49 protein-coding genes, 4 tRNA genes and 1 other RNA gene (1 of these 54 running past the window's edge) are annotated in these 57,671 nt (G+C 61.5%); 11 read left to right on the plus strand and 43 right to left on the minus strand.

The window, feature by feature from the left end:
- Positions 1-219 precede the first annotated feature (219 nt).
- Both thrS and ACTQ0H_RS05020 read right to left on the minus strand, forming a co-directional pair.
- Positions 220-1,983, minus strand: coding sequence for a threonine--tRNA ligase (gene thrS, locus ACTQ0H_RS05015; RefSeq protein WP_441547877.1), 1,764 nt, complete (start codon positions 1,981-1,983; stop codon positions 220-222).
- Positions 1,984-2,238: 255 nt separating this feature from the next.
- Complete coding sequence (locus tag ACTQ0H_RS05020) at positions 2,239-2,670, minus strand: double zinc ribbon domain-containing protein (protein WP_006234085.1); 432 nt, start codon at positions 2,668-2,670, stop codon at positions 2,239-2,241.
- A 797-nt stretch (positions 2,671-3,467) separates the two neighbouring features.
- Here ACTQ0H_RS05020 and ACTQ0H_RS05025 point away from each other — a divergent pair.
- The 4 genes from ACTQ0H_RS05025 (at position 3,468) to ACTQ0H_RS05040 (ending at position 8,319) form a co-directional block, all read left to right on the plus strand.
- Positions 3,468-4,940, plus strand: a complete 1,473-nt coding sequence (locus ACTQ0H_RS05025; protein ID WP_441547878.1) for an NAD(P)/FAD-dependent oxidoreductase — start codon at positions 3,468-3,470, stop codon at positions 4,938-4,940.
- A 1-nt stretch (position 4,941) separates the two neighbouring features.
- On the plus strand, positions 4,942-6,363 hold the full coding sequence (locus tag ACTQ0H_RS05030; RefSeq protein WP_441547879.1) for an NAD(P)/FAD-dependent oxidoreductase: 1,422 nt from the start codon (positions 4,942-4,944) through the stop codon (positions 6,361-6,363).
- 2 nt (positions 6,364-6,365) lie between these two features.
- Positions 6,366-6,764: a DUF1667 domain-containing protein gene (locus tag ACTQ0H_RS05035; protein WP_441547880.1), complete on the plus strand. Its 399-nt coding sequence runs from the start codon at positions 6,366-6,368 to the stop codon at positions 6,762-6,764.
- A gap of 466 nt (positions 6,765-7,230) precedes the next feature.
- Positions 7,231-8,319, plus strand: a complete 1,089-nt coding sequence (locus ACTQ0H_RS05040; RefSeq protein WP_441538030.1) for a M24 family metallopeptidase — start codon at positions 7,231-7,233, stop codon at positions 8,317-8,319.
- Between the two features lie 239 nt (positions 8,320-8,558).
- Here ACTQ0H_RS05040 and ACTQ0H_RS05045 read toward each other — a convergent pair whose 3' ends face one another.
- The 28 genes from ACTQ0H_RS05045 to ACTQ0H_RS05180 all read right to left on the minus strand — a co-directional run bounded on the left by ACTQ0H_RS05045 (position 8,559) and on the right by ACTQ0H_RS05180 (position 39,386).
- Positions 8,559-9,902, minus strand: coding sequence for a bifunctional folylpolyglutamate synthase/dihydrofolate synthase (locus ACTQ0H_RS05045; RefSeq protein WP_441547881.1), 1,344 nt, complete (start codon positions 9,900-9,902; stop codon positions 8,559-8,561).
- A 277-nt stretch (positions 9,903-10,179) separates the two neighbouring features.
- Positions 10,180-12,876, minus strand: coding sequence for a valine--tRNA ligase (locus ACTQ0H_RS05050; RefSeq protein ID WP_427747297.1), 2,697 nt, complete (start codon positions 12,874-12,876; stop codon positions 10,180-10,182).
- A gap of 309 nt (positions 12,877-13,185) precedes the next feature.
- Positions 13,186-14,601, minus strand: coding sequence for an ATP-dependent Clp protease ATP-binding subunit ClpX (gene clpX / locus ACTQ0H_RS05055; RefSeq protein ID WP_441538025.1), 1,416 nt, complete (start codon positions 14,599-14,601; stop codon positions 13,186-13,188).
- 1 nt (position 14,602) lies between these two features.
- Positions 14,603-15,223, minus strand: coding sequence for an ATP-dependent Clp protease proteolytic subunit (locus ACTQ0H_RS05060; RefSeq protein ID WP_022095182.1), 621 nt, complete (start codon positions 15,221-15,223; stop codon positions 14,603-14,605).
- A gap of 163 nt (positions 15,224-15,386) precedes the next feature.
- Complete coding sequence (gene tig / locus ACTQ0H_RS05065; protein ID WP_441068066.1) at positions 15,387-16,688, minus strand: trigger factor; 1,302 nt, start codon at positions 16,686-16,688, stop codon at positions 15,387-15,389.
- A gap of 88 nt (positions 16,689-16,776) precedes the next feature.
- A tRNA-Leu gene (locus ACTQ0H_RS05070) sits at positions 16,777-16,860 on the minus strand.
- A gap of 270 nt (positions 16,861-17,130) precedes the next feature.
- Positions 17,131-19,962: a molybdopterin-dependent oxidoreductase gene (locus ACTQ0H_RS05075; protein WP_441056156.1), complete on the minus strand. Its 2,832-nt coding sequence runs from the start codon at positions 19,960-19,962 to the stop codon at positions 17,131-17,133.
- Positions 19,962-20,876 (minus strand): FAD binding domain-containing protein, encoded by a 915-nt coding sequence (locus ACTQ0H_RS05080; RefSeq protein WP_441538023.1) that lies wholly within the window; start codon positions 20,874-20,876, stop codon positions 19,962-19,964. Before ACTQ0H_RS05080 ends, ACTQ0H_RS05075 begins: the two co-directional genes overlap by 1 nt.
- Before the next feature lie 121 nt (positions 20,877-20,997).
- Positions 20,998-22,353, minus strand: a complete 1,356-nt coding sequence (gene gdhA / locus ACTQ0H_RS05085) for an NADP-specific glutamate dehydrogenase (RefSeq protein ID WP_154515369.1) — start codon at positions 22,351-22,353, stop codon at positions 20,998-21,000.
- A gap of 349 nt (positions 22,354-22,702) precedes the next feature.
- A tRNA-Sec gene (locus ACTQ0H_RS05090) sits at positions 22,703-22,799 on the minus strand.
- 36 nt (positions 22,800-22,835) lie between these two features.
- Positions 22,836-24,803 (minus strand): selenocysteine-specific translation elongation factor, encoded by a 1,968-nt coding sequence (gene selB / locus ACTQ0H_RS05095; protein WP_441538021.1) that lies wholly within the window; start codon positions 24,801-24,803, stop codon positions 22,836-22,838.
- Positions 24,800-26,257: an L-seryl-tRNA(Sec) selenium transferase gene (gene selA, locus ACTQ0H_RS05100; protein WP_441547882.1), complete on the minus strand. Its 1,458-nt coding sequence runs from the start codon at positions 26,255-26,257 to the stop codon at positions 24,800-24,802. Before selA ends, selB begins: the two co-directional genes overlap by 4 nt.
- 140 nt (positions 26,258-26,397) lie before the next feature.
- On the minus strand, positions 26,398-27,237 hold the full coding sequence (locus ACTQ0H_RS05105) for a formate/nitrite transporter family protein (RefSeq protein ID WP_441068074.1): 840 nt from the start codon (positions 27,235-27,237) through the stop codon (positions 26,398-26,400).
- Between the two features lie 39 nt (positions 27,238-27,276).
- Positions 27,277-27,654 (minus strand): hypothetical protein, encoded by a 378-nt coding sequence (locus ACTQ0H_RS05110; protein ID WP_441538017.1) that lies wholly within the window; start codon positions 27,652-27,654, stop codon positions 27,277-27,279.
- 414 nt (positions 27,655-28,068) lie between these two features.
- Positions 28,069-28,142: transfer RNA gene (locus tag ACTQ0H_RS05115), tRNA-Gly, on the minus strand.
- A 6-nt stretch (positions 28,143-28,148) separates the two neighbouring features.
- A tRNA-Pro gene (locus ACTQ0H_RS05120) sits at positions 28,149-28,225 on the minus strand.
- 91 nt (positions 28,226-28,316) lie between these two features.
- A complete protein-coding gene (gene brnQ / locus ACTQ0H_RS05125; RefSeq protein ID WP_441538016.1) occupies positions 28,317-29,675 on the minus strand; it encodes a branched-chain amino acid transport system II carrier protein in 1,359 nt (452 codons plus the stop codon).
- 66 nt (positions 29,676-29,741) lie between these two features.
- On the minus strand, positions 29,742-30,881 hold the full coding sequence (locus ACTQ0H_RS05130) for an aminotransferase class V-fold PLP-dependent enzyme (RefSeq protein ID WP_441538014.1): 1,140 nt from the start codon (positions 30,879-30,881) through the stop codon (positions 29,742-29,744).
- Positions 30,878-31,129: a DUF3343 domain-containing protein gene (locus tag ACTQ0H_RS05135; RefSeq protein ID WP_441538012.1), complete on the minus strand. Its 252-nt coding sequence runs from the start codon at positions 31,127-31,129 to the stop codon at positions 30,878-30,880. The genes ACTQ0H_RS05130 and ACTQ0H_RS05135 overlap by 4 nt, the downstream gene beginning before the upstream one ends.
- 19 nt (positions 31,130-31,148) lie before the next feature.
- Positions 31,149-31,775: a sulfurtransferase-like selenium metabolism protein YedF gene (gene yedF / locus ACTQ0H_RS05140; protein ID WP_441538010.1), complete on the minus strand. Its 627-nt coding sequence runs from the start codon at positions 31,773-31,775 to the stop codon at positions 31,149-31,151.
- Between the two features lie 60 nt (positions 31,776-31,835).
- On the minus strand, positions 31,836-32,885 hold the full coding sequence (gene selD, locus ACTQ0H_RS05145) for a selenide, water dikinase SelD (RefSeq protein WP_441538008.1): 1,050 nt from the start codon (positions 32,883-32,885) through the stop codon (positions 31,836-31,838).
- An 84-nt stretch (positions 32,886-32,969) separates the two neighbouring features.
- Complete coding sequence (locus ACTQ0H_RS05150) at positions 32,970-33,410, minus strand: BadF/BadG/BcrA/BcrD ATPase family protein (protein WP_427747749.1); 441 nt, start codon at positions 33,408-33,410, stop codon at positions 32,970-32,972.
- Positions 33,411-33,417: 7 nt separating this feature from the next.
- Complete coding sequence (locus tag ACTQ0H_RS05155; protein ID WP_441016223.1) at positions 33,418-33,768, minus strand: 2-hydroxyacyl-CoA dehydratase; 351 nt, start codon at positions 33,766-33,768, stop codon at positions 33,418-33,420.
- Positions 33,769-33,884: 116 nt separating this feature from the next.
- Complete coding sequence (locus ACTQ0H_RS05160) at positions 33,885-34,955, minus strand: sulfate/molybdate ABC transporter ATP-binding protein (protein ID WP_441538005.1); 1,071 nt, start codon at positions 34,953-34,955, stop codon at positions 33,885-33,887.
- 3 nt (positions 34,956-34,958) lie between these two features.
- Positions 34,959-36,440, minus strand: a complete 1,482-nt coding sequence (gene modB, locus ACTQ0H_RS05165; protein WP_441538003.1) for a molybdate ABC transporter permease subunit — start codon at positions 36,438-36,440, stop codon at positions 34,959-34,961.
- A 115-nt stretch (positions 36,441-36,555) separates the two neighbouring features.
- Positions 36,556-37,428 carry a molybdate ABC transporter substrate-binding protein gene (gene modA / locus ACTQ0H_RS05170; RefSeq protein ID WP_441538001.1) on the minus strand — a complete coding sequence of 291 codons (873 nt, stop codon included), beginning with the start codon at positions 37,426-37,428 and terminating at the stop codon, positions 36,556-36,558.
- Positions 37,429-37,633: 205 nt separating this feature from the next.
- A complete protein-coding gene (locus tag ACTQ0H_RS05175) occupies positions 37,634-38,113 on the minus strand; it encodes a MogA/MoaB family molybdenum cofactor biosynthesis protein (protein ID WP_427794485.1) in 480 nt (159 codons plus the stop codon).
- A 10-nt stretch (positions 38,114-38,123) separates the two neighbouring features.
- A complete protein-coding gene (locus ACTQ0H_RS05180) occupies positions 38,124-39,386 on the minus strand; it encodes a molybdopterin molybdotransferase MoeA (RefSeq protein ID WP_441538000.1) in 1,263 nt (420 codons plus the stop codon).
- A gap of 210 nt (positions 39,387-39,596) precedes the next feature.
- Here ACTQ0H_RS05180 and ACTQ0H_RS05185 point away from each other — a divergent pair, with 210 nt between their 5' ends.
- Together ACTQ0H_RS05185 and ACTQ0H_RS05190 are read left to right on the plus strand one after the other, a co-directional pair.
- Complete coding sequence (locus ACTQ0H_RS05185; protein ID WP_441537999.1) at positions 39,597-41,018, plus strand: chloride channel protein; 1,422 nt, start codon at positions 39,597-39,599, stop codon at positions 41,016-41,018.
- Between the two features lie 89 nt (positions 41,019-41,107).
- Positions 41,108-42,070 (plus strand): diacylglycerol/lipid kinase family protein, encoded by a 963-nt coding sequence (locus ACTQ0H_RS05190; protein WP_441537997.1) that lies wholly within the window; start codon positions 41,108-41,110, stop codon positions 42,068-42,070.
- 87 nt (positions 42,071-42,157) lie between these two features.
- On the opposite strand, the gene ACTQ0H_RS05195 is transcribed toward ACTQ0H_RS05190, so the two are convergent.
- The 4 genes from ACTQ0H_RS05195 to ACTQ0H_RS05210 all read right to left on the minus strand — a co-directional run bounded on the left by ACTQ0H_RS05195 (position 42,158) and on the right by ACTQ0H_RS05210 (position 44,972).
- The gene (locus ACTQ0H_RS05195; protein WP_427747757.1) at positions 42,158-42,538 is read right to left on the minus strand and encodes a peptide chain release factor family protein; all 381 of its coding nucleotides are present in this window, start codon (positions 42,536-42,538) and stop codon (positions 42,158-42,160) included.
- 83 nt (positions 42,539-42,621) lie between these two features.
- Positions 42,622-43,200 carry a xanthine phosphoribosyltransferase gene (locus ACTQ0H_RS05200; protein ID WP_441016246.1) on the minus strand — a complete coding sequence of 193 codons (579 nt, stop codon included), beginning with the start codon at positions 43,198-43,200 and terminating at the stop codon, positions 42,622-42,624.
- On the minus strand, positions 43,158-43,547 hold the full coding sequence (locus ACTQ0H_RS05205) for a hypothetical protein (RefSeq protein ID WP_441537994.1): 390 nt from the start codon (positions 43,545-43,547) through the stop codon (positions 43,158-43,160). Before ACTQ0H_RS05205 ends, ACTQ0H_RS05200 begins: the two co-directional genes overlap by 43 nt.
- A 141-nt stretch (positions 43,548-43,688) precedes the next feature.
- Positions 43,689-44,972 carry an O-acetylhomoserine aminocarboxypropyltransferase/cysteine synthase family protein gene (locus tag ACTQ0H_RS05210; protein ID WP_427719685.1) on the minus strand — a complete coding sequence of 428 codons (1,284 nt, stop codon included), beginning with the start codon at positions 44,970-44,972 and terminating at the stop codon, positions 43,689-43,691.
- Positions 44,973-45,142: 170 nt separating this feature from the next.
- Here ACTQ0H_RS05210 and ACTQ0H_RS05215 point away from each other — a divergent pair, with 170 nt between their 5' ends.
- Complete coding sequence (locus ACTQ0H_RS05215) at positions 45,143-45,649, plus strand: C-GCAxxG-C-C family protein (protein WP_427727569.1); 507 nt, start codon at positions 45,143-45,145, stop codon at positions 45,647-45,649.
- A 67-nt stretch (positions 45,650-45,716) separates the two neighbouring features.
- Here ACTQ0H_RS05215 and ACTQ0H_RS05220 read toward each other — a convergent pair whose 3' ends face one another.
- The gene (locus tag ACTQ0H_RS05220; RefSeq protein ID WP_441547889.1) at positions 45,717-46,322 is read right to left on the minus strand and encodes an IMPACT family protein; all 606 of its coding nucleotides are present in this window, start codon (positions 46,320-46,322) and stop codon (positions 45,717-45,719) included.
- Between ACTQ0H_RS05220 and ACTQ0H_RS05225 the strand changes: the two genes are divergently transcribed.
- The gene (locus ACTQ0H_RS05225) at positions 46,209-46,751 is read left to right on the plus strand and encodes a hypothetical protein (protein WP_441547890.1); all 543 of its coding nucleotides are present in this window, start codon (positions 46,209-46,211) and stop codon (positions 46,749-46,751) included. The genes ACTQ0H_RS05220 and ACTQ0H_RS05225 overlap by 114 nt on opposite strands.
- Before the next feature lie 42 nt (positions 46,752-46,793).
- On the opposite strand, the gene rnpB is transcribed toward ACTQ0H_RS05225, so the two are convergent.
- Both rnpB and rpsA read right to left on the minus strand, forming a co-directional pair.
- An RNA gene (gene rnpB, locus ACTQ0H_RS05230) (RNase P RNA component class A) lies at positions 46,794-47,155 on the minus strand.
- A 341-nt stretch (positions 47,156-47,496) separates the two neighbouring features.
- A complete protein-coding gene (gene rpsA, locus ACTQ0H_RS05235) occupies positions 47,497-48,663 on the minus strand; it encodes a 30S ribosomal protein S1 (RefSeq protein WP_154515317.1) in 1,167 nt (388 codons plus the stop codon).
- 313 nt (positions 48,664-48,976) lie between these two features.
- On the opposite strand from rpsA, the gene ACTQ0H_RS05240 reads away from it, so the two are divergent.
- Complete coding sequence (locus tag ACTQ0H_RS05240; RefSeq protein ID WP_427719687.1) at positions 48,977-49,735, plus strand: HAD family hydrolase; 759 nt, start codon at positions 48,977-48,979, stop codon at positions 49,733-49,735.
- Here ACTQ0H_RS05240 and ACTQ0H_RS05245 read toward each other — a convergent pair.
- Positions 49,732-51,051: an L-cysteine desulfidase family protein gene (locus ACTQ0H_RS05245; protein WP_441537989.1), complete on the minus strand. Its 1,320-nt coding sequence runs from the start codon at positions 51,049-51,051 to the stop codon at positions 49,732-49,734. The genes ACTQ0H_RS05240 and ACTQ0H_RS05245 overlap by 4 nt on opposite strands.
- Before the next feature lie 267 nt (positions 51,052-51,318).
- Between ACTQ0H_RS05245 and rpiB the strand changes: the two genes are divergently transcribed.
- Positions 51,319-51,786: a ribose 5-phosphate isomerase B gene (gene rpiB, locus ACTQ0H_RS05250; RefSeq protein WP_006234151.1), complete on the plus strand. Its 468-nt coding sequence runs from the start codon at positions 51,319-51,321 to the stop codon at positions 51,784-51,786.
- 177 nt (positions 51,787-51,963) lie between these two features.
- On the opposite strand, the gene ndk is transcribed toward rpiB, so the two are convergent.
- The 4 genes from ndk to ACTQ0H_RS05270 all read right to left on the minus strand — a co-directional run bounded on the left by ndk (position 51,964) and on the right by ACTQ0H_RS05270 (position 55,934).
- The gene (gene ndk, locus ACTQ0H_RS05255) at positions 51,964-52,368 is read right to left on the minus strand and encodes a nucleoside-diphosphate kinase (protein WP_055251725.1); all 405 of its coding nucleotides are present in this window, start codon (positions 52,366-52,368) and stop codon (positions 51,964-51,966) included.
- 385 nt (positions 52,369-52,753) lie between these two features.
- Positions 52,754-54,184: an argininosuccinate lyase gene (gene argH, locus ACTQ0H_RS05260; protein ID WP_441044739.1), complete on the minus strand. Its 1,431-nt coding sequence runs from the start codon at positions 54,182-54,184 to the stop codon at positions 52,754-52,756.
- A gap of 118 nt (positions 54,185-54,302) precedes the next feature.
- On the minus strand, positions 54,303-54,473 hold the full coding sequence (locus ACTQ0H_RS05265) for a hypothetical protein (protein ID WP_154515301.1): 171 nt from the start codon (positions 54,471-54,473) through the stop codon (positions 54,303-54,305).
- Positions 54,474-54,707: 234 nt separating this feature from the next.
- Positions 54,708-55,934, minus strand: a complete 1,227-nt coding sequence (locus tag ACTQ0H_RS05270) for an argininosuccinate synthase (RefSeq protein ID WP_441048624.1) — start codon at positions 55,932-55,934, stop codon at positions 54,708-54,710.
- A 554-nt stretch (positions 55,935-56,488) separates the two neighbouring features.
- Between ACTQ0H_RS05270 and ACTQ0H_RS05275 the strand changes: the two genes are divergently transcribed.
- A complete protein-coding gene (locus tag ACTQ0H_RS05275) occupies positions 56,489-57,316 on the plus strand; it encodes a Cof-type HAD-IIB family hydrolase (protein WP_441537986.1) in 828 nt (275 codons plus the stop codon).
- A gap of 275 nt (positions 57,317-57,591) precedes the next feature.
- Here the strand turns inward: ACTQ0H_RS05275 and polA are convergent, their stop codons facing one another.
- Positions 57,592-57,671: the final stretch of a DNA polymerase I gene (gene polA / locus ACTQ0H_RS05280; protein ID WP_441537985.1), read on the minus strand. Its footprint extends 2,671 nt past the window's final position; only the last 80 of its 2,751 coding nucleotides appear in the window; its start codon lies beyond the right edge, outside the window — the gene reads right to left on this strand; its stop codon occupies positions 57,592-57,594.

Below are 57,671 nucleotides of genomic sequence, written 5' to 3' on the forward strand. Positions count from 1 at the left end.
TGTAGAGGGGTATGGAGATGTGTCTGCTTGCGCAGCAATTTGCGTAATCTGGGAAAACGGCCTGAATTAACTCGTATAATGACCTGTGTCGAAAGATACGAAAACCTGTACCTTTTTGTGCAAAAAACCGCTCATCCAGCGGCTTTTTTTGTTTGGGCATTAAAAAAGGCGACCGCCCTTTGTGGACGGTCGCCTTTGTTAATTGTTGTGCAGTTTGCCTTAGGCGCGAGTCTTAATCTCCTCGGTCACCTTGGCCACAAACTCGTCGACGCTCATCTGAACGGTCTCGTTGGAACGATCGCGGACGGAGATGTTGCCGGCCTCGACCTCCTTCTCGCCCAGGATGAGCATGTAGGGCACGCGGTCGATGCTGCGGGCCTCGCGGATCTTGTAGCCGATCTTCTCGTCGCGGTCGTCGCAGACCACGCGAATGCCGGCCTCCTCCAGCTTGGCGCACACCTCGTGGGCATAGTCGCGGCTCTTCTCAGAGACGGGAAGCGCCTTGACCTGCACGGGAGCCAGCCAGGTGGGGAACTTGCCCGCAAAGTGCTCGATCAGAATGCCAATAAAGCGCTCGATGGAGCCAAAGCACACGCGGTGCAGCATGATGGGGCGCTTCTTGGTGCCGTCGGCGTCCACGTACTCCAGGTCAAAGTTGAGCGGCATCTGGAAGTCGAGCTGAACGGTACCGCACTGCCAGGTACGGCCGAGCGAGTCCTCCAGGTGGAAGTCGATCTTGGGGCCATAGAAGGCGCCGTCGCCCTCGTTGACCTCGTAGTCCATGTGCAGCTGCTCCAGAGCGGTGCGCAGGCCCTCCTCGGCGCGAGCCCAATCCTCGTCCGAACCCATGGAGTCCTCGGGGCGGGTGGAAAGCTCAACGTGATACTTAAAGCCAAACTTCTGGTACACAGAGTCGATAAGGTTGACCACGCCCACAATCTCGTCGGTCAGCTGATCGGGGCGCACAAACAGGTGGGCGTCGTCCTGGTTAAAGCAGCGCACGCGGAACAGGCCGTGCAGGGCTCCGCGCAGCTCGTGGCGGTGCACCAGGCCAATCTCGCCGGCGCGGATGGGCAGCTCGCGGTAGGAGTGCGGCTTGGAGGCGTACACCAGCACGCCGCCCGGGCAGTTCATGGGCTTAATGCAGTACTCTTCGTCGTCGATGACGGTGGAGTACATGTTGTCCTTGTAGTGGTCCCAATGGCCCGAAGTCTTCCACAGCTGCTTGTTCATGATGAGCGGCGTGGAGATCTCCACGTAGCCGGCCTTCTGGTGGATCTCGCGCCAGTAGTCCAGCAGCGTGTTCTTAAGGATCATGCCGTTGGGCAGGAAGAACGGGAAGCCGGGGGCCTCGTCGCGCATCATAAAGAGGTCCATCTCGCGGCCGATCTTGCGGTGGTCGCGCTTCTTGGCCTCCTCCAGCATGCGCATGTGCTCGTCGAGCTCTTCCTTGGTGGCAAAGGCGACGCCGTTGATGCGGGTGAGCATCTTGTTCTCCTTGTCGCCCTTCCAGTAGGCGCCCGAGACGCCGGTGAGCTTAAAGGCCTTGAGGGCCTTGGTGTAGCAGATGTGGGGGCCGACGCACATGTCGATGTAGTCGCCCTGCTGGTAGAAGGTGATGCGAGCATCGTCGTCCAGATCGCCGATGTGCTCGACCTTGTACTTCTCGCCGCGCTCCTCCATAAGGGCGATGGCCTCGGCGCGGGGCTTCTCGTACACGGAGAACTTGAGGTTCTCCTTGACGATCTTTTTCATCTCGGCCTCGATCGCGGGGAAATCGTCCTCGCTGATCTTGACGCCCTCGGGCAGGTCGACGTCGTAGTAAAAGCCGTTGTCGGTCGCGGGGCCGTAGGCAAAATCGGCCTGGGGGTACAGGCGCTTGATGGCCTGCGCCATGATATGCGCGGCGGAGTGGCGGATGACGTGCGTTACCTCGTCCTGCGGGAGCTCGGCCACCGAACCGTCATTGTAGAGTGCCTTCATGGGTATGTTTTCTCCTCTCGGATGCCTGGTGCAAGTGCTGCTTGGCGCCGTGCGGTGTGCATTGCGCTTGCCGGCGCGTGCGTTTTGACTTGCATCATTATAGGCAGGTTACCTAGGTATACAAGCGCCCGCCGCACCTGAATGGCACGGCGGGCGATTTTCTACGCATGCTTCATCGTGTGGGGGCGGGGCTGCGTGCGGCTTGCGCGCGGCGCGCGGGGCCCGTGGCTTGCGGCCGGCCCGGCGATGGATGCGCTACTGGATGCGAGTTCGGCAGTAGGGGCAGACCTTCCAGTGCGCGTCGAGCGGGCGATGGCAGCTGGGGCACACGTTGCGAACCTGGGTATCGCACACCGGGCAGACCACAAAGTCCTTCTCGATGGGCGCACCGCACTGCGGGCAGGTGCCGTACTGGGCAAGCTGGCGCTCGCGCAAGGCCATGTCCAGCTCCTGCTCCTCGCGGTCGGCCGCATAGGAGTGCGGGCGCAGGACCAGGTAGGCGATGAGGCCTACAAACGGGATGAGGGCAATGATGCCCCATGCCACGTAAGCGCTAGCGCCGCGGCGGCGGGCGTCAATAAACACATAGACGACCGACAGCACGTACAGGGCGATGATAAAGCCAACAAAGGCATAGATGACGCCCATAAGCTGCGGCGACATGAGCTCAGAGATGTACTTGGACATAAGGTGGGCCTTTCGGGATAGTTACAACTCGAGTTAGTGTAACACGGGGGTTAACGATTTGGCAGGTCGCAGGCATGGGCGGATAGAAACATCTCAATCTGTAACAGGTGAGAGCGGAATCCTGGTCCAGATGTTACAGAATTAGACAAACCGTTCTCTCCCAGACTTAAATCTCAATCTGTAACATCTTGGCTCCAGGATCAGTCCCTACTGTTACAGATCAAGATGAACGGTGAGCCCTCCGTTAAATATCTCAATCTGCAACAACTAGGGGCCAGAAACCCTTCTATCTGTTACAGATCAAGACAAAGGAAAATGTCCAATCTCAATATCCCAATCTGTAACAACAACTCGGCAAAAACAGGTCTAACTGTTACAGATTTAGACATTCGAAACCGACTGATGGGTTCATCTAAATCTGTAACATCTAGACCCCAAATCGATCCCAAGATGTTACAGATCGAGACAGATGACCTCTCCCTGACTTTAAATCTCAATCTGTAACACATAGGACCGATTTTCTACTCTTACTGTTACAAATTAAGACAAACAGAGGGCCCGCCTGGCAAACGTCTCGATCTGTAACATCTGGAACCCAACTCTTCTGCTTACCGTTACAGAACGAGACAAACCTTTGACAACAGGGGTGCCAGACGAGGTCACCGATTGACCTGAGTCTCCCCTCGCCTGCCGTTGGCGGATGCAGCGGTGCTGTTCGCCGCATTGCCGCTGCGCGGGGGATGCGCACACCGTAGGATAGCCTTATTGACAGCCTGTCAACTCGTCTTGGAGGCACTGTGACGGAAACGTTTGATATCGCGATTGTGGGCGCGGGCATCACCGGATGCGCCATCGCGCGGCAGCTCGCACGCTATGACCTGTCCATCTGCGTGGTCGAGGCGGCCAACGACATTGCCCTGGGCGCGTCGAAGGCCAACGGTGGCCTGGTGCACGCCGGCTACGATCCGGCGCCGGGCACGGTTAAGGCCCAGGTCAACGCCCGCGGCTGCGAGCTATATGGCACGTGGGCCCAGGAGCTGGGCTTTTTGTTTTGCCGCACCGGGTCCATGGTGCTGGGATTTAGCGACCAAGACCGCGCGCAGCTGGAGCAGCTGCAAAGCAACGGGCTGGCAAACGGTGTACCCGAGTTGGCGATCGTCGGGGCCGAGCGCATCCACGAGCTGGAGCCGCGCGCCAGCGCCCAGGCCACGTGCGCGCTGTGGTGTCCCTCGACCGGCTATGTCGATCCGTTTGAGGTCGCCATCGCCGCGATGGAGAACGCGGTCGCCAACGGCGTGACGTTTGTGCGCTCCGCACCGGTGGAGACGATCAAGGTAGCTCCCGGCGCTGGCGACAGGAGCGGTGACGGGACCGCTCGTTTTACGCTGGTAACACCGGCCGGTGATGTGCGCTGCCGCTATTTGATTAACGCGGCGGGCAACGGCGCCGCAGACATCTCGCATATGGCGGGCGCCGAGGAGTTCCAGATGGTCTGGCGCCAGGGCAACATTGTGGTGCTGGACAAGGAGCCGCGCGCACTCATGCCGCTCTACCCCGTTCCCACGCCGGTTTCCAAGGGCGTCATCGTTACGGGCACCGTCCACGGCAACACGGTGATCACCGCGACGGCCGCTGTGCGCGAGGCGGGCGACACGCAGACCTATGCGAGCGATGTCGACGCGCTGCTGAGCGGCGCGCGCAAGCTGGTGCCCGATCTGGACACGCGCCGCGTGGTGCGAGCGTTTGCCGGCGGGCGTCCGGTCATGAAGGGAACGAACGACTTCTTTATTGGGCAGTCCGCCGTGGTGCCAGGCCTGTTCCAGGCGGCAGGCATTCAGTCGCCGGGCGTAGCGAGCGCTCCGGCCATTGCCGAGCGCATGGAGCAGGTGCTGCGCGAGGCGGGTGTTGCTTTGCGCGAGCGGGCCGATTGGGATCCGATTCGCCGTGCGCCGGACGACTTTGACCGCGCGCCGCTTGCGCGCAAGGAAGAGCTCATTGAATCCGACCCCGCGTGGGGGCAGATTGTCTGCCGCTGCGAGACGGTGCCCGAGGCCGAGATCGTGGCCGCGATTCGACGCCGCCCGGGTGCGGTCTCGGTCGAGGGCGTCAAACGCCGTTGCCGCGCCGGCATGGGTCGGTGCCAGAGCGGCTTTTGCCAGAGCCGCGTGGTGCGGATTCTGGCCCGCGAGCTGGGCTGCGATCCCAGCGAGGTGCTGCTGGAGGACACTGGCTCGTGGCTCGTTGAGGGACCGTTGAAGGGGGTGCGCTAGGATGGCGACGAGTATCGATATGGGTGCGGTATCGGGCGTCGAGTGCACTTGCGCAGATGCCGACAGGGCATCAATTGCTGCCGGCGCCGTGCAGACGCAGGCGTTCGACGTAGTCGTTATCGGCGGCGGACCTGCCGGCATGGCGGCCTCACTTGCCGCACGCAAGGCCGGAGCGCGCGTGGCCATCGTGGAGCGCGAACAGCACCTGGGCGGCATCCTGCGCCAGTGCATCCACCCGGGCTTTGGCCTCTCACACTTTAAGCAGGAACTGACCGGTCCCGAGTACGCACAGCGCTTTATCGACCAGGTGCGCGAAACCGATATCGCACTGTTCCTGGACAGTATGGTGATTGGGATCGACTCAAGCGAGGACAAAGTCGCAGGCACGGGCGCAAGTGGCGCGGCGAGCGAAGCCTCGGCACACACCGTCACGCTCATGAGCCCCGCCGGCATGTTGCAGCTCACCGGGCGCGCCGTCGTCCTTGCCATGGGGTGTCGCGAGCGCACGCGCAGCGAGATCAAGATTCCCGGCAGCCGCCCCGCCGGCGTGTTTACCGCCGGCCTGGCGCAGCGATACATCAACATCGACAACCTCAAGCCCGGCTCGCGCGCCGTCATTTTAGGCTCGGGCGACATTGGGCTCATCATGGCGCGTCGCTGCACGCTCGAGGGGATTTCGGTCGAGGGCGTGTACGAGCTTATGCCATACGCCAACGGCCTGCGCCGCAATGTAAAGAATTGCCTGGACGATTTTGGCATTCCGCTGCACCTGTCCACCACCGTCACACGCGTGATTGGGCACGACCGCGTGGAGGCCGTCGAGGTGAGCCAGGTCGACGAAAATCTGGCGCCCATTCCGGGGACCGAGCGCATCGTTCCGTGCGACACGCTGCTGCTTTCGGTAGGTTTGATTCCCGAGAACGAGCTTTCGGTAGGCGCGGGTGTTGAGCTTGACCCGCGCACGCGCGGCGCCGTGGTGGACCAGAGCCTGCAGACGGGCGTGCCGGGCATCTTTGCCTGCGGCAACGTGCTGCACGTGCACGACCTGGCCGACAACGTGACGACCGAGTCCGAGCGTGCCGGCGCAGCCGCGGCGACGTACGCACTGGGGACCGGCGCGGATGTCGAGACGGGCGCTGGCTGCCAGCTCACGGTCTCCCCTGCCGACATTGCCGGCTACGCGCTGCCGGGACGCATTACGGCCGTGGCACTCACCAGGCTCAACTTCCGCGTGCGCCGGCCGGTCGATGCCGCCCGCGTGCGCATTTTGGCGGGCGACGAGGAACTGCTTACGGGCAAGGTCCGCGCGTTTAAACCGAGTGTTATGGAAAGCTTCCCGCTGCCGGCAAAGGTGATACAGCGAGCGCTCGACCTGGGTGCCAGCGAGATTATCCTTTCCGTCGAGCCCGTCGAGGAGGCATAGCCATGAGCACAAATGCGATCGAGACGCTACAGTTCAACTGCACCACCTGCCCCTCCGAGTGCCTCCTTACGGTGGAAGTGGAGCGCGGGGCCGACGACCGCGTGGCGACGGTGCGCGCCGTGACCGGCAACAGCTGCCCGCGCGGCGATAAGTTCGCACATCAGGAGCTCACCTGCCCCATGCGCGTCCTCACTACCACCGTGGCGGTATCAGGCGGCGACGAGGCACTGCTGCCCGTTCGCACGGCCGAAGCCATCCCGCTGGCACTCCACGCCCAGACCATGGACCTCATCCGCGGCCTAGTGGTCAAAGCCCCCATCCGCATGGGCGATGTAGTCCTCCCCAACCTCCTAGACACCGGTACCGACCTCATCGCCAGCATGGACATCGACCCGGCCTAAGCAGCTCGTTTGGGACGGTGCTCTTTTAGCTACCCCGCATCCGCCTCGCCCCTCCTCAATTGCGGTGAAATAATTCCCGATTTCCGCCAAAACCCCGGCATCAAGGAACTATTCCACCGCAACTTGCCTTGGGATCGGTATTTAGCTTGTGCCTACTTTAGTGCCATTTCAAAACTATGCCGGATTACGGAGCTGATTCGGAGACCCCCACCCATACCGGCAATTTTCGATTTTTGATAAGCCTTCTACCTGCGGTTTTAATTTCGCGATTTTTCCCATGGTCAAGTAATACAGGTCCAGCCCCGTAATCCGCCATAGTTTTGAAACCAGCCCATTTGGGACGGGACCATATTGACTACTTTTACCTATCAGCTCACATGTTTGACGCAGCTAAAATAGCCCCGTCCCAAATTGACTACCCTGGCATTGGGGATACCATGGTGGCAACCTAACGAAAGGACGATGTATGGCACATGTCGATGACCAGCGCGTGGCACGCGTGCTCGATGCGCTCGAGGCTCAGCACCCCGGCGCGCAGCTGCTCGTAAACGACCCGTGGTCGATTTATTACCTGACCGGCTTTTATGCCGATATGTTCGAGCGTTTTTGCGGCGTACTGCTCGCACGCGGTAGCGAGCCCGTGATCTTGGTCAACGCGCTGCATCAGCTGCCCGAGTATGACAATGCCCGCGTCGCGTACCACACCGATACCGACGTCGTGGCCGACGCCATCGCTCGCGAGGTTGATCCGACCAAACCGCTCGGCATCGACACCGTCATGCGCTCCGGCTTCTTGATGCCCCTCATGGAGCGCCATGCCGCGAGCGAATTCCTCCTAGGCGATTTTGCCGTGACCGCCGCGCGAACCTACAAAGACGCCGGCGAGCAGGAGCTTATGCGCGTGTCCTCGGCCGCTAACGACGCCGTGATGGCCGACGCGATCGAGCTCGTCCACGAAGGCGTGACGGAGCGCGAGATCGCCGACCAGATGCTTGGCCTGTATCGCAAGCACGATTGCGAGGGCTTTAGCTTTCCGCCCATCGTGAGCTTTGGCGCCAACGCCGGCGACCCGCACCACGAGCCAGACGATACGGTACTCAAGCGTGGCGACGTGGTGCTGTTCGACATTGGCGGGCGTCGCCGCAACTATTGCTCGGACATGACGCGCACGTTCTTTTGGGGCGAGCCGGACGAGGAGACCGCGCGTATCTACGACATCGTACGCCGTGCCAACGAGGCCGCCGAGGCGCTCATCGCACCGGGCGTGCGCATGTGCGATCTGGACCGTGCCGCGCGCAACGTGATTGAGGACGCGGGTTATGGCAAGTACTTTACGCACCGTCTGGGACACTCGATCGGCCTGCAAGACCACGAGCCGGGCGACGTCTCGCTCGTCAACGAGCAGGTCGTGGAGCCGGGCATGACGTTTTCCATCGAGCCGGGCATCTACCTCCCCGGCCGCACCGGCGTCCGCATCGAGGACCTTGCCCTGGTCACCGAGAGCGGCGTCGAGATCCTCAACGCCTACCCCCACGATCCGGTCCGCCTAGACTAGGCAATGCGGCAAAGGGACAGCCCCTTTGCCGCATCACATGAATGCCGCCACGAAATGGGCCTATCTACTACGTTTAACCCCCATGGGGCGACCATGCGGGTATTTTTTGAAAATTGGCAAGCCTTCTACCTGCGGTTTTGATTTTGCGATTCTCGGCATGGTTGAGGGTAGCCGGTCAAACGTAGTAGATAGGCCCATTTCGTGGCGAGCAGGCAAACTAGCTACCCTGCGGAAGGGATCTAGCGGAGCAGACCGGCAACTTCGCCGGCCAGGGTGATGGTGCCTGCTGCTACGAAGGGCTCGCCTGCGGCCTCAAAGGCTGCGAGGGCCTCGGACACGCTGGGGTACACGCCTGCGAGCTTATCGGAATCCACCAGGGCAGCAAGCTCCTCCGCCGGCAGGGCGCGATCGGAATCGGTCTGTGTGACGACCACGCGCGGGAAGGCCGGGATCAGCACATCGACGATACCCGCCACGTCCTTGTCTGCCAGCGCGGCGCACAGCAACGTGGGGCGGCTCTCTACGCACGGATCGATCTCGTCCAAGGCGCTCACAAAGTTCTCGCAGCTCTGGGGGTTATGGCAGGCGTCAATCAGCTTGAGCGGGTCGGTTCCCAACACATCAAAACGGCCCGGCGTGGCACAGCCCATAAGCGAAGCATCAAGCGCCTCGTGGTCGAGCTCGCGACCCAGATACCCCTCGCAGAGCATAATCGCGCACGCGGCATTCTGCGGCTGATACGCCGGCTTAACCATGCTCGACGTATAAATCGCACGCGGCGTGGTACAGCTAAACTCAACCGTATCGCCCACATGCGCCGGCACCTTGGTCGTGGCGTGGCTCACCACCAGCGGCACCACACCACACTCGCGACAACGGGCATCCATAACGCGCTGAACGCTCGGCTCATGCGTGCCCTCGCCCAGCACAACCAGGCGCCCGGGCTTAATGACGGCGGCCTTCTCCCCCGCAATGGCCTCGAGCGTATCGCCCAGAATGCGCGTGTGGTCGAGTCCGATACCCGTGATGGCAACGGCGACGGGATCGGTCGCGCTCGTGGCGTCCCAGCGACCGCCCATGCCGACCTCGAGCACGGCGACATCCACGCGAGCCTCGGCAAACACCACAAGCGCGGCGGCCGTCAGCAGGTCAAACGGCGTGATGGTATAGGCACGCTCCCCCGCCACCACGCGGCGCGCATTCACTCGATGCCCCGCCTCAACAGCAGCAGAAACGCCACGGGCAAACGCCTCATCGCTCACGACGTGCCCATCGACCTCCATGCGCTCGGAATAGCGAACAAGCTGCGGCGACGTATAAAGCGCAGCCTTGAGCCCCTCGCCGCGAAGGATAGCAGCCGAAAAACGCGTCGTCGAAGTTTTGCCATTGGTACCGGCAACCTGAATGCAATCAAAGTACTCGTCCGGCCGCCCCAGCTCATCGAGCATATCGACAACCGTCTCGAGCAGAGGACCAGCATCCCCAGAAATCCGCCCCGTATCGGCAGCAAGCCCAACAGCCTCATCAAACGAAAGCAAATCAAACGAGAAAGGAACGACATACGACCCAGAACGCTTAGCCATAACCCAAAGTCCCCTCAACATAAAAAGAGGCCCGAATCAACAACGAGCCCTTCCCATTCAAAATATCAGCCAAACACCGCTTTGCAGCAGAATCAAGGCCACAGCCAAGTGGCCTAACCCACCAGTTGCAAGCAACGACGTAAACGACCTGGGAGCGGTTTGGGGCTTTGCTCGATACAAGTTCCGCACGAGCCGAAGGCCACTTAATGTGGCCTTCGTGCGAGCAGGACTGTCCGCAGTAGCGAGCAAAGCCCCAAACCGCGTCCCCCAGTAACGCTTACGAGAAGTCAGCAACCTGAGCAGTCAGCGCCTCCAGGATCTCCTTGAGCTCAGCTGCACGGTCCCTCTTCTTCTGGACCACCGCGGGCGCGGCCTTGGCCACAAAGCCCTCGTTGGCGAGCGTCTTCTCGCAGCCGGCGAGCTCCTTCTGGGCCGCGGCAATCTCCTTCTCCAGACGTGCCTTCTCGGCCGAAAGGTCAACCTTGCCCTCGAGCACCACAAAGACCTCGACGCCGCTGTCGACCACGGCGATGCTCGCAGCCGGCTTCTCAACATCGGTACCCATGACCAGCGAGGCGGTATTGGCCAGCGGCTCGATGGTCGAGCGCAGGCTCTCGAGCTTCTCGATGTCCTCGACACCGGCACGCACGACCACGTCGAGCTCGGCCTTGGGGCTCAAGCGATAACGCGAACGCGTGGCACGGGCGGCAGAAACAACGGTGCGACACAGCTCAAACGCGCGCTCGGCGTCCTCGTCGACATACTTGACGTAGTCGGCAGGCTCGGGCCACTTGGCGATCATGAGCGCCTCGGCGCGGTCCACGTTGCCCTCGGCGTCCAGGTCGAGCACGCTCGCCGGCATGTTGTCCCAGATCTCCTCGGTGACAAACGGCATGAGCGGGTGCATCAGGCGAATAGAGGTATCGAGCACAAAGATCAGGTTTCGCTGCGCCTGCAGACGGCCCTCGCCCTTTAGGCGCGCCTTGGTGACTTCGACGTACCAGTCGCAGACCTCGTTCCAGAAGAACTGCTGAACACCGCGGGCCATGTCGCCAAAGGTGTAGTTCTCGATGCCCTCGGTGACCATCTTGACGGCCTTAGCCAGACGACTGAACATCCAGGCGTCGGCCGGCGTCTCTACGACAGGCTCGCCGGGCGTGTAGCCCTCCATGTTCATAAGCAGGAAGCGGCTGGCGTTCCAGATCTTGGTCACAAACGACTTGGCCTGCTCGGTACGCGGGCTGTCGATAAGCTTCTTGGTCTTCTTATCGATGTTCGCGTCAAACTTGACATCCTGGTTGTTGGTGCAGAGCGTCAGCAGGTTGAAGCGCATGGCGTCGGCACCGTACATGCCAATGAGGTCCATGGGGTCAACGCCGTTGCCCTTGGACTTGGACATGCGGCTGCCGTCCTTGGCAAGAATCGTCGGGTAGATGACGACATCCTTAAACGGCACCTCGTCCAGGAAGTACAGCGAGCTCATGACCATGCGGGCGACCCACAGCGCGATGATGTCGCGCGCGGTGACGAGTGCCGTGGTGGGGTGATGTCCCTCGAGTAGCTCCGGCTTTTGCGGCCAGCCCTGCGTGGCGAAAGTCCACAGCTGCGAGCTGAACCAGGTGTCCAGCACGTTCTCGTCCTGATGCACGTGATGACCGCCGCACTTAGGGCACACGTCGGTGTCCTCGGTAAGGGCATCCTCCCAGCCGCAGTCCTCGCAGTAGAACACGGGAATACGGTGGCCCCACCACAGCTGGCGGCTGATGCACCAGTCCTTGAGGTTCTCCATCCAGGTGGTATAGGTCTGCGTCCAACGCGCGGGGTGGAAGGTCACCTTGCCGGAGTTGACGGCGTCGAGCGCCGGCCCCTTGAGCTTGTCGACGGCCACAAACCACTGCTCGGACAGCCACGGCTCCAGTGCGGAGTCGCAACGGTAGCAGTGCATGACGGAGTGATCGTGATCCTCGACGTGATCGAGCAGGTCGTGCTCCTCAAACCACTTGATGACGGCCTCGCGGCACTCCTCGCGGGTCATGCCGGTAAACTCGCCGTAGCCCTCGACGACCACCGCATGCTCGTCAAAGATGTTGATCTGCGGCAAGTCGTGGGCCTGACCCATGGCGTAGTCGTTGGGGTCGTGGGCCGGGGTGACCTTGACAAAGCCGGAGCCAAAGTTGGCGTCGACATGCCAATCCTCAAAGATGGGGATCTCGCGGTCGACGATGGGGAGCTTGACGGTCTTACCCACAAAGGCGGCCTTCTCGGGGTCCTTCGGGGAGACGGCCACGCCCGTGTCGCCGAGCATGGTCTCGGGGCGCGTAGTGGCGACGACGATGTAGTCCTGGCCGTTGACCGGCTCGGTCAGCGGGTAGCGCAGGTGCCACAGGTGACCCTTCTCGTCCTTGTACTCGGCCTCGTCGTCCGAGATGGCGGTGGTGCAGTTGGGGCACCAGTTGACGATGCGCTTGCCGCGGTAGATCAGGCCGTCGTGGTACCAGTCGCAGAACACCTTGCGCACGGCCTGGGCGTAGTCCTCGTCCATGGTAAAGCGCTCGTTATCAAAGTCGACGGAGCAGCCCATACGCTTGATCTGCTCGACGATGATGCCGCCGTACTCGTGGGTCCAATCCCAGCAGGCGTCGACAAACTTATCGCGGCCGATCTCCAGGCGGCTGATGCCCTCGCTCTTGAGCTTCTTGTCGACCTTGGTCTGCGTGGCGATACCGGCGTGGTCGGTACCGAGCACCCAGCGGGTGGACCTGCCGCGCATGCGGGCCATGCGGATGATGGCATCCTGGATGGAGTCGTCGGTGGCGTGACCCATGTGGAGCTTGCCGGTCACGTTGGGAGGCGGAATGGTGACAGTGCAGTCGCCCACGCCCTCGCGGCGCTTGTAGTAGCCGCCGTCGAGCCACTTCTGCAGGATCGCCGGCTCGTTGGTCGACGGATCGTAGTTTTTGGGCATCTCTTCCATATATCTCTCCCGTCCCACCGGGGAGGAATGTAGGCCCGCCAGGGTCTGCATTCCTCCCCTTAGGTATCGATTACTTCAGTCTGTAATGACTTCGCTGAGGCTTAAACAAACAAACAGAATAACACAGGTAGTTGGGGTTATTGCGTATATATAAAATAGCCTCCGACCGCGGGTGGTCGGAGGCTATTCAAATTCACATTTGCGAAACCTACCATTTAGGGACAGGTTTATTTTGGTCGGTTTTATATGGGCAAACGTCATTCTCCCTGATAAAACCTGCCAAAATAAACCTGTCCCTTTTTGGCAGGTTTACCCGTAGATGCGCTGGGGCTGTTCGGTGCCCTTTACGGAGGCTTCGGTCACGATGACCTTGGCGACTCCTTCCTCGCTCGGCAGGTCGAACATCGTCTGCTGCAGCACGTCCTCGCAGATGGAGCGCAGGCCGCGGGCGCCGGTCTTGCGGGCAAGCGCCATGCGGGCAATCTCGTGCAGGGCGGCGTCCTCAAACTCAAGTTCAACGTCCTCGAGCTGGAACATCTTGCGGTACTGACGCACAACGGCGTTCTTTGGCTCGGTCAGGATCGACACCAGGTCGTCCTCGTCGAGCGCCTGTGTCTGGGTGACGACGGGCGTACGTCCCACAAACTCGGGGATCATACCAAAGGCGTTGAGGTCCTGCGGGAGCACCTGACGCAGCAGGTCGTTCTCGTCGACCGAGGTGGGGCCGGCGATCTCGGAGTTAAAGCCCACGCCCTTGTTGCCCACGCGATCGGCGATAATCTTGTCCAGACCCACAAAGGCACCGCCGCAGATAAACAAGATATTGGTCGTGTCGATCTGCAGCAGCTCCTGCTGGGGGTGCTTGCGGCCGCCGGTGGGCGGAACGCTTGCCACCGTGCCCTCAAGGATCTTAAGCAGCGCCTGCTGAACGCCCTCGCCCGAAACGTCGCGGGTGATGGAGAGGTTCTCGGCCTTGCGGGCGATCTTGTCGATCTCGTCCACGTAGATGATGCCGACCTGCGCACGCTCGATATCGCCATCGGCAGCATTGATGAGCTTGAGCAGGATGTTCTCCACGTCCTCGCCCACGTAACCGGCCTCGGTGAGTGCGGTGGCGTCGGCGATGGCAAACGGCACCTCGAGGATGCGCGCGAGCGTCTGGGCGAGCAAGGTCTTACCGGTACCGGTGGGACCGAGCAGCAAGATGTTGGACTTGGCGAGCTCCACCTCGTCCATATCGTCGTCGAGCCGCGAACCCACACCCGAGGCCTCGTCAAAGGCCGAAAGCGCGGCGCCACCCTCGATCACGCGACGGTAGTGGTTGTACACGGCAACCGACATGGCGCGCTTGGCGTCTTCCTGACCCATGACATAGGCCGAAAGCTCGTCATAGATCTCGTGCGGGGTCGGCACGTGCGTGATGACCTGACGTACGTCGTCCTCGAGCTCAAAGCCCTCGGCCTCGGGATCCATGGCAGGCTGCCCGGCAGCCTGACCGTGGTCGTTGAGGAAGCCCGGCAGCTTGCCGTTGCAAGCAGCATCCATAAAGTCCGAAGCCAGCGACTCCTCCAAGATCTCGGAGCAGGCGGCAACGCACTCGTCGCAGATAAAGATGTTGGTAGGGCCCTTTACAAGGCGGCGCACCTGACCCTGCTCTTTTCCGCAGAAGGAGCAGCGGATGGGGTTGCCGTTCTCGTCAAAGTTGTCCTGCATGTTACCGGCCATCCTAGGCGTCCTTCGCGGCAAGATCGCGCGAGGTGACAATACGGTCGATCAGGCCGTAGTCAAGCGCCTCGGCAGCGGTCAGGTAGTTGTCGCGCTCGGTATCGGCCTGGACCTTCTCGATCGGCTGGCCCGAGGCGTCGGACAAGATCTGGTTGAGCTCGCGACGGGTCTTCTTGATCTCCTCGGCCACGATCTCGATCTCGGTCTGCTGACCCTGGGCACCGCCACTGGGCTGGTGAATCATGACCTTGGAGTGCGGCAGGCAGAAGCGCTTGCCCTTGGCGCCGGCCGAAAGCAGCACGGCGGCCATAGACGCGGCCATACCGACGCAAATGGTGGAGACCTGCGGCTTGATAAAGTTCATAGTGTCCAGAATCGCCAGGCCGGAGTAGACCTCGCCACCGGGCGAATTGATGTAGAGCGAGATATCCTTCTCGGCATCCTGGCTCTCAAGATGCAGCAGCTGGGCAACGACCAGGTTGGCGCTGACGGAGTTGATCTCCTCGCCCAAGAAGATGATGCGGTCGTTGAGCAGGCGCGAATAGATATCGTAGCTGCGCTCGCCGCGCGGCGTCTGCTCGATAACGTATGGCACGAGGGCGGAATCGAACTTAGCGATCATACGCATCTCCATTTCTCTCTTGCGGACCAAATTGGTTCTAGATAAACGTACGGTGCCCGCATGCTATGCATTGGCTGGCACCGTACGAAGCAACCGAATGACCGGTTTATAACTTTACCCCATCACGGGCGCCTGCATGCGCTCGCGGGAAAGGTGGCGAGAATTACTCGGCGTCCTTGGCGGTCTCGTCGACCTCGGTCACCTTGGCGTTCTCGACCAGGTGGTCGACGGCCTTGGAGCGACGGATGGACTCGCGGACGGCAGGCATGCGTCCATCGGCGATGAACTCGGCCTTGGAAGCCTCGACGTCCTTGACGCCGGCCTTCTCGAACTCGGCGTTGACGTCGTCCTCGGTGACCTCGATCTTGAGCTCACGGGCGAGGGCGTCGAGCGCCAGGGACTCGCGGGCAACGTCGTTGGCCTGCTTGTGCAGGTCGCCGATGAACTGCTCCATGGTCAGGCCGGAAGCGGGCAGCCAGGTGTCCAGCGTCATGCCGCGGGCAGCGAGGTTGGACAGGAAGTTCTGGCCAAGCTCCTCAAAGACAGACTGCTCGTAGTCGGCGTCCATCTCCTCGAGCTGCAGACGCTCGGCGAGAGCGGCGACGCAACGGTTCTCCTTCTCGGCCGGAAGGCGGGAAGCCTTGTCCTGCTCGATCTCGAGCTTGATGGCGTCGCGCATAGCGTCGATGCTGTCGAAGCCAAAGTCGGACTTGACGAGCTCGTCGGTGAGCTCGGGGGTGTTGCGGACCTTGATGCCCTTGACGGTGACCTCGACGGTGTGGGTCTCGGCCTCCTCGCCCTCCTCGACCTCGTCGGTCCAGGTGACGGTCTTGACGTCGTCGACGTTAGCACCGATCAGAGCCTCGTTGAACTCCTTGGGGTTGCTGTCGCTACCGGCAATGAGCATGCGGCCCTCGGCAGCGAAGTTGTCGGCGTTCTCGACGGCCTTGAGGTCGACGGTAACGTAGTCCTCGGCCTCGACGGCACGATCCTCGACGTCCTCGAAGGTGGCACGGTAGTTGAGGAGCATCTCGACCTGGTTGTTGATCTCGGACTCGGTGACCTCCGCGGGAGGCATCTCGATCTCGACGGCGTCGTAGGAGGAGAGCTCGGCGGCAGGACGCAGAGAGAACTCGACGGTGTAGGTGTAGTCCTCGTGATCCTTGGCGAGGTCGAGCTCCTTGTAGTCACCGTTCTTGGTGGGGACGATGTCCAGCTCGTTGAGGACGGCGGGCTCGTTGGCGGCGATCAGATCGTTGGTGGCCTGAGCGAGGGTGGCCTCGGCGCCAAGAGCAGCGTCGATGACCGGACGGGGAGCCTTGCCGGCACGGAAGCCCGGGAAGCGGTACTTCTTGGCGGTGTCCTTGTAGGCCTTCTTGATCGCGGCGTCGACGTCGGCGGCCGGGATGGTGACCGTAGCGGTGAGCTTGGCGTCCTTGACGTCAGAAGCGGTGATGTTCAACACGTTCCTCCTCATACTGCCCAGCTTATCTGAGGTGCTGGTACCTTTATGCAACAAAGTGTCGCGACGGCCGAGGCCGACGCAGGTGCGTTGGTGCGGGCGAAAGGACTCGAACCTTCACGGGAATCCCACCAGAACCTAAATCTGGCGCGTCTACCAATTCCGCCACGCCCGCATGAGCGCACAGACTAGGAATGATAGCAGATACGAACGGCAAGCGCACGCACACCTTTTTAGGCCCACGACCTCACCACGAGTTACAGCGGAACAGGGTAGCTAATTTGGGACGGGGCTTTTTTAGCTACCCCGCTTGTGGGGGTAGCGAAAAAAGCCCCGTCCCAAATTAGCTACCCCCATCGGCTATCTCCCGCAGCCCACAATTCGGTTGAAAAGTGGGCTGCGGTTTCCCCGGGCTAGGCAAAGAGCGTCGACAGCGACTCCTCGCCTACTCCCCCAGCAGGGCCTTCTCGGGCGTGATCGGCAGCGAGCGAACCTGGTGGCCGGTGGCGTGCGCCACGGCCGAGGCAACGGCGGCGAGCGGTGTGTTGATGACGACCTCGCCGATCGACTTGGCGCCAAACGGGCCCGTCGGCTCGTAGCTCGGCTCAAAGGCCACGCGAATGCTGCCGATATCCAGGCGCGTGGGCAGCTTGTAGCTCATAAAGTTACCGGTGCGCAGGCGGCCGCGGTCGTCGTGCTCGACAATCTCGTAGAGCGCGTGACCGATGCCCTGAGCAATGCCGCCCTCGGCCTGGACGCGCGCGAGCGCCTCGTTGATCACGGTGCCGCAGTCCACAGCCGCCGCATAGTCCACCACAGTCACCTTGCCGGTGGCCTTGTCGACCTCGACCTCGGCAATGCCGGCCATAAACGGCGGAGGCGAAACGGGCAGGCAGGCAGAAGCATGCGAGGTGAGCGCGTCGCCGCCCGCGATGTTCTTGACGCACAGGTTGGCAAAGTCGCGCAGCGTGAGGTAACGGCCGCACTCGCGAGCGGCGCGCTCGTCAGACAGACGCACGTACTGGCCGTCGAAGACCACGTCGGCGGCGTCCACGTCCCACATCTGGGCGGCCTTGGCGCAGATCTTCTCGCGCAGCTCGGTCGCGGCATTCTTGGCTGCCAGGCCCGTCACGTACGTGCCCGAGCTCGCGTACGAGCCGGCATCGAACGGCGAGACGTCGGTGTCCACGCCGCGCACCACGATAAGCGAGCTCTCCACGCCCAGCTCCTCGGCGGCAATCTGCGCCAGGATCGTGTCGACACCCATGCCGTTATCGGTGGCGCCGGTGCCGATGGTAATGAAGCCGTCCTCTTCCAGGCGCATGTCAATGCCGCCGATATCCACGTTGGAGATGCCCGAGCCCTGCATGGTGAGAGCGCAGCCCAGAGCACGCACGCGGTCGCCCAGGTCCACGGCCAGCGGCTTGTCGCGCCAGCCGATCATGTCCATCGCACGCAGCAGGCAGCGGTCGAGCGCGCAGGCGTTGAGCTTTTCGTTGTAGTACTGCGGCATAATCTCGCCCTCGCGCACGATGTTCTTAAGACGCAGGTCGGCGGGATCCATGTGCAGCATGTCGGCGAGCTCGTTGACGGCGCTCTCCACGGCAAACTGGCCCTGGGTGGCGCCGTAGCCGCGATACGCACCGCCGCGGTTGGTGTTGGTGTAGACGGCGTCCCACCTAAAGCGGCTCGCCTTCACGTGGTTGTAGATGGGCAGGCTCTTGTGACCCGAGAGGCCGATCGTCGTGGTGGCATGTTCGCCATACGCGCCGGCGTTGGACAACGTGTGCAGGTCGATGGCCGTGATGGTGCCGTCGTTCATGGCGCCCAGCTTGACGGTCATCTGCATCTGGTGACGCGAGTTGCCCGCGGTGATGGTCTCCTCGCGGGTGTAGCAGCAATAGCTCGGACGGCCAGTCTGCTGCGTCACGAACGCCACGAAGATCTCGCAGCAGCCCGTCTGCTTGGAGCCAAAGCCGCCGCCGATGCGCGGCTTAATAACCTGCACCTGCGACTGCGGAATGTCGAGCGACTGCGCGACCATGCGGCGCACATGGAAGGGCACCTGCGTGGAGGTGGTCACCGAGATGCGGCCGAACGCGTCGGTCGTCGCGAAGGCACGGAAGGTCTCCATGGGCGCGGTCTGCGTGGCCTGGCTGGTGTAGGTGCGCTCAAAGACGATGTCGCTCTGGGCGAAGGCCTCGTCCAGGTCGCCAAAATCGCTGGTACCGCTGCACACCAGGTTGCGAGCAACGTCGCCGCCCTGCGGGAACATAAAGGTCACGTCGCCCTCGGGGTGGACCACGATGTCGTTATCGAGCGCCTGGGTAAAGTCGAGCAGGGGCTCGAGCACCTCGTAGTCGACCTTGATGAGCTTGAGTGCCTTGTCGGCGGCCTCCTCGGTCTCGGCGGCGACGATCGCCACCTCCTCGTTTTGGTAGCGCACCAGGTTCTCGAGGATCAGGCGGTCGTAGGGGCTCGGCTGCGGATAGCTCTGGCCGGCGATGGTAAAGCGGCGCTTGGGCACGTCCTCGTAGGTGTAGACGCCCACGACGCCGGGCACCTTCAGGGCGCGCGACGTATCGATGGAGCGGATCTTGGCACGGGCATACGGGCTGCGCTTGAGCTTGACGATAAGGGCGCCGGCGGGCACCAGGTCTCCTGTGTAGACGGGACGCCCCTCGAGCAGGGCCTTCGAGTCCTTCTTGGGCTGCTTATGGGTGATCTGCTTGTACGAGACGCCATCGCAGCTGGTGTCGTTGACCGGAAGCTCGGGCATCTCAAAGCCCACCTGCACGCCGGACTCGTTAAGGAAGCGGACGATGGCGCGCAGCTGGCTCTCGTAGCCGCTGCAACGGCAGAGGTTGCCGGCGAGCTGGCGCGAGAGCTCCTCGCGCGTGGCGACGAGGCTCGGGTCCTCCTTGGCGGCGCGGGCAAGCGCCAGCACGTTCATGATGAGGCCGGGGGCGCAAAAACCGCACTGCTCGGCGCCTTCGGCAGCCATTGCGTGGGCGAGCGCCTCGGACTCGGCCTTGAGGCCCTCGAGCGTGGTGACGGAGCGGCCCTCGACGCGCGCAGCGGGAACCGAGCAGCTCAGCACCGGGTCGCCGTCGAGCCACACCGTGCACAGGCCGCAGTTGGTGGTTTCGCAGGCGCAGCGCACCGACGCGCAGCCCTGCTCGCGCAGCAGCGCAAAGAGCATGGTGTCGGGGGCAATCTGAACCTTGACCTTGCGGCCGTTGAGCGTAAAGGAAAGATCGATGAGTTTGGCAGCCATTAGCGCACCTCGCTAGAATCGACGCCGGGCACGCGGCGGCAGGAATACTCGTCCGTGGCAAACTTAGGCACTTGCACGCCCTCGAGCTCGCGGGCAAGCGAGGCCGAAAGCTCGATGCCGGCGGCGCGACGCACGGCCTGCACGGCAAGCGGCGCCGAGATGCAACGGCGATAGTCGGCTGAGCCCCACAGGTTGGTGCCGTAGCTCAGCGCGCGTACGGACGCGGCCAGGGCGCGCAGCTCGTCCTCGGAAGGCTGCTCGCTCACCAGGCCACATGCCTCGCCCTGCAGCAGGGTCGCGCGCAGCGGGCGGGCGCCCACGGTGACATGCCAGCTGTTGTCCCACCAGGCGGCGGTGACGTTTAAGGAGGGGAAGTCGGTCGCGGCCTTGCGCACGGCCTCGTAGCTTGCGCGGTAATCGTGCTTAACGACCACCACGTGCTCGATCACGTCGCGCACGTAGCCCATATCCACGAACTCGGCGAGCGGCACGCGGCCGGCCCCCGTCAGCTCAACGTACGAATCGAGCGCCAAAAAGGCCGAGAGCACGTCCGAGAAACCAAAGCGACCGTAGATGCTGCCGCCCACCGTGGCGGTGTTGCGCAGCTGCACGCCCACGATATCGTGGACGGCGAACTCAAAGACATGGCTGACAAGCGCGTTGAGCTCGGCATGGCGCTCGAGCTGGCGCAGGGTGCACATGGCACCGATGCGAAACTCGGTCTCGGTCTCCTCGATCTGATCGAGTCCGCAGGCCGAAAGGTCAATCGCCGTCGCCACGCGACGCGAACCCAGGCGCATCCAGATGCCGCCGCCCACAATCTTGTTGTTGCGGTTCTTCTGTAAGAGCTCATAGGCTTCGGCCGCGTTTCCAACGCGAACGTAGGTACCGAACTTGAGCACGTTCTCCCCCATCTCCTCACTTGTCCAGTATCTCTAAGTGTACCAAACGAGGGCGCACAGCCCTCGCCACCATAGAAAAAGGCTCCCAGCTTGATGGCTGGGAGCCTCATCACATGCTATGTCAAGCGAAGATCTAACAGACACCCTGGGCGAGCATGGCGTCGGCGACCTTCAGGAAGCCGGCGATGTTGGCGCCCATGACAAAGTTGCCCTCCTGGCCGTACTCCTTGGCGGTGTCGTCCACGTTGTGGAACATGCCGCGCATGAGCTGCTCGAGCTTGCCGTCGACCTCCTCGAAGGTCCAGGACAGGTGCTCGGCGTTCTGGCTCATCTCCAGGCCGGACACGAGCACGCCGCCGGCGTTGGCAGCCTTACCGGGCATAAAGGCAACGCCGTTCTCCTGGAAGTAAGTCGTGGCCTCGATGGTCGTGGGCATGTTCGCGCCCTCGCCGACCACCTTGCAGCCGTTGGCGACGAGCGCCTGGGCGTCCTCGAGCAGCAGCGTGTTCTCGCGAGCGCAGGGCAGCGCGATGTCGCAGGGCAGCTGCCACACGCCGCGGCCGTCGCCCTCGTGCCACACGGCGTTGGGCTTCTCGTCAACATACATGGCGAGCGTGACGCCCTTGTCGTGGCCGGAGCGCTTCTTGTTGTAGACGTGCTCGAGCACGGTGTAGTCGATGCCGTCGGGATCCTCGACCCAGCCGTGGGTATCGGAGCAGGCGAGCACCTTGCCGCCGAGCTGGGCGACCTTCTGGACCGCGTAGATGGCGACGTTACCGGAGCCGTGAACGACAACGTTCTTGCCCTCGAAGGAGTCGCCGCGGCTCTTGAGGTACTCGTCCACAAAGTAGACCAGACCGTAACCGGTGGCCTCGGTACGGGCGAGCGAGCCGCCAAAGGAGAGGCCCTTGCCGGTAAGGACGCCGGTCCACTCGTTGGTCAGGCGCTTGTACTGACCGAACATGTAGGCAACCTCGCGGCCGCCAACGCCCAGGTCGCCGGCGGGAACGTCGGTGTTGGGGCCAATGTGGCGATAGAGCTCGGTCATGAAGGACTGGCAGAAGTGCATGATCTCGTTGTTGGACTTGCCCTTGGGGTCAAAGTCGGAGCCGCCCTTGCCGCCGCCCATGGGAAGGGTGGTCAGGCTGTTCTTGAGGATCTGCTCCAGACCCAGGAACTTGAGCATACCCAGGGTGACCGTCGGGTTAAAGCGCAGGCCGCCCTTGTAGGGTCCAATGGCAGAGTTGAACTCGACGCGGTAACCGCGGTTGACCTGAACCTTGCCCTGATCGTCGACCCAGGGAACACGGAACATGACGATGCGCTCGGGCTCGACGAGGCGCTCCAGCAGGGCGGCCTCCTCGTACTCGGGGTGGGCGTCGAGCGCCGGCTGGATGGTGCCGAGGATCTCGGTCGCGGCCTGGATGAACTCAGGCTGCTCGGGATAGCGGGCCTTGAGCTCTTCGAGAACTTTCTGCGTGTAGCTCATGCTTCCTCCAATGATGGGAAACGAAAATGTCGGTCACGGCACCCTATGCGCCGCGAACTTTATCGTGTATGGATAATATCGCACTGTTGCAGCAAAGTTTCGCATAAGCCGACGAGCAGATGTTTCGTTTTGATTACGATGCAGGTAGAAGCGTTTTTGAGCACCCGACGTACAAATCGCGTGTTTCGAAGCTGTTTCGTCCACATGTTCCAAACCACCACATTGGGGACACATGATGCGCCCGGGCACACCGGCGGCAAGACAGACGACACGGCGGACCCGCATAAAAACAAAACAGCGCCTTTGCGGCACGCAGCAAGACCGCGAGCACAAAAGCGCTGGTGGCGTGTGGCGGGAACGTATGTGAATCGAACACATCCAAGACGTTTTGCACGCCTCGCAACGGTTTTGAGGACCGCGGAGCCCACCGGAGCCCATCCGTTCCCAAGTGCGGCGGTATTTTACCAAACCGAGCAGCCAGTCTAGCGCAGGGACCTCAGGCCGCCGGCTTCCTTGTCGAGCACCGTAAAGCGCACGGCATCCAGGTGCTCCAAGATGCTGATGGCACGTTTGCGCGACACGCCCAGCGCCTCGCGCAGCACGCTCGTGGTGGCAGCGCCGCCGGCTGCCTCAATGGCAGCGGCGACAAGCTCGCGCGCATGGGCTTCCGAGATGGCAGACAGGGCAACGTCGCGCTCGACCTTAACGATCGAGCGGTTGAGCGAAAGCTCGCGCAGGGCGCGCGTCATGGTGTCGCGGTCGAGCTGCAGTCGCTCACCCACCTCGGGCAGCGTCGGCGCATCGATGCCGGCCCCGTCGAGCAGCGCCACAATGCGCTCACACGCCTCGCGCACCACACGCGCCGCGGCAGCAGCGGAGTGCGGGTCGAACACCTCGGTGCCCTCGGCGGCGCACACGCCACGCGAGCAGCCCTCGGCAATCAGAGCCGCGGCAACGCCTTCATCGGCGGCAGGCCACGCAGCATGGGCAACGGCGCCGGGCGTAAAACCCGTCTCCTTGGGAGCCGCCGCGTGCATGGCAGACAGGGTCGCCGCCAGCACGTCCATGGCGGCATCGAGCACGGCGCCATTCGCATACAACGTGCCGCCCGAGCCGGCAAGCTCGCAAACAACACCTCGCGCCACCAACTCGCCCAGTGCTGCCTCAGCCTCACCGGCAACAAGATCGAGCGCCTCGGCAACATCAGCCGCCGCAACCGGCAGCGCCTGCAGCGCCAGCCACGCGTCTACGCTAGCAACGGCATCGCCGGCTTCAAGCGCCGCAAACAGCGCACGCTCGCCGGCCGAAAGCTCGCGCGAGCGACGGCAGCGCGAAAGCAGCACACGCCCGCCGCCGATGAGCATAACGGGCGAATACGACAGCACCACGGCATGGTCTCCGGCGCGCAGCGGCAATGGCTCCTCCAGGCGCACCTGCACGGTACGGGTCTCGCCCACCGCCATGGGGGCCTCGCCCTCCAAAAGCATGACGCGGCCGATGACCTCGGCCGTGCCGGCCATCACGTGCACGCGCGCGCCCGACTCGAGCACGCGCGGCTTGGCGCCCTCGCGGCCCAGGTAGGTAAACGTCATCATAAAGCGCAACGTCTGACCAAAGCGACCCGCCACGCCCAGCATCTCACCACGGTCAAGCGCCGCGACACCGTCACCGACCAGGTTGAGCGCCACGCGTTGCCCAGGCAGCGCGCGCAGCGTATCGCCATGCACCTGAATCCCGCGCACACGACAGACCGTACGCGACGGCAAAGCCATCAGCTCGTCGCCCACAGCAACCGGTGCATCGTGCAGCGTTCCCGTAACGACGGTGCCGACACCCTTGATCGTAAAGCAGCGGTCAATCGGCAGGCGAGACGCGGCATCGCTCCGATCGGAACGGTCGCGGCAAGCATCCCAGCAGGCACTTACCTGCTCGTCGAGCACCGCAAGCAGCCCGTCAATCCCCTCGCCCGTCTTGGACGACACGGGCACAATCGGCGCGCCCGCAAACACGGTACCCGACAAAAAAACATCGACATCGAGCTCGGCAAGCTCGGTCATCTCGGCATCGGCCAGGTCGCACATCGTCAGCGCGACCACCATATGCGTAACGCCCAGCAGCTCCAGCACATGCACGTGCTCGCGGGTCTGCGGCATCACGCCCTCGACGGCCGAAACCACCAGCACGGCCACGTCGATACCCGTGGCGCCCTGCACCATGGCGCGCAGGTAGTGGGCATGGCCAGGCACGTCGACCAGGCCGACAATCTTGCCACTCGGCAGCGCCAGCTCGCCAAAGCCAAGCTCAGCGGTCATACCTCGACGACGCTCAACCTCCAGACGGTCGGGATTCTTGCCGGTCAGTGCCTCGATCAATGCCGACTTACCGTGGTCGACGTGGCCCGCCGTGCCAACGATAACGGGACACTCCACCAGCGCCTGGACCTCACTCATCGAGCAAGCGCCTTCTCAACGCATGCGGCAAGCGTCGACGCCGCCGTCTCGATGTCGCGGTCGCCCACGAGCGTACGGACGTCAAACAAAATGCGATCGTGCGAGGTTCGCGTGACGACCGGCGTGTCGAAGTCCTGGACAAGCGAGCGCTTGAGCGCATCGACCGTCAGGCGCGCGTCAACAAGACGCACGGCAACGCACATCGTGGGCAGCTCCATGGTAGGCAGCGAGCCGCCACCGGGGGTCAACGATTCCTCGACGATCTCCACCTGAACGGCGCACGGGCAACCGGCCTTATCGAGCCCGGCGACCATACGATCGCGCAGCTTGCGGGCACGTCGCTCCAAATGGGCCTGCGGCAGCGTAAGCATGTTGAGCACCGGCACCTCGCGATGGGCCGCATCCGCCCCGTCCATGTAAATGCGCAGCGTGGCCTCGAGCGCCGACAGAGCCAGTTTGCCCGGACGCAGAGCGCGCATGAGCGGATGTGCGCCGCAGGCCTGGACCAGATCGCGACGGCCCATGATGATGCCCGCCTGCGCCGCGCCCAGCAGCTTATCGCCCGAGCACGACACGATATCGAGCCCCGCCGCGACCGAAGCCGGCGTGGGTTCCTCGCCACCGCGCACCAGGATGTCATCGGGCAGGAGCGCGCCCGACCCCTGGTCCTCATAGAACAGCAGGCCGTGCTTGTGAGCAAGCGCCGCAAGCTCCCGAGAGCTCACTTCCTCGTGAAAGCCCTCGATGCGATAGTTGGAAGGATGGACCTTGAGAATCATGGCCGTATCGGGCGTGATGGCTTGCTCATAATCTGCTAGGTGCGTGCGGTTGGTGGCGCCGACCTCGACGAGCTTGGCGCCCGAAGACGCCATGACATCGGGGATGCGAAAGCTGCCGCCGATCTCGACAAGCTCGCCGCGGCTAACGATGACCTCCTTGCCTGCGGCATGGGTCGCCAGCACCAGCAGCACCGCGGCGGCGTTGTTGTTGACCACAAGCGCGTCCTCGGCGCCGGTGAGCGAGCGGATCAGCTGCGCGGCGTGTTCCTTGCGCGACCCGCGCGAGCAGGTGTCCACGCTGTACTCGAGCGTACTGTACCCGCGCGCAACCTCGGCCACGGCCTTTGCCGCCGACTCCGCGAGCGGGGCGCGGCCCAAGTTGGTATGGATGACCACGCCCGTGGCGTTGACGGCAGGGCGCAGGCTCGGCAGCGCGGAGCGGTGCGCACGCCACTCGATCGCCGAGGCCAGGTCGCGCTTAGAGCGCGGGGCGGCACCGGCGCGAATGGCGGCGCGTTCCTCGTCGAGCTCGGCCGTGACGGCGGCATGCACCACCGCGTCGCAGGTCTCCCCCGCCGCCTTAACTACCGGCCACTCGGCGAGCAGCTCGTTGACGGAGGGAATGGCGCGCAGGCGGGCGCGAACCTCATCGGACATGTTCTGGCTATCGCTCATGTGCGGCCTTTCAAAACCAAAGGTGAATCAATCGTTCGAACGTCAAACTATCAGCCGATTCGATCGGCTGAGTCAATCAATCGCTATTATCCTCGCACGGCGACGCCCCGCGGGAGGTCCAACGTCAAACAGACGGTACCCTACGCCTCAGACTTCTTGGCGTAGATAAACCAGTATCCGAGCGCGACCAGAACCGCACCGCCCACGATGTTGCCCAACGTGGCGGCGGACAGGTTAAACGCAATGCCCGCGGCGTTGAGCGCATCGGCGCCGGCGACGTCGGCACCATAGCCGCACGCGTGCATCACGGCACCCATGGGCAAAAAATACATATTGGCAACGCAGTGCTCAAAACCGCAGGCCACAAAGGCGGCGATGGGCAGCAGAATGCCCACGACCTTATCGACCACGGTCTTGCCGGCAGTACCGATCCACACGGCCAGGCACACAAAGATGTTACACAGGATGCCGCGGAAGAAGATCGTCAGCCAGTCGATCGTCACCTTGCCGGCGGCGACACTCACCATGGAATTGGCGACCGCCTCGCCGTTGAGCTTGTAAACGCCGGCCATGTACACCAAAAAGACGATGAACAGGGCACCGGCAAAGTTGCCAAGCCACACGACGACCCAAGCCTTGAGCATCTGGACCAGGGTGATCTTTTTGCTCTTGAGAGCGCAGACCATAAGCGAATTACCGGTGAACAACTCGGCGCCACACACCAGCACCAGCACCAGGCCCAGGCAAAAGCACAGGCCGCCCACGACGCGCTGGGCACCCCAGCCCAGCGTGCTGTCGCTCAAAAACACCGTAAAGAACAGACCGCCGAAGGCGATAAACGCACCGGCGAACATTGCCAACAGAAAGGCCTGAGCGACCGGCAGGTTAGCCTTGGTCACGCCGGCGGCCTCGGTCTTGGCCTCGATCGCGGCGGGCGCCAGGCAATCGGGAGCAGGGTACTCCACCTTGGAATCTGCCATGTCAATCACTTCTTTCCTAATCACCAGGGACAAGCGCTGCTACAGCTCCTGTCCCAAGCGGACAAAGTGGGAAAAGTCGTTGGCGGCCACGGCGTCGTACACGGCGTCAACGGCGTCAAAGACTTCCGGGGACATGGGGTTGTAGAACTCCGCGTCGCCCGGCTGAATCCCTATGAAGACGATATCATCGCACGATTGCTCGATTTCTTCGATCAGAATCGACAAAGGGAGCGAATGCGTGGTGAACATCGACTTGCGGGCCACATCGCGCTTGTCGAGCGAGCGGATGGAGCCACCTGCTGGGCATGCAGGCCAAAGTCGTCGTCGAACACCAAGATGCCGGCCTTGGCCGACCCGCGAAAACCGCGCTCGTCGAGCAGCGCATCGCAGGCCTCGAGTAGCGACGGCACGTGCCAACCATAATCTGCCAGATAATAGCCGGCGTTTCCTGGCCGAGCAATCTCAACCTGAAGCTCAGGTGCAAGTTTCGGTGAAATACGGACTACATGGGCCATAAAAGCCGGAAAACAGTCCGTATTTCACCGCAACTTAGGAGGGGATGTGGGGTCCACGGCAGGTATATGAAAATGCTCTGCTTCCAAAAGGAAGCAGAGCCATTCATCAATCTTATAGAGCGGGCGACGGGAAGTCCAAGGGTTTGCTTTGCAAACCCTTGTTTCGATGCGGGCCATTGGCCCTTGCGTGCTGCGCTGGAAAATGCTCACGCATTTTCTCAGCTTCGCACCCTGCCGGGTTCGATTCCCGTCGCCCGGCACGCTTATGAAAACGGCTCTGGCACCAAATAGAGCCAAAGCCGTTAAAACTATCCTATGGAGCGGGCGACGGGAATCGAACCCGCGTCATCAGCTTGGAAGGCTGGGGTTCTACCATTGAACTACGCCCGCAAGATATGGTCGGGACGACAGGATTTGAACCTGCGACATCCTGCTCCCAAAGCAGGCGCGCTACCAAACTGCGCCACGTCCCGAAGGTGTTGAGCAGCTAAGGTCTAAACCTTGCGTGTCCCAAAGCGAAGGAAATTATAGGGGAGACTTCCCGCTTGTGCAAGCGACGATACCCTAGCTCCTCGAATGTGTGACAAACTGGCTATGGAGCAGGCCAATCACAAACGCCACAACGGCGGCCGGCGCCCACGCGGCTCCAATGTCTGCAAACGGCAGCGCATCGAATGGCAGCCACGCGCCCGCAAAAAACGCGTCGCGGACCGAGGTGATCACGCTCTGCACCGCGACGACGCCGCCGACCCAAACCCACACCCGCGGATGCGCATCGCAAAAACCGTGCACCAGGCCCATAAGCACCAGCACGATGGCAACGGGATACAAGGCGTTGAGCATGGGCACCGAGAACATGAGAATCGCGTCGAGGCCCACGTTGGAGAGCACGCACGAAAACGCCGCGAACACAAAGGCGAAAACCGCGAAGGGACGGCGCATGGCCTCCTCGGAAGCCTCCGCTCCCCCTTCGACCACATACGTCTCGCAGAAGTAGCGCGAGCAGCAGCTGATGAGGCCGATGCACACGTTCATGCAGGCGAGGAAAAAGATTGCAAAGACCACGACCGTGCCGGCAAGACCAAAGTGCATGGAGGCAGAACGGGCAAGGATGGCGGCACCGTTGGTGGCATCGGGCACAACCGTGCCGAGCTGCATGCCGGCAAGCGCCAGGCCGCAGTAGATGATGGCCATGAGCACGCCGGCGATCACACCAGAACGCGAGATCTCGAAGGCCACGCGCTTGTCATCGGTCACGCCCAGCTCGTGGATGGTCTCGGCGATGATAATGCCAAAGGCGAGCGACGCAAGCAGGTCCATGGTCTGGTAGCCGGTCAAAAAGCCCTGCACGGCAGCGCCTGCATCGTAGGGAGCCTGCGGCGCGCCAGCGGGACCCAACGGCGAGACCACGGCGGCACCCACGACCAGCACGATGAGCGCAATGAGCGCGGGTCCCGTAATGCGACCGAGCACGCGCGTGATAACGCCCGGACGCAGCGTGAGCGCAAACGCGACGACGAAGAAGCCAACGGCAAACACCAGGCGAGTTGTGCCGAGCGAGACGCCCTCGGGCAGCAGCGGCACCAGCATCTCGAAGGCCGTGGAGCTCGTGCGCGGAATAGCCAGGCACGGGCCGATGGCTAGATACACCGCCGCAACGAAGAATTCACCAAACTTAGGATGCACACGCCCGGCCAGCTCGCGCGCCGTTCCGGCAAGCGCCACGGCGATAAAGCCCATGACGGGCAGGCCGATGGCGGCAATCAGAAAGCCGAGCATGGCGAGCGGCGTGGCAGAGCCTGCCTGCAGCGCCAACAGCGGCGGAATAATGAGGTTGCCGGCGCCAAAGAGCATCGAGAACAGGGCGATGCCGACGGTAACGACATGGTCGGAGCGCAGGCCGTGCGGGGCGGATGAGGCCATGGGACCACCTTTCGGGTCGAAACAAAACGGGACGGGCAAAAGACCCGTCCCGCAAGTATATACGCTCTAACAGGCTAAATCGCGGAGCGCGTCAATCGCGGTGTCGACTTCCTCGTCCGTGTTGAAATACCCAAACGAGAAACGAACGACACCCTGACGCTCAGTCCCGAGCGCGCGGTGCATGAGCGGGGCACAATGGGCGCCGGGGCGCGTCGCAATCCCCCACCCCTGCATGAGCGCGTCCGAAATCTGGGCAGAGTCGATATCACCCACGTTGAGTGAGACGATCGCCGAGCGCACGGGCTGGTCAAAGGCACCGTAGAGCTTAATCCCCGGAATCTCGCGCACGCCGGCAAGGAAGCGCTCTGCAAGCGAGCGCTCATGCGCCGCAATCGCCTCGACCCCGCCTTGTGCCTCGATAAAGTCGAGGCCGGCAGAAAGGCCCGCGATACCGTGACCGTTGAGCGTGCCCGCCTCAAGGCGCGTGGGCCACTCAAGCGGCTGCAGCGCATCGAAGCTGTGCACGCCCGTGCCGCCCATGGCCCAGGGCGCCACGTCGACGCCCTCTGCCACGGCCAGGCCGCCGGTCCCCTGCGGACCCATAAGCCCCTTGTGACCGGTAAAACACACAACGTCGAGCCCCATGGCATCCATGTCGATCTTCGCCGTGCCGGCAGACTGCGAGGCATCGACGATCACCAGCGCACCTGCCGCATGGGCCATGGCCGCTACGCGCGCAATGTCGACCGCGTTGCCGGTCACATTGGAGGCGTGCGTCACCACCACAGCACGCGTGTCCGGCGTCACCAACCACTCGAGCTCGTCGTAGTCGAGCACGCCGTTCGCGTCGCAGCCCGCATGCTCAACCGCCACACCCTGTTCCGCTGCCAGGCGATTGAGCGGGCGTAACACCGAGTTGTGCTCGAGCACCGTCGTGACCACACGGTCGCCGGGGCGCACCACGCCACAGATGGCGGTGTTGAGCGCCGCGGTGGAGTTGGGCGTAAAACAAACATGGTCCGCTCTCGGGCAACCCAAAAGGCGCGCGAGCTTGGCACGACAGCCGTGGATGGTACGCGCCGCGTCGAGCGCACCCGACGTCGCGCCACGTCCGGCATTGCCGAGCGAGCACATCGCCTGCGTCACGGCATCGATGACCGTCTGCGGCTTATGCATGGTCGTCGCCGCGTTATCCAGATAGATCATCGCACGACCTCCCACATGTCAATCACCGTAAAGCCCTCGGTGGGAACACCAGCTGTGGCAAGCTCGGCGCGCAGTAGCTCCTCATCGGCAGGCAACGCCTTCCACGCCAAGCCGCAGCCGGCAGCGACCTCCCCGGGCACGGGGATCGTGCGCCCGGGGAGGCCGCGCTCGATGCATAGGGACTCGCAGCCCATGGCGGCCGCCGTGGTGGGAAACGTGATGACAAGCGCCGGACGCTTCTCCCTCATGGCAACTCCAACCAATACGCTACGGGCGCACGACGCGCACGGCCTGCCCCATCTTCTCCACGATCACGTACATGTTGGTGACCTCGCCCACCGCAAGCTGGTCTTTGATGCCAAAGTGGTCCAGGCAGGTACCGCAGGTGAGAATCTCGACGCCCTGCTCGGCCAGGCCCTTCAGGTCATCGAGCACCGGCGAGCCCTCGACGGTGAGCTTGGCGCCGCCGTTGTAGAACAGCATGGTCGCGGGCAGCTCCTCCTGCTGCGTCACGGCAAAGATGAAGGCCTTCATGAGCTTGTGGCCCAGCTCGTCGTCGCCGCGGCCCATGCAGTCGGTGTAGACGGAAATGACGAGCTTGCCCTTGCCGGCGCTGGCATCACAGAAGGCAGCGCCATCCTGCTCGGGATCAGCCACGGCCACGGCACCGGCGGTCGCCACGGTCACGTGCCACTCGGCGTCAGAAACCTTCTCGACCGAGGCCGTGCAGCCCTTCTCCTGCGCCATCTTGGAGATGTTCTTGACGGCGGTCTCGTTATCGACCGAGGTCACGACAACGCCCTCGCCATCGAGTTGCTTGAGCGCCTTAAGCGTCTTGACAACGGGCAGCGGGCAGGCATCGTCCATGGCATTAACTTCAATCTTGGTAGACATAGCATTTCCTTTCGAAAGAACCGTTCTAGAGAACGGTAAACAGTTACATAAACGTGCGGGCTAGCGGACAACGTGGACGGCAGGACCGCCTGGCACCGGCTCGCACACGCGACCGACGACGGCGGCAACGCACCCCTCGGCATGCAGACGGCGCGCAAGCTCATCCACATCGGCAGCAGGCGCCGCGATAAGCAGGCCGCCCGAGGTCTGCGGATCGTACAGCGCGTCGAGCATGCCCGGCTCCAGGCCATCGTCGACCGCCACGCGCGAGCCAAAAAAGTCCTGGTTGCGGTAGGCGCCGGCAGGGATAATGCCAAGGCGTGCCATGTCGAGCACCTGGTCAAAGAGCGGCACCGCCCCCGACACAAGCTCAATCTGCACGCCCGAGCCCTCGGCCATCTCGCACGCATGTCCGATCAGGCCAAAGCCCGTGATGTCGGTGCAGCCATGAAGCTCGAGGTCCTCGGCCAGACGAATCGGAGCCTCGTTGAGGGTCCGCATCGAGTCAAACATGGCTGCGGCCTCGTCCTGTTCGATGAGCTCGCCCTTAATGGCCGTAGTGATGATGCCCGAGCCGATCGCCTTGGTCAGCAGCAGAACATCGCCCACGCGTGCGCCGCTGTTGGTGAGCATACGGTCAAGCGCGACAAAGCCACTCACGGACAGGCCGTACTTGGGCTCGTCGTCGTTGATGGTGTGGCCGCCCGCGATGGCACAGCAGGCCTCGACGCACTTGTCGGCGCCACCCGCCAGAATCTGGCCGGCAACCTCAACGCCCAGGCAACTGGGTATGCAAAGCAGGTTCATGGCATGGCTCGGCCGTCCGCCCATGGCGTATATGTCCGACAGCGAGTTTGCCGCGGCGATCTGGCCAAACAGGAACGGGTCGTCGACCATCGGTGGGAAGAAGTCGATGGACTGCACGAGGCCCAAGTTATCGCCAACGCGGAAGACGCTCGCATCGTCGGAGGTATCGAACCCCACGAGCAGGTTGTCGTTATGCACATTGGGTAAGTCGCCCAGGACCTGGGCGAGGGCTCCAGGAGCCAACTTAGCGGCTCAACCGCTCGCGGCAGTCATCTGCGTGAGCTTCATGAGATCGTCAGCCATCGATACCTCCTCTCATAGGTCAATCAGTTCCTCCCAGTATACGCATGGCGGCGCCGAGAGCGGGCAATTTATCGCACCGGCCCCCTACGCGAGCGCCTGGGCTCGAATGGCCGCGCCGATGGCACCGGCAAAGCGGGCCTGGGGCGAGGTGGTGACCGGCGAGCCCACCAATGCGCCAAGACGCTCGACGACATAGGCGTTTTCGCACAGACCACCGGTCAGATAGTACGGGGCGCCCGCGGCTTGCGAGGCCATGGTCGCCACACGCGACACGACGCTCTCGATCACGCCACGCGCAATGTTCTCGCGCGGCTCGCCGCGGCCGATCAGGCTAATGACCTCGCTCTCGGCAAACACCGTGCACATGCTGCTGATCTTGGTGGGCTCGCCGGAACGCGCCAGGTCGGCAGCCACGTCATAGCCAGCCGCTGCCAGTGCCTCGCGCAGCCGCTCGGAAGCATCGACCGAGGAGAACCCGGTTGGCTGCACGCAGGTCCACGTCACCGAATCCACCCCATCGACCACAGCGGCCTTAGCCGCCGTAGAAGCCCTCGAGCTCCTCCTTGAGCAGGCGGCACTCCTCGTACCAGCCTTCACGCTCGTAGGCGCGATCGCGACCCTGCGGAAGATGCAGAATGTGCGTGCGCTTGAGCTCCCCCAGCAGCTCGTACATCTTCTTCTTGCCGTCGCAGGTGGTCTCGCCGATGATCATGTCGCTAAAGTACGTAAACGGGCACTTTTGCGAGTAGGCAAAGACGTACGTCGACTTGATGAGCGGACACAGATTTGCCGGCAGCACCTTCTCGCCCTCGGGAATCACCTCGTCGGACGTACCACACAGAGCCACGCTTGCAGCCCCCGCGGCATCGTCGTACGACAGCATCGTGTGCCGTCGTTTAATAAATAATTATCTTGATTGATAAGAGTTTGTCATCCCTCATTCGGCGAACGGCAAGACAAAGCCGCCGAGACTTATATCCCCGACGGCATTACCCGGCGCTATCGACAGACCAAATGGATCCTACTGGCATCAAAATGCATGCGCAGCGTCTCGCCCGCTTGCGGCAGCCCGTCGACAGGCACGCCCACCTTGTTGACCTTCCACTGCAGGCGCGTGGGCGCATCGACGCGCGGCACGTCCAGCAGCACCAGGCGCTCAAAACGTGAATCGCTCACTCGGGCCACGTGCAAATCATAGCTGTTGCGGCCCCGCTCCGCGCGATTGTCAACATGGAAGTAGCTTGCGCGAATGCCCAGGTACACCACATTATCGGGAACCTCGCGACCCACGTTAAAGGTCATGCCCCAGTCGAGCGCCTCAACTTCCTCGGGCCCGATCTTTCGTGCGCGGCTTGTGTTCTTGCACCCCGTCAAGCGCAGCGCCGCCAGCGTCTGCGGACGGCGAACCACGTCCTCGACAGAACCGATCTCCTCGACGCGCCCGTTATGCATCACGCAGATGCGCTGGCAGAGGCGGCACGCTTCGTCAATGTCGTGGCTCACGTAGAGCACGGTGCGGTTACAGACGTCGAACAGGTCGAGCATGTTCTGCTCGAGTGCGCTCTTAAGATAGGAATCGAGCGCGCTCATAGGCTCGTCGAACATAAAGATGCCCGGATGCGCCGCCACCATGCGGGCGAGCGCCACGCGTTGCTGCTGGCCGCCCGAGAGTCGCGCGGGATAGCGGTCGGCAAAATCGGCCAGACCGAAAATGCCCAGATAGCGCTCGGCGAGCTTTTTGCGCGCGGCGGCGTCGCCCGCATCCTTTACGCCGGCGCATACGTTATCGGCCACCGTCATGTTGGGAAACAGCTGATAGTTTTGGAACAGCAGGGCGCATTTGCGCTCCTGGGGCGACAGGTTGATGCCCGCCGCCGAGTCAAAAAAGGTCATGCCGTTGACGACGATCTTGCCCTCGTCGGGCGTCTCCACGCCGGCAATGCAGCGCAACGTACAGCTCTTGCCACAACCCGAGGCGCCCAGCAGCGCCACGCGCTCCTCGCCGGCCTCAAGCTGCATGTCGAGCGTAAACCCGGGATAGCGTTTTTTGATGTCCAGAACGAGTGACATGGCCTATCGACTTCCCTCCGAGACGGCGTCATCGCGCATGAGCTCGGCCAGCGCCTCGCGATCGATACGCAAGGCATCGCCGCCCGCCGGGTCGAGTGAATCGCCCCGTCCGGCGAGATCTTTGGCCTGCTTGCGCTCCGCACGGGAAAGGCCCCGCTCGCGATACTTTTGCGAATGCGCCGTGTACATGTTGATGAACAGAATGACTAGGAAACTAAACACGATTACGACCACGACCCAAAAGAGGGCCACCGACGTGTTGCCGCCCATCCATTCAAAGTAAATGGCGATGGGAATGGTCTGCGTAATACCGGCGTAGTTGCCCGCAAAGAACAGGGTGCAGCCAAACTCGCCCATTGCGCGGGCAAAGGCGAGCACCGTGCCGGCGGCGATGGAGGGCCAGCCGAGCGGCATCATGAGCTTGGCAAAGATGCGACGTTCGGACCATCCTAAGGTTCGCGCGGCGTCGAGCATCTGCGTGTCGAGGCTCTCGAAGGCACCGAGTGCCGTACGATAGACGAGCGGAAACGACACCACCACGGCAGATATCACCGCCGCCGGCCACGTAAAGACAATCGAGATGCCGTGCGCGATGAGCCACTGGCCCACCCCGGTCGAGCGGCCAAACAGCATGAGGAGCAGAAAGCCGCAGACCGTGGGCGGCAGCACCATAGGAATCGTAAAAACCGAATCGAGCAGGCCCTTGATGCGACTCGAGGTACCCATAGTCTTCCACGCGGCGAACAGCCCCAGCGCAAAGGAGATCAGCAGGGCAAGGCCGCTCGTTTTTATGGACACCCAAAACGGGCGATAGTCGATGTCGCCAAAGAAGGCTGCGGCGCGCTCCGCCAGCGACGGCGGCACCGTCGTCGACACGTCCGCATACCGCACGAGGGCGGCGTTATCGCTCCACAGGGCGCCGTCACCCAAATCTAGCTCGGCATTCGCGGCGTCGGCGGCATTCACTACCGTGTAGTAATCGCCGTTGCCGCCCTTCACCTTAAACTGATAGCGGTAATCGCTCTGCACCAGCGCGTTATCCGAGGTAAAGACCCATTCGAGATTAGAGTCCTCCAGCAACGCACCACCCATGGAGTGCGACTTGTCGAGCCCCACGAGCATCTTCTTGAGCGCCTTTTGGTCATCTGCCTTTGAGATATCGAGCCCCGCGTCTTTGGCGGCATGGGCGTCGAGCCAGACCACGATGCTCTCAGGCGTCGTCACCGTCACGAGGGTCGTCTTCTTGTAGATAGGAAAACGGTAGCCCTCGGGCTGACCCGCAAACGAACGGGCCGTGCCCTTGGCATTGCGCTCAAACGCGTTGAGGCCAAACCCGACGCCATCGATAAGCGCGGAATCTTCGGTCGCCTGGCGGCCATCGGCGGTGGTGAAGAGTGCCTCGGCCCGAGCAACCCCGGGCGGTGCGGTCAGCACGCACAGAACCGCAGCCAGCACGGCGAGCAGGCGAATCGTTTTCCTTGGCACGGGCGACTCCTCAAACACAGGGCAACGGCGCGCGGACACGCCGGTTCAATCAAAAGGGCGGGCGATCGCGAGAACGCCCGCCCTCAAGCATATCGTTATGCAGCGATGTTGCGAACTACGCGGAAAGCTCAAAGCCGTACTTAGCCCAAATCTTCTGGGCTTTCTTGTTGGTCAGGCAGAAGTCGATGAACGCCTTGGCCTCGTCGGCGTGCTCGGAGCTATCGGCGACAGCGCCGGGATACACGATGGGCTTGTGCGAGTCCTCGGGGCACACGAAGGTCTCCTCGATGCCGTCGTAGCGGAAGATATCGGAGCTGTAGACAAAACCGGCCACGCAATCGCCCGTAGAGACGTAAGACGCAGCGGTGCCGACCTTGTCGGCCAGAGCCACCTTGTCGGCGAAATCGGGTGCATACTCGCCGTCGTCGCCCTCGGTGCCGGTGTAGAGGCCCACGGAGGCCAGGGCCTGGTTGGCGTACTTGCCAGCGGGAACGGTCTTGGCGGCGCCGATGGCGATCTTGCCGTCCAGGTTCGCGACGACGGCGATGGCCTCGACCTTGGTTTCGGAGCCCTCGGCGCGAATGATCACGAGGTCGTTGACGAACATGTCCTCACGCGTGTCGGCGTCGACGAGCTCGGCGGCCTCGGCGTCATCCATGGTGCCCTTGGAGGCCGTGATGAGTACGTCGACGGCGGCACCGGCGCGCATCTGCTCGACAAGGTCGCCAGACGCCTTAAACTGCGTGTCGGCAAACGTGGTGCCGGTCTGGTCGGTATAGAGCTTCTGAACCTCGGGCAGAGCCTTCTCGAGCGAGTTGGCAGCAAAGACTTGCAGCTCGACAGCCTTCTTGGAAGATGCCTTAGCAAAACCGGCATCGGAGCCAGTCGGCCCAGACGTCTTGTTGCCGGAACAGCCGGCAAGCCCAAGGCCGGCAGCGGCGACAGCGGAAAGTGAAACGAACCCGCGGCGAGAAACCGTATCGAACATGTTCAACCCTTTCGAAGGCTACGCCCGGGCACCCCGCCGCAAGCTTTATTCTGTTACTAGATTATACTTTTGTGCGAATAGTGTTTGTGATAAATATTTCTCGTCTAATAATTTTCCTTTACCGATAACCACAAGACGGCCCGCACTGTCGCTGCATAAAAAAGGCGGAGCAGCCCGTAAGGTCACTCCGCCGCAGGTAATGCGCTTATTTGGCGTGCCCGCCCCCCGCCGTCATTTGAGCTGCGTGCTCCAGCTGGTCGCTCACAGCCTCCCAGCTTTCGCGGGCCGCTTTCGTTGATCCCGGAAAGTTGATGACAAGCGTATGCCCACGCTGCATGCACACGGCGCGCGAAAGCATAGCGCGGCGCGTCTTGGTCATGGAGTACGCACGGATCGCCTCTGCAATACCCGGTACATCGCGGTCGCAGACGGCACGCGTCGCCTCGGGCGTCACGTCGCGCATCGAAAGGCCCGTGCCGCCGCAGGTAAGCACGACATTGGCGTGGCACTCATCGGCCGCTTCCACAATGGCATCACCGATCTCGCTGACGTCGTCGCGCACGACCACATGTGAGGCGACCGTCCAGCCCTGCGCCGCGATGAGTTCCTCGAGCGCAGCACCCGCCTCGTCCTGGGCAAGATCGCGCGTATCCGAGCACGTCACAATCGATATCTTCAACTCCATAGCATTCCTCCTATAGCACCGCGCCCTCAGGCAAGTCGACACGCACGACATCCACGACGTCGCCCGCCCTGAGGTCACACGGGCCTTCGTCAATACGCAGCAGGCAATTGGCCCGCTGCATCGTGCCGAGCAGCGCCGAATTCTGCGTCTTGGCCTCGGTCACCAACAGCTCACCGGTCTCGGGGTCGCGTAAAACCGTGGCACGATCGAAGAAGCGGCGATGCTGTCGCTTCTTCACGCCGTGTGTGAGCTTCGCCTGCTGCACGGGACGCACGCCCTCGGCAAAGCCGCGCATCTTGCGGATCGCCGGGCGGGCGAGCATCTCAAAGCCCACATACGCCGCCGCGGGATTGCCCGAAAGTCCCAAATATGGCTTGCCCCCCAGCAGGCCAAACGTGATGGCCTTGCCGGGACGCATCGAGATGCGGTCGAACAGCACCTCGCCCTCGCGCCGAACGAGCGCCGTCACATAGTCGTAATCACCCGCAGAGGCGCCACCACTCGTAATGACAAAATCGCAGTCCTGCGCGGCGCGATGCACCAACTCGGCAATCGCCTGCTCATCATCGGGCGCAATGCCGTAGAACACGGGCTCGGCTCCTGCATCGAGCGCCTCGGCCATCAACGCCGACGAGTTGGAGTCGCGAATCTGCCCGCGCGCCGGCACGTTACTCGGTGCGACCAGTTCCGTCCCCAGCGAGATAATGCCCACGCGCGGCGCGGCATGCACCTTCACACTCGCATACCCGGCGCTCGCCAGCAAGCCGGCGCCCGCCGGAGCCACAACCTCTCCAGCGTACATCACGACGTCGCCAGTATGCGCTTCCTCAGCAGCCGATCGAACGTTCTCCCCCACCTTGGCCGGCGCCGAGAATCTCACACGCGAACCCTCGTTGCCGTCACCGTCGAGCACATCGACGATCTCGTACTTCACCACGGCATCGGCACCTTCGGGTACCGGCGCGCCCGTCATGATACGAACCGTGTCGCCCGCGCCGATTGCGCCCCCAAACACATGGCCCGCAGCCTCGTGTCCGATAACGTCGAGCGTCACCGGCGCCTCGCCAGATGCCTGCACCAAGTCCGCCGTGCGCACGGCATATCCGTCCATAGCGCTGTTGGCAAACGGCGAAATGTCGATATCGGCCACCGCGTCCTCGGCCAAGGGAAGACCGGCGGCCTGCCACACGGGAATCTCGACGAGATCGGTCGGAGCAACGTGCGACAGAACAATCGACTGCGCGTCCTCCAGCGGAATGAGTTTCTCTGCCATATGCACCTCTTAATGCCACAGCGCACAACGGGGGCGCCAATTCTTTATGCTTGTCTCAGTATAATCCCCTGCCGAACGACGGCGAAACGACCCACGTTCTCGAATACATCTGTCGGCCGCAAGCCGCGAAACAGAACCGAAACCAACCTGCCGGTTTGTCACGTTTGGCACGTTCTATAATGCTCGTGTTGCAACCTAAAAGAGGAACGTATGGCTTTTACCGACAAACCCGAAAGCGCAAACGAGGCGCAGGATCATTCCCAGTCGCTCGACGACGGCGGCTTTTTCTCCCTTAACGACGTCATCATGGCAGGCAGGCAACAGCTCACCCGCTCCGAGCATCTCTTGGCTGCCGACACGCGCCGCAATGCCCACAACCTACTCGCGAGCGCTAAGTTGCTCGTACTCGTCGTCATCGTCTCGCTCGCCATGGGCGTTGCCGCTTGGGCGTTTTTGGCCTCGTTGAATATCGCGACCGACTATCGCGAGCACCATACGTGGATCTACGCCATGCTTCCCGTTGTGGGCGTTGCCACCGCATGGGTGTACAAAAACCACGGTCTTGCCGCCAAACGCGGTAACAACCTGGTCATCGACTCCGCTCTGAGTACACGCCTCATCCATATGCGCATGGCCGTCCTCACCTTCGTCTGCTCCACACTCACGCACCTAACGGGCGGATCGGCCGGTCGCGAGGGAGCCGCGGTGCAGATTGGCGGTACCATCGCCAGCAACATCTCAAGCCTCGCCCACCTCAAAAAGCATGACCACCACGACCTCATGCTCGCCGGCATCTCGTCGGCCTTTGGCGCCGTGTTCGGTTCGCCCCTTGCCGGAGCTTTCTTTGGCATGGAGATGTGCTTTATCGGCAAGATCGACTACACCGCAGGGATCTACTGCCTGGTCGCCTCGTTTACCGGCTACTTTACATCACTCGCCCTGGGTACCGAGTACGAAGCGAATGCCATCGCCAGCGTTCCCGCCATGACGCCCAAAACGGTCGTTATCGTTGTGATCAGCGCCATTGTCTTCGGTCTGACGGCACGCCTCTTTGCCTGGTCGGTTCGAACCGTCAAGAGCCTGTACGGTCGCTTTATCACCAATTACCTCGTTCGCGCCCTTATAGGCGCACTCGTGGTTTTGGCTGTCTATGCCCTCCTCGACGCCTGGGACTACGCCGGCCTTTCCACGTGGCTTTCGGGCGCCGGGTTTGCCGGCAACACCACCCTCGCCGACGCCGCCATCAAGCTCGTCGTAACGGCACTCACCCTGGGTGCCGGTTTCCAAGGCGGCGAGGTCACGCCCCTGTTTGGCATCGGTGCGGCACTCGGTGGCTGGATCGGTTGCCTTACCGGGCTCGACCCCAGCTTTCTGGCGGCTCTCGGCATGCTCGGCGTGTTCTGTGCCGGCCTTAACGTGCCCATCACCACCTGCATGATGGCCATCGACCTGTTCCACGGCACGGCCGCCGGGTTCTTTGTCATCGTGGCCTTTATCAGCTATCTCGCCGGCGGACACCGCGGCGTGTACCCTGCCCAGCGCATCATCTCACCCAAGCGCCGTTCGCTTATAGTGGATGAGGGCGGTACGGTAGCGGATGCTATCGAGCGCCACAACGACCTGATAGAGTAGACGTAAGTATTCGCCGTGCAGCCACAATCGGGGGGGGCAATTCGACCCGAGCGCGACCGCACCGTCACGCCATATGCCGGGAGTCGCCCATGCACGCAACTGATTTTGGTCGCACGCTCATCATCGCCAACCCAGCCGCCCAATCGGGTGCGGCGCGCGAAGTTGCCGAGCGCCTGCAACGCTTTTTGGACATGACTGCACGCGCATCCCAGTTTGACCTGGTATTGACCGAGCGTATGGGGCACGCCAAGGAGCTGGCCGCACAGGCTCAGGGCTATCGCACCGTTATCGCCCTTGGCGGCGACGGCGTGATCCACGAGGTCGTCAACGGGCTTATGGCACAAAAGGAGGACCCCCGCCCCGCTCTTGCCATCCTACCCGTGGGTTCCGGCAACGATTTTGCCCAAACGCTCGGTATAGAAGATTTCTCCGGCAAGGATTTTGGCGCGCTGCTCACCTGCGAGCTGCAGCGTCAGGACATCGGTCGCATTCGCTCATGGAACCCTGCAAGCGGTAGCGGCGAGGCTTCCGTTGAGTACTACGACCAGACGCTCTCCGTCGGTATTGACGCCGCCATCGGCCTGGGCACCACCGAGCTGCGCAAAAAGACGGGCCTCACCGGCGCTCCGCTCTACACCCTCTCGGGACTTGAACAGTTTGGCCTGCGCTATCGCAACTACCCCATGACAGTCAGCTTTGATGGCGCGCCCGCCGAGCGCGTGAGGGCGATCATCATGGCGATTCAGCTGGGCCCCACCTATGGCTCGGGCTATCGCATCTGTCCCGACGCCGACCCGTGCGACGGCATGCTCGACGTTTGCTACGCCTGCGGCCCCGTTCCGCGCGCGGTCGCGCTTCCCATGTTCCTTTCGGCCAAGGACGGCCACCATACCAAGTTGCCGCCGGTTTGCATGCGCCGCTGCCGCCATGCCGAGCTTACCTTTGAGGAGCCCGACTACCCCATCCAGGCCGACGGCGAACCTGTTATCGCCTCGCGCATCGAAGTCGACATCCTACCCGGCGCCCTCCAAGTCTGGCGCCCAACCCGCTAACCACCCCTAAGTTGCGGTGAAATAGGGACTGTTTATGCAGGTAAAGCCGCAAAACAGCCCCTATTTCACCGCAACTTATCGAGAAGATCACTCCTCCCCGCCCGGCTTGCGGCGGTTGGCCTTTTTAATGGCGTTGAAGTGCTTGTCATTAAGTCTGCGCTGGCGAGAGCGCTGAGGCACCTTGGTCTTTACGCGTCGACGCGGTGGACGCCCGCGACGCTCAAGCTCAGCGCGCAGCTTACGCAAACAGCAGCTACGATTTTGGAACTGGCTGCGACTCTCGCGCGCCGTCACGGTAATCCCCGTAGGGATATGTTTCATGCGCACCGCCGAGTCCGTCGTGTTCACGCCTTGCCCGCCCGGACCCGTCGCGCGAAACACCTGCACCTCGCAATCGCGCGCCAGCTCCTCGACCGACATCTCGACATAGCGCGCATACTCACGCCATCCCATCTTGTTCTCATCCATATCAACACCTCCCCTCATACAAAAAATGTGACAAAGGGACAGTCCCTTTGTCACATCGCATACCAATCGTTTGTGTTGCGCGCTTAGGCGAAGGTGATCTCGCCGTTCTCACAGTCCATATCGGCGATACGGGCCAGGCTCTCAACACGGAAGCCGCGCTCGCGGAGCTTATCGCCACCGCCCTGGAAGCCCTTCTCCACCGCAATGCCAATGCCGGCAACCTCGGCGCCTGCGGCCTCGCAGATCTTGATAAGACCCTCGAGCGCGCATCCGTTGGCCAGGAAGTCGTCGATAATCAGGACCTTGTCGCCCTCGGACAGGAAACGCTTGCCAACGATGACCGGGTACTCCCTCTGCTTGGTAAAGGAATAGATGGTCGTGGCATACTGCTCGCCGTCGAGGTTGATGGACTGCGCCTTCTTGGCAAAGACCACCGGCACGCCGCCAAAATGCTGGGCTGCGATGCAGGCCATGCCAATGCCCGAAGCCTCGATCGTAAGGATCTTGTTAATCTCGACATCCTCGAACAGACGGGCCCACTCGGCGCCCATGTGGTCAAACAGCTCAACGTCGCACTGGTGGTTGAGGAAAGCATCAACCTTAAGGACATTACCGGCCTTTACGATGCCGTCATGGCGAATACGGTCCTTAAGCTCCTGCATGGCGCAACCCCTTCTCGCGGCAACGATACCGCGCGATTAATAAACGTTGCTCGATAGTCTACCACGGACCGACCCCCGCCCGCCCCACAAGCCGCATCGCACCACAAAGCCGCATCGCACCGCAAAGTCGCAAGCAGATACACCGGGCTTACCAGCTGAATGCGATCGAGGCCCACGCCCGGCCCCTTTTGCATCACGGGCAGCGCCACGGTCACGACGGTCGAATCCAGACACACCATAAACGTCATGATGAGCACCGTAAACAGAATCGCCCATTTGTTCTTGCCATGGGTGTCTCCCTCAACAGCGATGTGTTCGCGGCGCAGTTGCTCTGCGGTTTTCTCCATATCCATCCTTTCGAGTGGCACAACACAAAAACGGGGCCCCAATCGCCTGCAAACAGTCGCGATTGGGGCCCCGCCTACGGTATCGGAACTAAAGGTCACCGAAGCTTTCTGCCGGCATCGGCGCCTTGCACGAACGCTAGCCTAGCACTGCTCGAGCGCCTGCTCAAGGTCGGCAATCAGATCGGCCGTGTCCTCGAGGCCGCACGACAGGCGCACCATGTCGGCGGAGATACCACAGGCGATAAGCTCCTCATCGTTCATCTGGCGGTGCGTGGCGTTAGCGGGATGCAGGCAGCAAGTGCGGGCGTCGGCCACATGCGTGGCGATCTGAGCGAGCTTGAGGCTCTTCATAAAGGTCTCGGCCGCCGCGCGACCACCGTTAAAGCCAAAGCTCACAACGCCGCAGGTACCGTTGGGCATGTACTTTTGAGCTAGGTCATAGTACTTGTCGCCCTCCAGACCCGGATAGCTCACGAAGCGCACCTTGGGATGGCTCTGCAGGAACTTGGCAACAGCCAGACCGTTCTCGCAATGACGCGGCATGCGCACATGCAGGCTCTCGAGCGAGCTGTTCAGGAAAAACGCCGCCTGCGGGTTCTGCATGGGGCCGAGGTCGCGCATGAGCTGAGCGGTTGCCTTGGTAATGAAGGCGCCCTCGCGACCGAACTTCTCGGCATAGGTCACGCCGTGGTAGCTCTCATCGGGCGTGGTGAGACCCGGGAACTTGTCCGCATGGGCCATCCAGTCAAACTGGCCGTGGTCGACGATCACGCCGCCCAGGCAGGCCCCATGTCCATCCATGTACTTGGTGGTGGAGTGCGTAACAATATCGGCGCCCCACTCAAAGGGACGGCACATCACGGGCGTCGGGAAGGTGTTGTCGACCATCAGCGGCACGCCGTGGTCATGCGCGGCCTTGGCAAAGCGCTCAATATCGAGCACGGCAAGGGCGGGGTTGGCAATCGTCTCGCCAAAGACGAGCTTGGTATTGGGCTCAAAGGCTGCCTCGAGCTCCTCATCGGTGCAATCGGGGGCAACGAACGTGCAGGTAACGCCCATACGACCCATGGTATGGGCAAGCAGGTTGTAGGTACCGCCGTAGATGGCCGAGCTTGCGACCACATGATCGCCGGCGCCGGCCACGTTAAAGATCGCGAGGAAGTTCGCAGCCATGCCCGAGCTCGTGAGCATCGCAGCGGTGCCGCCCTCCATCTCGCAGATCTTGGCGGCAACCAAATCGCACGTAGGGTTCTGCAGACGGCTGTAGAAATAGCCAGACTCCTCCAGGTCAAACAGCTTGCCCATGTGCTCCGACGTGTCGTACTTCCACGTGGTGGACTGGTAGATGGGCACCTGGCGCGGCTCCGCATCTCCCGGATGATAGCCGCCCTGAACACATGTAGTACCGATGGTCTGCTCGCTCATATCTAGCTCCCTTGCCTGGGTTACATTTTTATCCGGTTCACGATACCGCTACCCCGCACCCCTCTCAACCCATCCCCAAGGTAGGTTATGAGACAAATCAACCGGGGGCATTTATCGCAGATCTTGGCATTTATTCGATAGATAAAAATGAGGCATACATGAGGCTTTCGATGAACAAATGCATCGGCAAGGGTACCATAGGCGAGTACACCGTTACCGAGGAGACAACGATGAAGCAAATCGATACTGCCCAGCTCGACATCACCGCCTGTCAGGCTCAGGCTGCCGAATACCACGCCCGTGGCTTTAACTGCGCACAGGCCGTCGCCTGCACGCTCGCACCCGCCGTCGGGCTCGACCCCCAGACCGCCTTTATCCTCACCGAGGGCTTTGGCGCCGGCATGGGCGGCATGACCGAGACCTGCGGCGCTATCTCGGGCGCCGTGGCCATCATGGGCTTTGTAATGAGCGACGGCATGGATAACCCCAAGACCAAGGGCCAGACTTACAAGCTGTCGCGCGAAATCGCCAAGCGTTTTAAAACGAAAAACACGACGACCGTCTGCGGCACGCTCAAGGGCATCGGATCGGACAATGGTCCGCTCCGCAGCTGCCCCGGCTGCATCGACGACGCCATCGAGATCGCCTGCGATGTGCTAAAGCAGCTCGCCGAGTAAACGGCGGCAACAGAAAACGACGGCTGGCGTGCTTGGGATTCATCCAAAAGCACGCCGGCCGTCGCCGTTAGAACTCGGCAAATTTGGGAGCGCCGACCTCAATCTCCTCGCGCCCCGCCATAAGCTCGCGCATCTTAGCGCAAAAAGGCTCCTGCTCCCCCGCCTTAAACACCAAATGAATCGTCACGGCATCCGCGTAATCGGTATCCGAAACCTTGGCACCCGAATCCTGCGCCAAACGAAGCACCTGCTCATACTGCGGATAGGCCACGTGCACGTCAACAGGCACGACGCTCGTCATCTCAACGACCTGCCCTGCCTCCTGAGCAGCTGCCACCGCCGCCTGCGTCGCCGCGGTATAGGCGCGCACCAAGCCACCGGGCCCCAACAGCGTGCCGCCAAAATAGCGCGTCACCACGCAGCAAACATTTTTGAGCCCAGCGCCGCGCAACACCTCGAGCGTCGGCATGCCGCTCGTGCGGCTCGGCTCACCGTCATCACTCTGACGCTCGCGTCCATCGACCAAAATCCACGCGGGAACATTGTGTCGAGCGTCGTAATGACGCTTGCGAACCATCTCGATGAAGGCATTCGCCTCATCCTCGGATTCAATATGGACCAGCTGGGCAATAAACCGGCTCTTGCGATCCACAAACTCGCCAGAAGCCTCAATATTCGATCGCAGAGTAAAATAGCTGTCCAACAAAGCCCCTCAACAAAACTAAGCGCGGCAACAAACAGCCTCAATAATACGGCAAAGACAGCAACGTTGTCCTCGCCAACAAGAGCGAAAACGCCAATGATGCCGTCACCAACAGCGAGAACCCGTCAGCGCGAGCAAGGTGCCTTGAAAGACGAGATTGCAACAGAAATGAAGCTGCCGATGACCAGGCAAAAACAGCGAGATGCCAAGAACGGAACCGCCGATGATTCCGTCAACGAAAGCGAGAACCCGTCAGCGCGAGCAAGGTGCCTTGAAAGACGAGATTACAACAAAAAAGAGGGCGTTTATGACCAGGCAAAGAAAGCGAGACGGCGTCAGCTGAGTCGATTTGGCCCGAAAGAGGAGGGAGCACGCCTTATGGCGGCGACCGACGAATGAGCGCCAAATCGGCCAGCTGACGCCGTCGCAGCGTCGACAAGAAAGCTGAGTGGGCTTGTAAGCCGGGTTCTGTCGTGAACGGTCATTTATCTTGTCTGCACGTTACCGTGCAGCTCCACGCACGCTACCCGAACGCGGACCGGGCCGGCCCATAGCGTTCCTATTCGCGCTTGCTCCGGATGGGGCTTGCCAAGCCGCCGTGTTGCCACGACGCTGGTGGTCTCTTACACCACCGTTTCAGCTTTTCCCTTTACGCCTTGCGGCGCAGGTGGGAGTCTTCTTTTCTGCGGCGCTTTCCGTCGGATCACTCCGCCCGGCCGTTAGCCGGCATCCCGCCCTCTGGAGCCCGGACTTTCCTCACGCGTGCCGCAAGCAGCACATCGCGCGACCGTCTGGCCCACTCAGCAGTGCAAGAGTGTAACACACCGTTGCCGCAGGCAAAGGCACAACACAAGCGTTCGACACGATATACCAAGAACCATGCCATGCGGTACAATAGGGTCGTCGATGGGCAACGTCGCCAGTCGAGACGCGACCGCGCTCCGCACCCCTCCGTCTACTCGGTGCGTTCCCGCCTCCTCCCCGAGGCGGGATGTCGGCATTTTCATGCACCGACAACCCAATAGCCTGTGAACAGTCCGGACAGCGTTGCGCACGAGTAGCATTGCGCACCTCACCGGCAAACGCAAAAAGGGACCCGTCCATTGCGGACGGATCCCTTAAAGCAAGTGATCGTCAAACCGATTTACTCGGCGTCGGTCTCCTCGTCCTTCTTCTCGGAAGGCAGCGGGGTAACCTCGATCTCGACGCCCAGAGTCTCAGCAGCGGACTTCATAGACAGGGAGATACGACGACGGTCGAGGTCGATCTCCATGACCTTGACCTGAACCTTGTCGCCAACGTGGGTGACCTGAGAAGGCTGGTCGACGTGCTTGTTGGCCATCTCGGAGATATGCACCAGGCCCTCGATGCCCTCGCCCAGATCGACGAAAGCACCAAACGGGACAAGCTTGGTCACAGTGCCCTCGACGATAGCGCCGACGGGGTACTTCTTGACCAGCGCGCGCCACGGATCCTCGGTGGTCTGCTTGAGACCCAGGGAGATGCGCTCGCGGTTGAGATCGACATCGAGAACCTCGACCTCGACCTCCTGGCCGACCTTGACAACCTCGGAAGGATGGTTGACGTGGTTCCAGGAGAGCTCGGAGATGTGGATGAGACCGTCGATACCGCCGAGGTCGACGAAGGCGCCGAAGTCGACGATGGAGGAAACGGTGCCCTGGAGACGCATGCCAGACTTGAGCTTGGACAGGATCTCGGAACGCTCGGCCTTACGGGACTCCTCAAGCACGACGCGACGGGAGAGAACGACGTTGTTGCGGTTGCGGTCCATCTCGATGACGCGGGCCTCGATGCGGGTGCCCATGTAGGAGGTGAGGTCCTTGACGCGACGGAGGTCGACGAGGGAAGCGGGCAGGAAGCCACGCAGGCCGATGTCGAGGATCAGGCCGCCCTTGACAACCTCGATAACCTCGCCCTCGACGTTCTCGCCGGAGTTGAACTTCTCCTCGATGCGGTTCCAAGCACGCTCGTACTCGGCACGCTTCTTGGAAAGGACCAGACGACCGTCCTTGTCCTCCTTCTGGAGAACCAGGGCCTCGATGGAATCACCGAGTGCAACGATGTCTGCAGGGTTAGCGTCCTTGCGGATGGACAGCTCGCGGACCGGGATAACGCCCTCGGACTTGAATCCGATGTCAACGAGCACCTCGTCATGCTCGATCTTAACGACAGTACCGTTAACGAGATCGCCCTCATCAAAGTCGGTAATCGTACCGTCGATGAGGTTGTTCATCTCCTCCTCGTTGACATCGTCAAGAGAGAAAATGGACGAGTTCTGAATCTCACTCAAAGGTGGACCCCTTTCGAACTACGGGGCCCCGATTGCTAGGACCTACAGAAGGGTGCGACAAGCACACAACGTTTAGGAACACTCGGGAGCCGACAGATACTAATGTGACGCTTATGCAATCACGTTCGTATAGGTTACGTGGAAATCACTTCGATTTCAAGCGTGAACTGCGATTTTTTACTCGTATGGAGACTTTTTCGCAATCTTGTGAACGACCGTCTCCATAAGTTGACGATAAGCAGTTGAGCATACGGCTTTGGGGTAAAGTATCCGGAGCCAACGTTCTAAACGATTTTTCGAGAAAGGTGCCCGCGTGCTCAAAGCAGTCGTTTTCGATATGGACGAGACGCTTCTCAGCATCAATCTCAACGCGTTTATCCTTCGCTATTTTAAGGATGTCTCGTCAATGCTCGCGGATATCGGACGATGCAGCCGCGGTGGCACGATGGCACGCCTCGGCACCATCCTGGTCGACCTCAACGCCAATCGCCGAAGCGGCACGGACAATCGCACCAATCTTGAGTTTTACCGCACCGAGGTCGAGCGCAGGTGCGGCATCTGCCTCTCGGACCCACTCATCTACGAGGCGTTTACCTACTATGAACGCGAAGTTCTCCCGTACAAGAATGACGATGCCATCAATGCCCACGCCATGCCGGGTGCACACGCCGCACTCCAGGCTGTACGGGACGCAGGACTGCGTTGCGCACTCTTTACCAACCCCAGCTTTCCCCAGGGGGCCATCGAATGCCGCATGGGTTGGGGTGACCTGGCCGACGCCCCCTTTGAGCTCGTGACGCACATGGGAAACGCCACCCGTTGCAAGCCCGATGCCACCTATTACCTGGAGCAGCTGCAGGCCATGGGGCTCGAACCGCACGAGGTCCTTATGGTGGGTAACGACCCCAAGCGCGACTTCCCCAGCCCCGCCTGCGGTATTCAAACTGCCTATGTTGGCCAGGGAAAACCCAGTCGAGCCACCTGGCGCGGAACCATGGAAGACTTCGCCCGCGACTTTAACGCCGTAATCGATGCCTTCTACGAGCACCAAGTAGCCAACGAACTGTCCTAACAAACTTGGGTTTTGCCGATCATGATGTTGAGGATTTCGACGTCGGTGTCCTTCATACCCACGCGACCCACATAGCCCATGCTGGCGATCGTCTGCTCAACGGTATCTTGGATCAGGCCCTCGCCGGCGCGGAAACCGCGGCCCTGCATGGCCATATCGTGGCCCAGAATCGCCGCATCAACGGCTGCGGAAATCTTGGCGGCACAGCTCGCCTTGGCGCCATCGCACACGATGCCGCCCACGTTGCCGAGCGTATTCGAGACCGTCGCGCCGATCTGATCACGCGTGCCACCGCACAGCCAGGTAATCGCAGCGCCGGCACCGCACGCGGCGCAAATAGCACCGCAAAACGCCGAAAGTGCACCAATATAGCTTTTGATATGCACGGCAATAAGATCGGACAGCATCACGGCGCGCACCAGGCGCTCGTTGTCGCAACGCAGGTAGTCGGCATACTCCATAACGGGCAACGCACAGGTAATACCCTGGTTGCCCGAGCCGCACACAATGGCGACCGGCAGCGCACAGCCGTTCATGCGGGCATCGGACCCGGCGGCCGCACGGGCACGGGCACGGCAGGCGACGTCGTCGGCACGAGTGCCCAGCAGCGTACGGCCTACCTCAGCGCCCCAAGCGTGCGCCAGGCCCTCGGCGCTTATTGCGCCGTTCAGCTCAATCTGACGCTCAACGGCAGCGCGGGCGCCCTCGATGTCGCCGTCCTCGATAAAGTCAATGATAGACTCAATCGACATGGGCGTATCGGCGTTATCGGCGGCACGCTCGGCCACGACGCGCTCGGCGCAGGCGGCACACTCCCCCACCGACTTGCCACACATCGGAATGCCATCGAGTGTATGGCACGTAACATTGGTGTGATGGTCGGTGATCTCGACGACCGCAGTATGACCTCCGGCCGTGGCAGTCACCTTAATGTAGAGGTTGGGCACACCCTCGACAAGCGACACATCGCAGTAGTCGGCATCGGAGAGCAGCTCGGTCACGCGAGCACGGTCTGCATCGCCAACACTCTCGAGCACCTCGAGCGCGCTCTTGGCGTCACCGCCCACGGCACCCAGCACGGCCGCGGCCTCAATACCGTGCATACCGCCCGAGTTGGGCACGGTCACGCTCTTTACGTTCTTGATGATGTTGCCCGAGCAGGCAACATCCATATGATCGGGTTCGCAACCGAGCGTCTGGCTCGCCAGCGCCGCTGCATAGGCAACGGCAATGGGCTCGGTGCAGCCGAGCGCACAGACAAGCTCGCGGTTCAAAACATCGCAAAACGCGGTATCACGAAGGGAATCGGCAGGCATAGGTATCTCCTACTTGTATAACGGGTTGCTCTCGCAAGTATCAACTTCTCCATTTGATAACAAGGCACCAAAAACCGCAAGTCGAGTTCCGGCAGACGGCCGCCAGAAGCAAATTGGCGGCATTTTTCGTGATGGGCTAATGTTCGCGTCCGCTAAAGCGTTTGACCAAAAAACGCCCGAGTGTTTAGGCAAAAGACGCGCTATCATGCAGTCGAACGCGGTAAAACCTTTAGCAATTCCGCCGCACGGACCAGAGAGGAACCACTCATGAAGATCGGTATCGGCAACGACCACGCCGCCGTCGAGCTCAAGAACATCATTTCCGAGCACCTGAAGGAGCGCGGCTGCGAGGTCGTGAACTTTGGCACCGACACCTCCGAGAGCTTTGATTACCCCATCGCCGGCTACAAGGTGGGTAAGGCCGTGGCCAACGGTGACGTCGACCTGGGTATCCTAATCTGCGGTACCGGCGTCGGCATCAGCCTGGCCGCCAACAAGGTCGAAGGTGTTCGCGCCGTCGTGTGCTCCGAGCCCTTCAGCGCCAAGCTCTCCCGCATGCACAACAACACCAACGTGCTCGCCTTTGGCGCCCGCGTCGTGGGCTCCGAGCTCGCCAAGATGATTGTCGACGAGTGGCTCGACGCCGAGTTTGAGGGCGGTCGTCACGAGCGTCGCGTTAACCTCCTCAACGAGATCGACCACACGCGCGGCCTCAAGGTCGTCGACGAGGCTTAAAGACCTACAAAGCCATACGCTAACGCCAGCCCCCGCCCGGAAGAAACATCCGGACGGGGGCTGTTTAGTAGATTTTTGGGATATACCTAGAAATCTACTGGAATAAAAAGGGCGCCGCGGATGGAATTCCGCGGCGCCAAAGCCACACGCTAACAGCTTTGAGGAGTCAAAGCTGGTTTAGCCAAAGAAGCGCTTGATCTCGATCTCGGCGTTCTCCAGGCAGTCGGAGCCGTGGATCACGTTGGCGTTGACATCGACAGCGAAGTCGCCGCGAATGGTGCCGGGGGCAGCGTCAAGCGGGTTGGTAGCGCCCATAAGGGTGCGCATCTTGGAGACAGCGGAGAGACCGGAAACGACCATCTTGACGACCGGACCGCTCGTCATAAAGTCGCAGAGACCGCCAAAGAAGGGCTTGTCGGCCAGATGGGCGTAGTGCTCCTCGACGGTAGCACGCTCGAGCGTGGTCATCTCCATGCGCTCGATGACAAGGCCGCTACGCTCAATGCGAGCGACGATCTCGCCGATCTTGCGATCGCGCACAGCGTCGGGCTTAATCATAATGAAGGTCTTCTCGATAGCCATAAGGTAGCCTTTCAAGTAGGTTCGCGCGTGCCCAAGTCCCATTCCGGCACCCGCCTGGACTGCATCGTAACAGAGTTTTAGCTGCAGTTAAACAAAAAACTGTTTATTGAAACACTACAATTTATTAAAACGTTCCATATGTGTCACTTCTGTTTCGAAGCCCGATTAGAGTACCATCCGACCGCGCATCAACCGCACCGAACCGAGCGGACGGTCGGTTGCCGCCCGTGAACGTAGCCCCTTCACAACCTGCCCAAAGGTCCTACAGAAGTTATCGACAAGCCCCTTCCCCATTGCAACAAAATACGGGCGTCCGCTGCAGCAGACGCCCGTAAAAGCAAAAACGATTTATCAATAAATGGCCAAAGCCGCTTCAACTAAACCCTTACTTTGCCCCGTGGCCCATCTCGACGACCTTGGTCAGCGATCCAAGCACACCTTCGTCGGCAACGAGTTGTGCCTGGGCACGCTGCAGCTGCACGGCAACGGCGGCAGGGGCGGTACCGCCCTCGGTCGTGCGTGCAGCGACAATCGACGGGATGTCGAGCGCCTCGGTAATGTCGTGCTCAAAGAGCGGGCTTGCCTCTTGGAACACCTCAAACGGCAGGTCCTCAAGATTGCAGCCGCGCTTCTCGCACATCAGGACCAAATGGCCCACCACGGCGTGGGCCTCGCGGAACGGCAGGCCACGCTTGGCCAGGTAATCGGCAACATCGGTGGCGGCAAGGTGCCCCACGCCGCACTCGCGCGCCATGGCATCCTCGTTGACGGTCCAGGTCGAGATCATACCGGCCATAACGGACAGGCACTGCATGAGCGTATGGGCGGTATCGAGCGCGCCCTCCTTGTCCTCCTGCAAGTCCTTGTTATAGGCGAGCGGCAGGCCCTTCATGGTCACGAGCAGCTGCACCAGGTTGCCATAGACTCGGCCGCTCTTGCCGCGGATAAGCTCGGCAAAATCGGGGTTCTTCTTCTGCGGCATGATGGACGAGCCAGTGGAATACGAGTCGGAGAGCGTGATAAAGCCAAACTCGGAGCTCGACCACAGCACGATCTCCTCGGAAAGACGCGACAGGTGCATCGCCATGACGGAGCCGGCGTAATGCAGGTCGAGGAGGAAATCACGGTCGGAAACCGCATCGAGCGAGTTGGGAATCACGCCCGCAAAGCCAAGTTCGGCGGCCGTCATCTGACGATCGAGCGGATAGCTCGTACCGGCAAGCGCGGCAGCGCCCAGCGGGCAGTTGTCGGCAGCATCAAAGGCGGCCTTCAGGCGTGTAAAGTCGCGCGCGAACATCCAAGAATACGCCAGCAGATGATGCGACAGCAGCACGGGCTGAGCATGCTGCATGTGCGTGTAACCCGGCAGAATCACCTTGTTGTACTGTTTGGCCGCATCCACCAGCACGTGGCGCAGCTCAAGATTGGCCTCCATGAGCTCCTTGGCCAGCGCCTTGACGCCCAGGCGCGTATCGGTCGCCACCTGGTCGTTGCGCGAACGCCCGGTATGCAGGCGCTTGCCTGCCTCGCCGATGCGACGGGTCAGCTCGCTCTCGATGGACATATGAATGTCCTCGTCGTTGATATCGAAGGTGAAGTTGCCGGCATCGATATCCTGTTCGATTGCGGTCAGACCCTCGGCAATCGCCTGCTCGTCCTTTGCACTGATAATGCCCTGGGCCGCCAGCATCTTGGCATGTGCCTTAGAGCCAGCGATATCCTGCTTATAGAGATGTTTGTCGACCGGCAGCGACGCGCCAAACTCCTGCGTGACCTCGGCCACGCCTGTCTCAAAACGACCGCCCCAAAGAGCCATGGAACCGTCCCCTTTCTCTAAATACCAAAACAAGCGCCCAAAGCAAAGCGCCATGTCGCTAAAGCGATTTATCAACCGCTAGTTTTGCACATTCCCCACCGAGCGCGAGACCATGTGGCTAATTTGCAAAGAAGTGACGCACCAGGCACTTGGCGCCCATCGACTCCCGCCAGCCGTTGCTTGCCGAGCCGTCAATCCATGCCTTCAGGCTCATAGGGACATCCTCGACCTTTGCAGCATCGAACTCGGGCGCGAGGGCAAGTAAAGCATGCGCGATAGCATTGAACATAATGGATACTCCTCAGATATATATAGGCGCAGAGCCGCCAAATTGATAGAAGGAGCCCCGCCGGACAACCCCGGCGGGGCTCGGACTCAGCCGCAGACGCGGCATCATATATGCGGGCGGAATGTAGGGGCCACCGATGTTAAGAAGTGTCAGCAAGCATAACGAAAGGTAGGGACCCCATGCGCCCGTTATGTATCACGCGGATGGGCCGCGCGGATACCAAGGGAGAAAGACTTAAGCCTGAGCGGCAGCAGAGCTGGGACCCTGGACCTTGGCCCACGTCTTGAGCGACAGCGTGTCGATCTCGATAAAGCCGGCGCTGGCCTTCTCGTCAAACGTGGTGTCGCGGTCGTAGGTGGCCAGACCGTAGTCATAGAGGCTGAAGGGGCTCTTGCGGCCGACAACATGGCAGTTGCCCTTAAAGAACTTCAGACGAACGGTACCGGTCACGAACTTCTGGGTATCGGCCATAAAGGCGTCGAGTGCGTTTTTGAGCGGGCTGTACCACTGGCCGTTGTACACGGCGGTGGCCCAATCCTGCTCGAGCTTAATCTTGGTCTTGAGCAGATCGCCCTCGACGCAAATATCCTCGAGTGCCTTGTGGGCGGTGATAAGCGTCAGGGCGCCGGGAACCTCATAGCACTCGCGGCTCTTGAGGCCCACCAGACGATCCTCGACCAGGTCCAGGCGACCAAAGCCGTTATCGCCCGAAATCTTGTTGAGGGCGATGACGATCTCGGAAAGCTTCATCTTCTTGCCGTCGACGGCGACGGGCTTGCCGGCCTCAAACTCAATCTCGGTGTAGGTCGGGGTGTCGGGCGTTTCCTCGGGATTCTTGGTCATAACCCAGGCGTCGTCGAGCGGCTCGTTCCAGGGATCCTCCAGGTGGCCGCACTCAATGGCACGACCCCACAGGTTGTCGTCGATGGAATAGGGGTTGTCGTTGGCACCCTCGGGAACCGGCACGTTGTGGGCGTGAGCATAGGCGACCTCGTCGGGACGGCACTTCAGATCCCACTCGCGAACCGGGGCGATAACCTTAAGCTCGGGGTCGAGGGCCTTGACGGCAGCCTCAAAACGAACCTGGTCGTTACCCTTGCCGGTGCAGCCGTGGGCGACGTAGGTCGCGCCAAACTCGTGGGCGACCTCGACAAGCTTCTTGGCGAGCAGCGGGCGAGACAGAGCGGAAAGCAGCGGGTACTTGTTCTCGTACATGGAATTTGCGGCGATGGCCTTGGTCAGGAACTCATCGGAGAACTCGTCGCGCAGGTCGAGCACCTGGCAATCAAGAACGCCCAGGTCGAGCGCTTTCTGTTTCTTGGCATCCAGGCCGGTCTCCTCCTGGCCCACGTTGCCGCAGACGCAAACGACATCGAGATTCTTCTCGTCCTGGAGCCACTTGACACATACGGATGTATCAAGACCACCGGAATATGCGAGAACTACTTTTTCCTTGCTCATGGCTGTTTCCTTTCGCCCTTGGTAGCTAGTTAGAACATCGGTCAGTTGCAAGTCATTTCAAGGTCACGTACCGTGCAATATCAGGTTAAATAGCAAAAATCAGCACATACATGCCCTAGAAACATGCAGCAATGTCGTGCTAAAACCCAACGACCTTAAAATGACTCTGTTGAGGCAATTCGCCCCATGCGGACAGAGACGATTGTTATCGTCGTCGGGAAATTGCGCGCTGGCGTCGGAGAGCATTGTCTGCAGTGATGATGATCTGTACGAACTGCATCTGCCTCTCCTTTCACACATCGCCGGGCGCAATTCTAATATCGCAAACGGTACCTTTTCCTCGGTAAGCGGCTCTTTTGCCGTCTCCGTTTTCGATGGTCGCTATATTACGCTAAAGTGCCTGCTGCACAAGCAACAAATTCAAATTTCTGAAAAGTTTTTTCATTAGTTTGTGAAATGCAGTGCAAATACGCTCCGTTCCTGCGAAAATACGCCTGGTTACGAGTTGTTGGTTATAACGTCTGAAACAATTTCGAAACGAAAGGCTCGCTTTTATGCAAACTTACGAATCGGACGCCAATATCGGAAACATTAAGCTCATCGCCGTCGACATGGACAAGACGCTGCTGACCGACGAGCGCGTGCTGCCGCAAGGCCTTGACGAACGCCTGGACAAGCTCGCCGAAGCCGGCATCGTATTCTGCCCCGCCAGTGGACGTCCCGCCCCCAAGCTCGAGGAGATGTTCGAGGGCATCAAGAACCGCATCGCCTTTTGCCCCGATAACGGCGCGTGCGTGATATATCGCGGCAACTATATCTATAAGAGCAATATCGATGTGGCGCTCTACCACAAGGTCCTGGCACATGCCGTGGAGGACCCGCGTGCCGTTCCCGTCCTGTGCTGCTATGACGATGCTTACGTTTTGGCGCGCGACCACAAGTACCACGACGAGATCAGCATCTACTATTCTGCCATCAACTACATCGACACCTTTGAGGGTCTTGACGTCGAATCCAACAAGATTTCGATCTTCTTCCCCGCCTACGACGCCGAGCCTGCGTTCCGCGAGACCTATAACCCCGCGTTCTCGGATCAGCTCTACGTCACCAATGCGGGCCGCGAGTGGATCGACTTTATGAACCTGGGCGTCGACAAGGGCGCCGGCGTCGCGCACCTGTGCGAGCACTTGGGCATCGATATCGCCGATGCCGCCGCCGTGGGCGACACCTACAACGATATCCCTATGCTCGAGCGCGTCGGGCATAGCTTTATCGTGGACAATGCCGAAGAGCATATGAATGCGCACGCCAAGTGGCGCATTCCGAGCAACAACTACGGGGGCGTACTGACGCTCATCGACGCCATCTTGGCGGCTCGGTAATCTATCTCGTCGCCATGCCCGGGGCCGGCCGTTTGATTTTTGCTCGGTCAGGTCCTGGGCTCGCTCGAAGGCCACATTAAGTGGCCTTCGGCTCGTGCGGAATCTACGAAAAACTTACCCGCCTCGCCCGGCCAGGTCCTTGGGTGACTTGCTTGCCGCCTGGATGGCATCTTGGCGCCTAGATACTTTGGCTGAATTTAATTGAACGAAGGACGCTCCTTGTTGATGAGGGGCGTCCTTCTGTTTTTGGTTACTTTGGAACTGTGGTTACTTTCCTATTTCGCGTCGGCCCAGGTTATGCCGGTGCTGGCTTCGGCGATGAGGGGTACGCGGAGGTCTACGACGTGTTCCATGA

It is taken from the genome of Collinsella sp. LCP21S3_A3 (assembly GCF_052118905.1).
Lineage (GTDB): Bacteria > Actinomycetota > Coriobacteriia > Coriobacteriales > Coriobacteriaceae > Collinsella.

Excerpts from the sequence above, each read along its gene's own strand:
- ACTQ0H_RS05215 (WP_427727569.1), top strand. The coding sequence starts at position 45,143 with ATGAACAAATGCATCGGCAAGGGTACCATAGGCGAGTACACCGTTACC.
- ACTQ0H_RS05105 (WP_441068074.1), bottom strand. The coding sequence starts at position 27,237 with ATGGCAGATTCCAAGGTGGAGTACCCTGCTCCCGATTGCCTGGCGCCC.
- ACTQ0H_RS05060 (WP_022095182.1), bottom strand. The coding sequence starts at position 15,223 with ATGATCGCTAAGTTCGATTCCGCCCTCGTGCCATACGTTATCGAGCAG.
- rpiB (WP_006234151.1), top strand. The coding sequence starts at position 51,319 with ATGAAGATCGGTATCGGCAACGACCACGCCGCCGTCGAGCTCAAGAAC.
- ACTQ0H_RS05130 (WP_441538014.1), bottom strand. The coding sequence starts at position 30,881 with ATGATCTATCTGGATAACGCGGCGACGACCATGCATAAGCCGCAGACG.
- gdhA (WP_154515369.1), bottom strand. The coding sequence starts at position 22,353 with ATGAGCTACACGCAGAAAGTTCTCGAAGAGCTCAAGGCCCGCTATCCC.
- ACTQ0H_RS05075 (WP_441056156.1), bottom strand. The coding sequence starts at position 19,962 with ATGGCTGCCAAACTCATCGATCTTTCCTTTACGCTCAACGGCCGCAAG.
- ACTQ0H_RS05180 (WP_441538000.1), bottom strand. The coding sequence starts at position 39,386 with ATGGCAGAGAAACTCATTCCGCTGGAGGACGCGCAGTCGATTGTTCTG.
- ACTQ0H_RS05195 (WP_427747757.1), bottom strand. The coding sequence starts at position 42,538 with ATGGATGAGAACAAGATGGGATGGCGTGAGTATGCGCGCTATGTCGAG.
- ACTQ0H_RS05210 (WP_427719685.1), bottom strand. The coding sequence starts at position 44,972 with ATGAGCGAGCAGACCATCGGTACTACATGTGTTCAGGGCGGCTATCAT.
- clpX (WP_441538025.1), bottom strand. The coding sequence starts at position 14,601 with ATGGCCGGTAACATGCAGGACAACTTTGACGAGAACGGCAACCCCATC.
- argH (WP_441044739.1), bottom strand. The coding sequence starts at position 54,184 with ATGGCTCTTTGGGGCGGTCGTTTTGAGACAGGCGTGGCCGAGGTCACG.
- ACTQ0H_RS05155 (WP_441016223.1), bottom strand. The coding sequence starts at position 33,768 with ATGCTGTCGTACGACGATGCCGCGGGGGCTGCAAGCGTGGCTCTGTGT.
- ACTQ0H_RS05160 (WP_441538005.1), bottom strand. The coding sequence starts at position 34,955 with ATGTCACTCGTTCTGGACATCAAAAAACGCTATCCCGGGTTTACGCTC.
- ACTQ0H_RS05225 (WP_441547890.1), top strand. The coding sequence starts at position 46,209 with ATGACGCTTGCGAACCATCTCGATGAAGGCATTCGCCTCATCCTCGGA.
- yedF (WP_441538010.1), bottom strand. The coding sequence starts at position 31,775 with ATGTCTACCAAGATTGAAGTTAATGCCATGGACGATGCCTGCCCGCTG.
- ACTQ0H_RS05190 (WP_441537997.1), top strand. The coding sequence starts at position 41,108 with ATGCACGCAACTGATTTTGGTCGCACGCTCATCATCGCCAACCCAGCC.
- ACTQ0H_RS05270 (WP_441048624.1), bottom strand. The coding sequence starts at position 55,934 with ATGAGCAAGGAAAAAGTAGTTCTCGCATATTCCGGTGGTCTTGATACA.
- ACTQ0H_RS05205 (WP_441537994.1), bottom strand. The coding sequence starts at position 43,547 with ATGGAGAAAACCGCAGAGCAACTGCGCCGCGAACACATCGCTGTTGAG.
- modA (WP_441538001.1), bottom strand. The coding sequence starts at position 37,428 with ATGTTCGATACGGTTTCTCGCCGCGGGTTCGTTTCACTTTCCGCTGTC.
- thrS (WP_441547877.1), bottom strand. The coding sequence starts at position 1,983 with ATGAAGGCACTCTACAATGACGGTTCGGTGGCCGAGCTCCCGCAGGAC.
- ACTQ0H_RS05200 (WP_441016246.1), bottom strand. The coding sequence starts at position 43,200 with ATGCAGGAGCTTAAGGACCGTATTCGCCATGACGGCATCGTAAAGGCC.
- ACTQ0H_RS05030 (WP_441547879.1), top strand. The coding sequence starts at position 4,942 with ATGGCGACGAGTATCGATATGGGTGCGGTATCGGGCGTCGAGTGCACT.
- ACTQ0H_RS05050 (WP_427747297.1), bottom strand. The coding sequence starts at position 12,876 with ATGGAAGAGATGCCCAAAAACTACGATCCGTCGACCAACGAGCCGGCG.
- ACTQ0H_RS05175 (WP_427794485.1), bottom strand. The coding sequence starts at position 38,113 with ATGGAGTTGAAGATATCGATTGTGACGTGCTCGGATACGCGCGATCTT.
- selA (WP_441547882.1), bottom strand. The coding sequence starts at position 26,257 with ATGAGCGATAGCCAGAACATGTCCGATGAGGTTCGCGCCCGCCTGCGC.
- ACTQ0H_RS05080 (WP_441538023.1), bottom strand. The coding sequence starts at position 20,876 with ATGGGGGAGAACGTGCTCAAGTTCGGTACCTACGTTCGCGTTGGAAAC.
- ACTQ0H_RS05275 (WP_441537986.1), top strand. The coding sequence starts at position 56,489 with ATGCAAACTTACGAATCGGACGCCAATATCGGAAACATTAAGCTCATC.
- ACTQ0H_RS05245 (WP_441537989.1), bottom strand. The coding sequence starts at position 51,051 with ATGCCTGCCGATTCCCTTCGTGATACCGCGTTTTGCGATGTTTTGAAC.
- ACTQ0H_RS05045 (WP_441547881.1), bottom strand. The coding sequence starts at position 9,902 with ATGGCTAAGCGTTCTGGGTCGTATGTCGTTCCTTTCTCGTTTGATTTG.
- ACTQ0H_RS05265 (WP_154515301.1), bottom strand. The coding sequence starts at position 54,473 with ATGTTCAATGCTATCGCGCATGCTTTACTTGCCCTCGCGCCCGAGTTC.
- ACTQ0H_RS05185 (WP_441537999.1), top strand. The coding sequence starts at position 39,597 with ATGGCTTTTACCGACAAACCCGAAAGCGCAAACGAGGCGCAGGATCAT.
- ACTQ0H_RS05040 (WP_441538030.1), top strand. The coding sequence starts at position 7,231 with ATGGCACATGTCGATGACCAGCGCGTGGCACGCGTGCTCGATGCGCTC.
- ACTQ0H_RS05135 (WP_441538012.1), bottom strand. The coding sequence starts at position 31,129 with ATGAGGGAGAAGCGTCCGGCGCTTGTCATCACGTTTCCCACCACGGCG.
- selB (WP_441538021.1), bottom strand. The coding sequence starts at position 24,803 with ATGAGTGAGGTCCAGGCGCTGGTGGAGTGTCCCGTTATCGTTGGCACG.
- ACTQ0H_RS05035 (WP_441547880.1), top strand. The coding sequence starts at position 6,366 with ATGAGCACAAATGCGATCGAGACGCTACAGTTCAACTGCACCACCTGC.
- ACTQ0H_RS05020 (WP_006234085.1), bottom strand. The coding sequence starts at position 2,670 with ATGTCCAAGTACATCTCTGAGCTCATGTCGCCGCAGCTTATGGGCGTC.
- brnQ (WP_441538016.1), bottom strand. The coding sequence starts at position 29,675 with ATGGCCTCATCCGCCCCGCACGGCCTGCGCTCCGACCATGTCGTTACC.
- ndk (WP_055251725.1), bottom strand. The coding sequence starts at position 52,368 with ATGGCTATCGAGAAGACCTTCATTATGATTAAGCCCGACGCTGTGCGC.